This is a genomic window from Coprococcus sp. AF102-57, from assembly GCF_027686195.1.
GTDB lineage: Bacteria > Bacillota > Clostridia > Lachnospirales > Lachnospiraceae > Allocoprococcus > Allocoprococcus comes.
The window spans coordinates 115,344-160,095 of record NZ_JAQCSY010000006.1; the positions used below are offsets into that span (position 1 = coordinate 115,344).

The 44,752-nt window shown below is 41.9% G+C and carries 60 protein-coding genes (1 of these 60 running past the window's edge); 37 read left to right on the top strand and 23 right to left on the bottom strand.

Features of this window, described 5'->3' with window-relative positions:
• From PGZ10_RS05665 to PGZ10_RS05675, 3 genes are all read left to right on the top strand, one after another.
• Window positions 1-216 carry the final stretch of a CHC2 zinc finger domain-containing protein gene (locus PGZ10_RS05665; protein ID WP_005333381.1) on the top strand. Its footprint begins 1,005 nt before the window's first position, so only the last 216 of its 1,221 coding nucleotides appear in the window; its start codon lies beyond the left edge, outside the window; it ends in the stop codon at window positions 214-216.
• Entirely contained in the window at window positions 213-995 is a 783-nt protein-coding gene (srtB, locus tag PGZ10_RS05670) for a class B sortase (protein ID WP_005333383.1), read from the top strand. Before PGZ10_RS05665 ends, srtB begins: the two co-directional genes overlap by 4 nt.
• Window positions 996-1,057: 62 nt before the next feature.
• Window positions 1,058-1,474, top strand: a complete 417-nt coding sequence (locus PGZ10_RS05675; protein ID WP_020436703.1) for a hypothetical protein — start codon at window positions 1,058-1,060, stop codon at window positions 1,472-1,474.
• Window positions 1,475-2,051: 577 nt separating this feature from the next.
• On the opposite strand, the gene PGZ10_RS05680 is transcribed toward PGZ10_RS05675, so the two are convergent.
• From PGZ10_RS05680 to PGZ10_RS05690, 3 genes are all read right to left on the bottom strand, one after another.
• Window positions 2,052-2,858, bottom strand: a complete 807-nt coding sequence (locus PGZ10_RS05680; RefSeq protein WP_005333388.1) for a hypothetical protein — start codon at window positions 2,856-2,858, stop codon at window positions 2,052-2,054.
• Window positions 2,830-3,423 (bottom strand): RNA polymerase sigma factor, encoded by a 594-nt coding sequence (locus tag PGZ10_RS05685; RefSeq protein WP_020436704.1) that lies wholly within the window; start codon window positions 3,421-3,423, stop codon window positions 2,830-2,832. The genes PGZ10_RS05680 and PGZ10_RS05685 overlap by 29 nt, the downstream gene beginning before the upstream one ends.
• 149 nt (window positions 3,424-3,572) lie before the next feature.
• Window positions 3,573-3,968, bottom strand: a complete 396-nt coding sequence (locus PGZ10_RS05690; protein ID WP_118011129.1) for a hypothetical protein — start codon at window positions 3,966-3,968, stop codon at window positions 3,573-3,575.
• Window positions 3,969-4,289: 321 nt separating this feature from the next.
• Between PGZ10_RS05690 and PGZ10_RS05695 the strand changes: the two genes are divergently transcribed.
• Window positions 4,290-5,228, top strand: a complete 939-nt coding sequence (locus PGZ10_RS05695) for a ParM/StbA family protein (RefSeq protein ID WP_020436706.1) — start codon at window positions 4,290-4,292, stop codon at window positions 5,226-5,228.
• A gap of 4 nt (window positions 5,229-5,232) precedes the next feature.
• On the top strand, window positions 5,233-5,604 hold the full coding sequence (locus PGZ10_RS05700) for a hypothetical protein (protein ID WP_005333400.1): 372 nt from the start codon (window positions 5,233-5,235) through the stop codon (window positions 5,602-5,604).
• Window positions 5,605-5,754: 150 nt separating this feature from the next.
• Here the strand turns inward: PGZ10_RS05700 and PGZ10_RS05705 are convergent, their stop codons facing one another.
• Window positions 5,755-6,084 (bottom strand): helix-turn-helix transcriptional regulator, encoded by a 330-nt coding sequence (locus PGZ10_RS05705; protein ID WP_005333402.1) that lies wholly within the window; start codon window positions 6,082-6,084, stop codon window positions 5,755-5,757.
• 413 nt (window positions 6,085-6,497) lie between these two features.
• On the opposite strand from PGZ10_RS05705, the gene PGZ10_RS05710 reads away from it, so the two are divergent.
• Window positions 6,498-6,938: a sigma factor-like helix-turn-helix DNA-binding protein gene (locus PGZ10_RS05710; protein WP_023921559.1), complete on the top strand. Its 441-nt coding sequence runs from the start codon at window positions 6,498-6,500 to the stop codon at window positions 6,936-6,938.
• On the top strand, window positions 6,938-7,126 hold the full coding sequence (locus PGZ10_RS05715) for a helix-turn-helix domain-containing protein (protein WP_005333406.1): 189 nt from the start codon (window positions 6,938-6,940) through the stop codon (window positions 7,124-7,126). Before PGZ10_RS05710 ends, PGZ10_RS05715 begins: the two co-directional genes overlap by 1 nt.
• A gap of 130 nt (window positions 7,127-7,256) precedes the next feature.
• On the opposite strand, the gene PGZ10_RS05720 is transcribed toward PGZ10_RS05715, so the two are convergent.
• On the bottom strand, window positions 7,257-8,612 hold the full coding sequence (locus tag PGZ10_RS05720) for an MATE family efflux transporter (protein ID WP_005333407.1): 1,356 nt from the start codon (window positions 8,610-8,612) through the stop codon (window positions 7,257-7,259).
• 210 nt (window positions 8,613-8,822) lie between these two features.
• Here PGZ10_RS05720 and PGZ10_RS05725 point away from each other — a divergent pair, with 210 nt between their 5' ends.
• Entirely contained in the window at window positions 8,823-9,347 is a 525-nt protein-coding gene (locus PGZ10_RS05725; protein WP_005333410.1) for a PadR family transcriptional regulator, read from the top strand.
• Window positions 9,348-9,500: 153 nt separating this feature from the next.
• On the opposite strand, the gene PGZ10_RS16790 is transcribed toward PGZ10_RS05725, so the two are convergent.
• On the bottom strand, window positions 9,501-9,842 hold the full coding sequence (locus PGZ10_RS16790; RefSeq protein ID WP_005333412.1) for a winged helix-turn-helix domain-containing protein: 342 nt from the start codon (window positions 9,840-9,842) through the stop codon (window positions 9,501-9,503).
• Between the two features lie 253 nt (window positions 9,843-10,095).
• Here PGZ10_RS16790 and PGZ10_RS05735 point away from each other — a divergent pair, with 253 nt between their 5' ends.
• The 6 genes from PGZ10_RS05735 (at window position 10,096) to PGZ10_RS05760 (ending at window position 12,512) form a co-directional block, all read left to right on the top strand.
• A complete protein-coding gene (locus PGZ10_RS05735; protein WP_023921561.1) occupies window positions 10,096-10,407 on the top strand; it encodes a winged helix-turn-helix domain-containing protein in 312 nt (103 codons plus the stop codon).
• 205 nt (window positions 10,408-10,612) lie between these two features.
• Complete coding sequence (locus PGZ10_RS05740) at window positions 10,613-11,266, top strand: recombinase family protein (RefSeq protein ID WP_270540927.1); 654 nt, start codon at window positions 10,613-10,615, stop codon at window positions 11,264-11,266.
• Between the two features lie 52 nt (window positions 11,267-11,318).
• Entirely contained in the window at window positions 11,319-11,540 is a 222-nt protein-coding gene (locus tag PGZ10_RS05745) for a DUF5348 domain-containing protein (protein WP_117470424.1), read from the top strand.
• A 9-nt stretch (window positions 11,541-11,549) separates the two neighbouring features.
• Complete coding sequence (locus PGZ10_RS05750) at window positions 11,550-11,906, top strand: hypothetical protein (RefSeq protein ID WP_117470423.1); 357 nt, start codon at window positions 11,550-11,552, stop codon at window positions 11,904-11,906.
• A gap of 2 nt (window positions 11,907-11,908) precedes the next feature.
• Window positions 11,909-12,166 carry a type II toxin-antitoxin system HicA family toxin gene (locus PGZ10_RS05755; protein WP_005333422.1) on the top strand — a complete coding sequence of 86 codons (258 nt, stop codon included), beginning with the start codon at window positions 11,909-11,911 and terminating at the stop codon, window positions 12,164-12,166.
• Window positions 12,150-12,512 carry a type II toxin-antitoxin system HicB family antitoxin gene (locus PGZ10_RS05760; protein WP_005333424.1) on the top strand — a complete coding sequence of 121 codons (363 nt, stop codon included), beginning with the start codon at window positions 12,150-12,152 and terminating at the stop codon, window positions 12,510-12,512. The genes PGZ10_RS05755 and PGZ10_RS05760 overlap by 17 nt, the downstream gene beginning before the upstream one ends.
• Before the next feature lie 60 nt (window positions 12,513-12,572).
• Here PGZ10_RS05760 and PGZ10_RS05765 read toward each other — a convergent pair whose 3' ends face one another.
• The 4 genes from PGZ10_RS05765 to ligA form a co-directional block, all read right to left on the bottom strand.
• Complete coding sequence (locus tag PGZ10_RS05765) at window positions 12,573-13,937, bottom strand: ATP-binding protein (RefSeq protein ID WP_117470422.1); 1,365 nt, start codon at window positions 13,935-13,937, stop codon at window positions 12,573-12,575.
• Window positions 13,938-14,026: 89 nt separating this feature from the next.
• Complete coding sequence (locus tag PGZ10_RS05770; RefSeq protein WP_005333427.1) at window positions 14,027-14,500, bottom strand: LPD11 domain-containing protein; 474 nt, start codon at window positions 14,498-14,500, stop codon at window positions 14,027-14,029.
• 21 nt (window positions 14,501-14,521) lie between these two features.
• Window positions 14,522-15,025: an NADAR family protein gene (locus PGZ10_RS05775; RefSeq protein WP_023921566.1), complete on the bottom strand. Its 504-nt coding sequence runs from the start codon at window positions 15,023-15,025 to the stop codon at window positions 14,522-14,524.
• A 77-nt stretch (window positions 15,026-15,102) separates the two neighbouring features.
• Complete coding sequence (gene ligA / locus PGZ10_RS05780) at window positions 15,103-17,097, bottom strand: NAD-dependent DNA ligase LigA (RefSeq protein ID WP_040015507.1); 1,995 nt, start codon at window positions 17,095-17,097, stop codon at window positions 15,103-15,105.
• Between the two features lie 277 nt (window positions 17,098-17,374).
• On the opposite strand from ligA, the gene PGZ10_RS05785 reads away from it, so the two are divergent.
• The 13 genes from PGZ10_RS05785 (at window position 17,375) to PGZ10_RS05845 (ending at window position 27,590) form a co-directional block, all read left to right on the top strand.
• Window positions 17,375-17,629 (top strand): hypothetical protein, encoded by a 255-nt coding sequence (locus PGZ10_RS05785; RefSeq protein WP_005333435.1) that lies wholly within the window; start codon window positions 17,375-17,377, stop codon window positions 17,627-17,629.
• 73 nt (window positions 17,630-17,702) lie between these two features.
• A complete protein-coding gene (locus tag PGZ10_RS05790; RefSeq protein WP_008373954.1) occupies window positions 17,703-18,428 on the top strand; it encodes a M15 family metallopeptidase in 726 nt (241 codons plus the stop codon).
• A gap of 103 nt (window positions 18,429-18,531) precedes the next feature.
• The gene (locus PGZ10_RS05795) at window positions 18,532-19,047 is read left to right on the top strand and encodes an RNA polymerase sigma factor (protein ID WP_117470420.1); all 516 of its coding nucleotides are present in this window, start codon (window positions 18,532-18,534) and stop codon (window positions 19,045-19,047) included.
• On the top strand, window positions 19,044-19,808 hold the full coding sequence (locus PGZ10_RS05800) for a hypothetical protein (RefSeq protein ID WP_117470419.1): 765 nt from the start codon (window positions 19,044-19,046) through the stop codon (window positions 19,806-19,808). The genes PGZ10_RS05795 and PGZ10_RS05800 overlap by 4 nt, the downstream gene beginning before the upstream one ends.
• Window positions 19,792-20,682, top strand: a complete 891-nt coding sequence (locus PGZ10_RS05805) for an ABC transporter ATP-binding protein (protein ID WP_008373946.1) — start codon at window positions 19,792-19,794, stop codon at window positions 20,680-20,682. The genes PGZ10_RS05800 and PGZ10_RS05805 overlap by 17 nt, the downstream gene beginning before the upstream one ends.
• Complete coding sequence (locus PGZ10_RS05810) at window positions 20,666-21,871, top strand: ABC transporter permease (protein WP_270540937.1); 1,206 nt, start codon at window positions 20,666-20,668, stop codon at window positions 21,869-21,871. The genes PGZ10_RS05805 and PGZ10_RS05810 overlap by 17 nt, the downstream gene beginning before the upstream one ends.
• 229 nt (window positions 21,872-22,100) lie before the next feature.
• Window positions 22,101-22,502: a winged helix-turn-helix domain-containing protein gene (locus tag PGZ10_RS05815; RefSeq protein WP_270540928.1), complete on the top strand. Its 402-nt coding sequence runs from the start codon at window positions 22,101-22,103 to the stop codon at window positions 22,500-22,502.
• A 94-nt stretch (window positions 22,503-22,596) separates the two neighbouring features.
• Window positions 22,597-23,271 (top strand): response regulator transcription factor, encoded by a 675-nt coding sequence (locus PGZ10_RS05820; protein WP_023921570.1) that lies wholly within the window; start codon window positions 22,597-22,599, stop codon window positions 23,269-23,271.
• On the top strand, window positions 23,259-24,461 hold the full coding sequence (locus PGZ10_RS05825; protein ID WP_008373940.1) for a HAMP domain-containing sensor histidine kinase: 1,203 nt from the start codon (window positions 23,259-23,261) through the stop codon (window positions 24,459-24,461). The genes PGZ10_RS05820 and PGZ10_RS05825 overlap by 13 nt, the downstream gene beginning before the upstream one ends.
• A gap of 70 nt (window positions 24,462-24,531) precedes the next feature.
• Window positions 24,532-25,596 (top strand): ABC transporter permease, encoded by a 1,065-nt coding sequence (locus PGZ10_RS05830; RefSeq protein WP_008373936.1) that lies wholly within the window; start codon window positions 24,532-24,534, stop codon window positions 25,594-25,596.
• Window positions 25,593-26,249, top strand: a complete 657-nt coding sequence (locus PGZ10_RS05835) for a hypothetical protein (RefSeq protein ID WP_270213230.1) — start codon at window positions 25,593-25,595, stop codon at window positions 26,247-26,249. Before PGZ10_RS05830 ends, PGZ10_RS05835 begins: the two co-directional genes overlap by 4 nt.
• Before the next feature lie 4 nt (window positions 26,250-26,253).
• On the top strand, window positions 26,254-27,126 hold the full coding sequence (locus tag PGZ10_RS05840) for an ABC transporter ATP-binding protein (protein WP_005333452.1): 873 nt from the start codon (window positions 26,254-26,256) through the stop codon (window positions 27,124-27,126).
• Between the two features lie 62 nt (window positions 27,127-27,188).
• Window positions 27,189-27,590 (top strand): winged helix-turn-helix domain-containing protein, encoded by a 402-nt coding sequence (locus PGZ10_RS05845; RefSeq protein ID WP_005333454.1) that lies wholly within the window; start codon window positions 27,189-27,191, stop codon window positions 27,588-27,590.
• Between the two features lie 32 nt (window positions 27,591-27,622).
• Here the strand turns inward: PGZ10_RS05845 and PGZ10_RS05850 are convergent, their stop codons facing one another.
• From PGZ10_RS05850 to PGZ10_RS05905, 12 genes are all read right to left on the bottom strand, one after another.
• Window positions 27,623-27,907, bottom strand: coding sequence for a hypothetical protein (locus PGZ10_RS05850; protein WP_005333456.1), 285 nt, complete (start codon window positions 27,905-27,907; stop codon window positions 27,623-27,625).
• Between the two features lie 55 nt (window positions 27,908-27,962).
• Window positions 27,963-28,571, bottom strand: coding sequence for a hypothetical protein (locus tag PGZ10_RS05855; protein ID WP_005333458.1), 609 nt, complete (start codon window positions 28,569-28,571; stop codon window positions 27,963-27,965).
• Window positions 28,571-28,948: a hypothetical protein gene (locus PGZ10_RS05860; RefSeq protein ID WP_005333460.1), complete on the bottom strand. Its 378-nt coding sequence runs from the start codon at window positions 28,946-28,948 to the stop codon at window positions 28,571-28,573. The genes PGZ10_RS05855 and PGZ10_RS05860 overlap by 1 nt, the downstream gene beginning before the upstream one ends.
• Window positions 28,929-29,507, bottom strand: coding sequence for a hypothetical protein (locus PGZ10_RS05865; RefSeq protein ID WP_005333462.1), 579 nt, complete (start codon window positions 29,505-29,507; stop codon window positions 28,929-28,931). The genes PGZ10_RS05860 and PGZ10_RS05865 overlap by 20 nt, the downstream gene beginning before the upstream one ends.
• 5 nt (window positions 29,508-29,512) lie before the next feature.
• On the bottom strand, window positions 29,513-29,761 hold the full coding sequence (locus PGZ10_RS05870) for a hypothetical protein (protein ID WP_005333464.1): 249 nt from the start codon (window positions 29,759-29,761) through the stop codon (window positions 29,513-29,515).
• 19 nt (window positions 29,762-29,780) lie between these two features.
• Complete coding sequence (locus PGZ10_RS05875; RefSeq protein ID WP_005333466.1) at window positions 29,781-30,299, bottom strand: AbrB/MazE/SpoVT family DNA-binding domain-containing protein; 519 nt, start codon at window positions 30,297-30,299, stop codon at window positions 29,781-29,783.
• Between the two features lie 62 nt (window positions 30,300-30,361).
• Window positions 30,362-31,048, bottom strand: coding sequence for a hypothetical protein (locus PGZ10_RS05880; protein WP_270540929.1), 687 nt, complete (start codon window positions 31,046-31,048; stop codon window positions 30,362-30,364).
• Window positions 31,049-31,064: 16 nt separating this feature from the next.
• Complete coding sequence (locus PGZ10_RS05885) at window positions 31,065-33,182, bottom strand: vWA domain-containing protein (RefSeq protein ID WP_270540931.1); 2,118 nt, start codon at window positions 33,180-33,182, stop codon at window positions 31,065-31,067.
• Window positions 33,179-33,445 carry a helix-turn-helix domain-containing protein gene (locus PGZ10_RS05890; RefSeq protein WP_005333471.1) on the bottom strand — a complete coding sequence of 89 codons (267 nt, stop codon included), beginning with the start codon at window positions 33,443-33,445 and terminating at the stop codon, window positions 33,179-33,181. Before PGZ10_RS05890 ends, PGZ10_RS05885 begins: the two co-directional genes overlap by 4 nt.
• A gap of 9 nt (window positions 33,446-33,454) precedes the next feature.
• On the bottom strand, window positions 33,455-35,266 hold the full coding sequence (locus PGZ10_RS05895) for an AAA family ATPase (protein WP_005333473.1): 1,812 nt from the start codon (window positions 35,264-35,266) through the stop codon (window positions 33,455-33,457).
• A 16-nt stretch (window positions 35,267-35,282) separates the two neighbouring features.
• Window positions 35,283-36,059 (bottom strand): hypothetical protein, encoded by a 777-nt coding sequence (locus tag PGZ10_RS05900; RefSeq protein WP_022415111.1) that lies wholly within the window; start codon window positions 36,057-36,059, stop codon window positions 35,283-35,285.
• A 141-nt stretch (window positions 36,060-36,200) separates the two neighbouring features.
• Window positions 36,201-36,902, bottom strand: coding sequence for a single-stranded DNA-binding protein (locus tag PGZ10_RS05905; RefSeq protein WP_270540933.1), 702 nt, complete (start codon window positions 36,900-36,902; stop codon window positions 36,201-36,203).
• Window positions 36,903-37,227: 325 nt separating this feature from the next.
• On the opposite strand from PGZ10_RS05905, the gene PGZ10_RS05910 reads away from it, so the two are divergent.
• The 10 genes from PGZ10_RS05910 to PGZ10_RS05955 all read left to right on the top strand — a co-directional run bounded on the left by PGZ10_RS05910 (window position 37,228) and on the right by PGZ10_RS05955 (window position 43,573).
• Window positions 37,228-37,926, top strand: a complete 699-nt coding sequence (locus PGZ10_RS05910; RefSeq protein WP_005333481.1) for a response regulator transcription factor — start codon at window positions 37,228-37,230, stop codon at window positions 37,924-37,926.
• 77 nt (window positions 37,927-38,003) lie between these two features.
• The gene (locus tag PGZ10_RS05915; protein WP_008373911.1) at window positions 38,004-38,930 is read left to right on the top strand and encodes an ABC transporter ATP-binding protein; all 927 of its coding nucleotides are present in this window, start codon (window positions 38,004-38,006) and stop codon (window positions 38,928-38,930) included.
• Window positions 38,923-39,774, top strand: coding sequence for an ABC transporter permease (locus PGZ10_RS05920; protein ID WP_008373910.1), 852 nt, complete (start codon window positions 38,923-38,925; stop codon window positions 39,772-39,774). Before PGZ10_RS05915 ends, PGZ10_RS05920 begins: the two co-directional genes overlap by 8 nt.
• Window positions 39,775-40,671 carry a sensor histidine kinase gene (locus PGZ10_RS05925; protein ID WP_005333486.1) on the top strand — a complete coding sequence of 299 codons (897 nt, stop codon included), beginning with the start codon at window positions 39,775-39,777 and terminating at the stop codon, window positions 40,669-40,671.
• Window positions 40,672-40,792: 121 nt separating this feature from the next.
• On the top strand, window positions 40,793-41,083 hold the full coding sequence (locus PGZ10_RS05930; protein WP_022415108.1) for a hypothetical protein: 291 nt from the start codon (window positions 40,793-40,795) through the stop codon (window positions 41,081-41,083).
• A 3-nt stretch (window positions 41,084-41,086) separates the two neighbouring features.
• A complete protein-coding gene (locus PGZ10_RS05935) occupies window positions 41,087-41,419 on the top strand; it encodes a hypothetical protein (protein ID WP_005333489.1) in 333 nt (110 codons plus the stop codon).
• A 229-nt stretch (window positions 41,420-41,648) separates the two neighbouring features.
• Entirely contained in the window at window positions 41,649-42,083 is a 435-nt protein-coding gene (locus PGZ10_RS05940; protein ID WP_005333491.1) for a hypothetical protein, read from the top strand.
• A gap of 3 nt (window positions 42,084-42,086) precedes the next feature.
• A complete protein-coding gene (locus PGZ10_RS05945) occupies window positions 42,087-42,446 on the top strand; it encodes a YccF domain-containing protein (RefSeq protein ID WP_005333494.1) in 360 nt (119 codons plus the stop codon).
• 1 nt (window position 42,447) lies between these two features.
• Window positions 42,448-43,284 (top strand): EcsC family protein, encoded by an 837-nt coding sequence (locus PGZ10_RS05950; RefSeq protein WP_005333496.1) that lies wholly within the window; start codon window positions 42,448-42,450, stop codon window positions 43,282-43,284.
• Window positions 43,241-43,573: a DUF5301 domain-containing protein gene (locus PGZ10_RS05955; protein WP_005333498.1), complete on the top strand. Its 333-nt coding sequence runs from the start codon at window positions 43,241-43,243 to the stop codon at window positions 43,571-43,573. Before PGZ10_RS05950 ends, PGZ10_RS05955 begins: the two co-directional genes overlap by 44 nt.
• A gap of 244 nt (window positions 43,574-43,817) precedes the next feature.
• Here PGZ10_RS05955 and PGZ10_RS05960 read toward each other — a convergent pair.
• Window positions 43,818-44,752, bottom strand: a 935-nt coding sequence (locus PGZ10_RS05960) for an IS3 family transposase (RefSeq protein WP_270540935.1), incomplete at its 5' end; no start/stop codon positions are given.

The window sequence follows — 44,752 nt, forward strand, 5'->3', positions numbered from 1 at the left end:
GCGGAGAAACGGAGGATTATCCAGAACGGCTGCAATAAGGTCTATGAAATCTGCCGGGAGCTTTCCCTGCCGATGAACCGGATGGTCTGGGATATGGACGAGAGCGGGGAGTGGAACGGGAAACACAAGGGGATTGATGACTATTTAGCCGCCATCAAACAGAAGGAAGGAACCGGGGCACAGACTTCGGCTCTTCCGAAAGGAGAACAATCATGAGAAAAAAAGGAAATACGGTTCTTGCAGGACTCATTATCTGCCTGTTGCTTGTTTTTCTCGCAGCGGCAGGAAAACTCTTTGGTGCTTATCTGAAGTATCAGAAAGGGGACGTAAGTTACGAGAAACTGCAGGAATATGTTCAGGAACCAGAGGAAGAAGAATCACCGGAGTCTGAGAAAGAAAAGGAGGAACCTAAGAATAGGTATCTAGAAATTGATTTTGCAGGTTTAAAAGCGGTTAATCCGGATGTCATAGCGTGGATTCAGATTCCGGCACTGGATATTAGTTATCCGGTGGTACAGGGGAAAGATAATGCATATTATCTTCATCACCTTTTTTCGGGAGAATCCAATATCAACGGGAGCATCTTTGTGGACTGCCATAATCAGCCGGACTTTACGGATCAGAATACGATCGTGTACGGGCATAATATGAAAAACGGGAGCATGTTCGGAACTCTGGATAAGTACCAAGACAAAGAGCTATTTGAACAACATCCGGAGTTTTATCTCTATTTGCCGGACAAGATCCTCAAGTATCGTATCTTTTCCTGCTATGCGGGAAGAACCGGAAGTGAGGGATATAGGTATCATTTCCCGGAAGCGGAAGATTTTCAGACGTTTCTGGATACGGTGTCTTCTTATAGGGATTATGATACCGGCACCGAGCTGTCGGCAACGGATCGGATAGTTACGCTGTCTACCTGTGTCAATTCCAGACGGAATTATCGCTATCTGGTACATGGAAAATTAAGCAGTGAGATCATCACAGAGGAATAAAAGAATCGTGCTGGTGTGAGAAGAAATTTCTTATGCCAGCTTTTATTATGGGAGGAAATGTAATGGGAACAGCATTGGTTATGGAACATGCAAACGCACTGGCACAGATGATAGTCAGTGAAAAGGACAAGTTATTTGATGAAAGAGTGGAGGCTCTTGTAAAACTTTATAGAAGGGCGGAATTTTATCTGAAGCAGGGATTTCTGGAGAGCATCGTCTGCGAGTTCCATCGGAAGAAAGTGGAAATGATTATGCAGGCGGAAACAAAAGGAGAGATTACGGAAATACTGAAGTTATCAAAACCGCATTTTGACGGGAAAAAATTTGTCTATACCTCTCCGTATGCTGTGGAAGAGGAAGAGCTTCTCCTTTGGTCTCTGACATCACTGCAAGGTCCACTCCGGGATGAAGGGTATCGAAGATATCGGGAATTATTTGAGAAGTGCCTGCCGGAGATGGCAGAAAAGATTCCGGCGTAGAACAATGGCATAACAAAGGAACGAAAAAACTATCTTTTATTTTACTGTAATTTCACTCTTTATTGAATCTGCAATACTTTACAAAGTTTTTTACGGAAAAATGCTTCGGATTAATATACTTAACACCAGTATCTATCAGCTTAAATTTTGAATAACCAAACACCAGTGTTTCATTATTCACAAAAATCGTCATCTATCCAGAAAGCAGGTAAAATATGTTCACAATAATCAGAGTATTTTCTGCATTCAATACATTCTTCATCTAAAGAATCTACGCCGACATAATGAATATGATAATCTACAGTATCGTTTACAAATCTTTCAAGGAAGATGTTCAAAACAAAGGCTACTCTATCATCACAATAAACATAACCAATTAAATTCTTATGAATGATACAGTAAACGAGATAAACACAGCGTGTATCAACGATGCAGTTGAAATTGTATCCAGATTAAAGCCTATTTATACTTTAAAGCATGCACGGAGACAGCAAGAAGACCTATTCCTGTACGGAAGAGGTCTTCCTGTCCTTATACTAAAGTTAATTGGTATGCTGAAGTCCCGCAAAAGCAACATTTAATTTACCTCCAGATTACCGCTTTTAAGAGATAGATAATCGGAACTTCCGCTAAGCAGATAGAAAAAATATTCCCCTTTTTCATCTGGTGAGAAACTATATTTTCCACTCAGTTCATCGAACACTTCTCCTTCATACATTATCCCGTCTTTTACATAACCGATAATCAAATCTTGGGATACTGTAATGTCTGATTTATATTTATCAAACGAAATGACTATATTATCTTTATCAGTTAGTTCCCATCCCTTTCCATTGTCTTGTGTAAGTACACAAAGTGAATTGTTGATTAGAATTATTTCTGGAATGATATACATTTCATCTGATTTATCAGTAGGAATCTCTACTATTGATGATGGTATGAAATTAGGCATCAGACTGCTTTTAACAATTCTGCTTTCAGGAAATTCTGATGAAGATTTGGCTAATTCCTCAATATCAACAACTTTCCCCTTTTCATTGGTATATACACCGTCTTTTAATATGATGTAGCTTCTATCATTGGTTTCTGTCCCGATTAAATGTCGATTGCTGTCATCAATTAAAGCCGATGTTAACAGATGACTGATTGCAGCATATACAGGCATACACAAAAACACTGAAACCACAGTTACAATAATTGCAGTTCTATAAGTGAACTTTAAAGGCTTATGTTTTGAAGCTGTTTTACAAAATACATTTTGACGTATCTTTTGTTTGGAATATTTTTTCAGTATTTTATTGCAATCATGAAAATACACTTCCTCAATAAAAGATTCATCAATTTCACTCATTAACTCATTCAAAGAAAATTTTACAGTCTTCATATCTAAATCCCTTCTTTTCCATTTTTAGTTTTAATTTTTTACGTCCGCGTAACAGTTTGGATTTTACTGTAGATTCTTTTAATCCGGTTTCTTCTGCTATTACAGCGATTGTCTTAGTGTAATAGTAGTACGAGATAAAACATTTTCTTTCGTCAACTGATAGTTCATATATGCTTTCTTTTAAGCATTTGATTACTTCTTCTTTTAACGGCCCGTATTCAATATGTTCGTTCGTTCCAACCTGAAACGCATCTTCGTAATTTTCAAAATGCATCTTAGAGGTTTTTCGTAATGCGTTTTTTGCCATGTTTCTTGCGATTGTTCCTAAATAGGGTTTGAATGTGCTGTAGTTATCTGTATCTAAATCTGCACTGTAATTCCATAGAGCTACAAAAACATTAGACACGACCTCCTCCTTGTCTTCATATGGCAAAGCACTTCCAATAATATTCTCGACTATGTATACAACATATCTGTAGTATTTGTTCATACATATTTTTAAAGCGCGCTCATCTTTATTTTTTAGTTCGAGCATCAGTTGTTTCTCATCTATGTTAAATAACATGCTTCTACCTCATAAATTCAGTGAATACTATAGCAGTGGTTTAATAATGGGAATGTGTATTTTCAAAAAAGGGAACCGAGAAACCAAGTTAAAAAGCTTCAATTAAAATCAGGATAAGTACTCACCAGCACTTGAAATATTTTCCACTATTAAAATGTAATAGAAAATGATTTGATTGTAAAGGCATCAGAGGACAGATTAGTTACCATGCCGTAATAGTAATCTGTTGCCTGTGTCGTAAATCCTGAACGCAAACCACTTGCTGTAATCTCACGCACAAATTCTGATGAAGGTCCAGCTACGTATGCGCGTACTCTTGAACGATGAAAAGCAGAACGGCTCAAAGTGTAATTTATAGTTATGTATCTGCCGCTATTACAATAAAGTCCCATACTGTTATTTGATGGTGTTAATATGGCGACTTCGCCATTTTTCAATGTGATTCCGCGCCAAGTATATCGGGCATATGCATTTGGAATAACACCTTCTTCAACAACTTTCTGCAGGCTTTCGTCAGCAAACACAGTGTACTTCCATTCAATCATATTAGGGTCATCTGTAAGCGGCTCTGCTGCAAAAACATTAACACTTAGCGACAGCATCATAACGAGTGTTAGGATAAAACTGATTATTTTTTATAAGCCTTCATATATGTACACGACTCCTTTCCAAGGTTCCCTTTGTAATAAGATACACAGTAAATATTGTAACGGTTGCATTTATTTAAAAAATTAAAAAAGATAATTTTTAATTTTTGTTTTTTGAATTTTTTGATTGGTAAAATAAGAAAATGGATTATAAAGAGTTGCACTCTAGGTACCTCCTACGTACAGAATAAGTATCAAATACAAAGGAGTGAAATCATTATGATTAAAAAATTAAGAGTAGCCGTGGATCACGGGAACCGGAACATGAAAACCTGTCATTTTATCTTTACCACAGGACTGACGGAACAGGATAAAAAGCCTGCCAGGGGAGAGAAGTATCTGAAATATCAGGGAAAGTATTATACCCTTAGTGAGAAGCGGATTCCGTACCAGAGGGACAAGACGCAGGACAGCCGGAACCGATTCTGGATTCTGACCTTATTTGCCATTGCAATGGAGCTGGAGCAGAAAAGCCAGATCCAGCCGGAGGATGTCATTCAGGTGGAACTTCCGATTGGGCTTCCGCCGAAGCATTTTGCAGAGCTTTGTGAGAGATATGAACGCTATTTCAAAGGGGACGGGAAGGTGCAGGAACTGTGCTTCAACGATAAAGTCTATCACCTCTGTATACAGAATGTAATGGCGTTTCCGCAGGATTATGCAGCCATGATGACGAGGATGATGGAAATCCGTGAGATTCCGAAAGTCGTAGGGATTGATATTGGCGGATTTACTTCTGATTATCTTCTGATGAGAAGTGGCAGACCGGATATGGATTATTGTGATTCTCTGGAAAAAGGTGTGATTACCATGTATAACGATATCATTTCCAGTATTAACAGTGAATATGACATGCTTCTGGAGGAGGCAGATATCGACAGTATCATCAAGGGAAAAACGCAGTATTATGAGGAAGCTGTTGTACAGGCAGTAGAAACCATGGTTCAGAATTTTGTTACCGATCTTCTGAACAGCATCCGAGAGCGGGGCATTGATACAAAATCTACTTATACGGTGTTTATCGGCGGCGGAGCAGTGCTTCTGGAACGATTTCTGGAGCAGGCAGACCGGTTGGGAAAACATACCTTTATCCGGGATATGAAAGCAAATGCCGATGGATATGATCTTTTGTATCGCATGACACAGGCTGGAGTGTGATTTTATGGGAAAGAAAAATCCGTTTGTATTCACTATTGGTTTTGATAAGTCGGATCCAGATCACGTGTATGTGACAGAACTTCTGAATACGACAGAGAAAAAAGCAAAACTGATCGTTGCGGCAATTCTGGCATATACGGGAAGAACGGATGAGACAGGTAATGGCAGTATAAGCATGGAACCGGATATGCTCCGGCCAATGATGCAGCAAATCATCCGGGAAGAAGTAAGAAAGGTATTGGAAGGGCAGGACGTTTCTAAGATAAATAGAGAAATGCCCACAGAAGTTGATTTGATGGAAGAAGAACCGCTGCGGATGGATCAGACTATGAGACAGAATGTAGTGGATGCTATCAGTGCATTTCGCAGGGCATAAAAAAGCAGGAGAGATACACATGCTTATGGCAGTGTACTCTCCTGTTCTTTGTATCAGAATGGGAATAGACAGAAAACTCACAGACTATTCACAGATTACTCACAGATTGTCTTTGTATAATGTGTAGATGATGAAGGATACGGGAGAGCCTTAACTTAGGTTCTTGAATCCATCCAGAAGTCCACGCAGTGTAGAAAGGGCAAGCTGTTTCTGCTCCTCCGGGCAGGAATTTAGTTCTGCCATGATTTGCTGCATGGTAGAATCCGGGTTCGTTTTCTGGTTAGAAAATATAGCATCTATGGAAATATGTAAGTAAGTTGCCAAGGCATAAAGTGTTTCCAACTGTGGATTGCCAATATAGTTTTCAATATCAGAGACAGTCCGTAAAGAAATCTTTGCCTGTTCCGCAAGGCTGTTTTGCGAAAGATTGCGGCGGAGACGTTCTTCCCTGACTGCATCTCCCAATAATTTTTTCACCATCTATATCACCTCACTTAATGCATATATTTTATCGTAGATTAACACTATACGAAATGCGTTAAAGTGCGTTATGATAAGCAGGATAACACATGCACAAATAGAGAAACATGGAAGTAAGTACGACAGACATGAATGGACAGCATAAGATAAAAGCCAAAGAGGAACTGAATCTGTTAAAAAAATCTTATCCATACAATGTGTCGGAGAGAAGTTAGAATATGCAGTATATGAGATACTATCATCGCATATCCTACACAATTACATAGAAAGAGAAGTATCGGCTGGACTACGAATAGAGTGGTCCAGCCTTTCTTTTTTTCGAAAAAATGAAGGCAGTGTCACGTTTTGTTGCCGCTCACCGCCATCCTCGGAATTTTTTGGAACGTGATAAAAAATTTCGGAGGATAAAACAAATGAACAAAAAAACATATACAGGATCAAAGATACAAAATCACTTTACAGCATATCTGATACAGTTTGTCCGTGGAAAACGACATGATTATCTGGAGAAGAAAATCCAGATGGCTGATGCAGAAGAACTGTTGGAGGATATTGGACAGATGGAGGCAAGAATTGTAATCGAAGAATTGCTGGAGAACCAAACGAGGGAGCAGCTTTTATTGCAGGAGGCACAGGGGAAATATCCAGAATGGAATAAGATGTCAGATGAAAGACTGATGAAAGCGCTTCATACGCTGCGGGATGAAGAACGGAAGCTGATTTACCAGCATGTGTTTGAAGAACGTACTTTTGAGGAAATGAGCAGGCTAAACGGGTTATCAGAGGAGCGATGCAAGGGTATTTATTATTATGCAATCCGGAAGATCCGCAAGGTGATGGGAGGTGAAAACTAATGAATTTTGAACGATTACTTTTAAAGGCAAAAGAAGGAAATGCAGATGCGGTACTGAAGATTTTAGAGATATATAAGCCGCTTTTAATTAAGAATGCGATTGTGAATGGCAGATTTGATGAAGATCTGTATCAGGAACTGGTAAGTACATTGCTTCAGTGTATCCAGAGATTCCAGATAATTGAGTAAGTTATCTTAAACAAAGGCTGCAATCACTCTCAGGGGAGTAACATCCTCTGGGAGTGATTGTTTTTTGAAGGGTGATATTGCCTCAGTTCGAAGCGGCAGACGGTGTTGATCTATTATGTTGCCTGATGCTTTAATGCTCTTTTGTTGTTGCCAGTTCTTTATGAAGATGTAGAGCCATAAACACAGTAACAATAGCAGAAATTACATCGGCAATCGGTTGTGCATATAGTATTCCATTTATGCCCCAGAATGATGGGAGCAACAGAATGATCGGAACAAAGCAAATACCTTGTCGGCAAGCCCCAAGAACGAATCCGGCGGTGCCTTTTCCAAGTGCAAGAAACAGAGAAGAATACACTGTGTAAAATCCAAATACGAAGAAGGAAAATCCATTTGCCATTAGCGATTTTTGACCTACAGAAATCATCTCTGTATTGCCTTCTGTAAATTGCGAAATAATCTGTGTGGAAAATAGGGCTATTGTCAATCCCACAACTACACAAAATATTGTTGACCATAAGATAGAAGTTTTAATTGCTTCCCTGAGCCGATCAAACTTTTTGGCACCATAGCTAAAGCCGGCAATTGGTTGGAAACCTTTTAAGAAGCCGAACACAACCAGAGTTCCCATTGAAGTGATTCTTGTAACAGCGCCCATTCCGGCGATAACAGCATCTCCATAGATATTAGCTTCCCGGTTTATGAATGCGATAGAAAGGCTTGTAAGAAGCTGGAAAGTCAATGTGGGTATACCGATTTTCAGAATTTCAGTTATGATCTGCTTAGAAGGACAAAATTCCTTAATGGAAAATGTAAAAGCGCTTTTTTTCTGTAATGCATAAATTAAATATACAAGAGTAGAAGCCATTTGAGAAATTGCTGTAGCGATTGCCGCACCAGCAACCCCCATGTCGAGAGTATAGATGAAAATAGGATCTAAACCAATATTCAATACAGCTCCTAATAATAATGCACACATAGTTGTTTTTGCGGCGCCTTCACTTGCAACGATATTGTTCATCGTTACATTAAATACATTGAAAATACATGAAATAACATAGATTCTTCCATAAGAAAGGGCGTATGGCATAATCGTGTCTGTTGCACCTAACATGGTTAAAATAGGTTTCAAAAAAATTGCAGTTCCGATAATAATAACTGCGCCAATACAAACACTGCTGTATAATGCAGTACTGGCGACTTTACTTGCAGCTTCCCTATCTCCTCGCCCTAAAAGTCTTGATAAGTAGGAGGCGGCACCATTGCCAAACATCAGACCTAAACCAACAACTACTTGTCCTAAAGGAAACGCAATGGAAATTGCACCCATTTGACTCTCGCCAAGTCCTCCTATGAAATAAGCATCCACCAAATTGTAGAGAGCGTTAATAAGCATACCAATCATTATCGGTATACCAAGAGCCATTAGTGCTTGGGGAACAGGTGCATTTCCTAATAAATCCATTTTGTTGTTATTCTTGTTCATTTCAAATACTCCTTTCAATTAAGAATATAAATTATAGTAGTATAAATTATAGTATACTACGTGAGAGAATACTACTATAATTTATAGTAGTTGTCAAGCGTGTATCCTGCAATTTCCTTGACAAGAGGTATAAAATCAAATACTATAAATTACAGTATATATAACCGTAAGTATTTTATAGCTTTCGTGGATATAGAAAGTGGGTGAACTATGGCTACAATAGATTTAATTGTGTTAGGAATATTGAAAAAGGAACCGATGGGAGCCTATGATATTCAAAAATTAGTGGAATATCGTAATATATCAAAATGGGTAAAAATCAGTACACCATCCATTTACAAAAAAGCAATTCAGTTGGAGGAAAAAGGCTTCATTAAAGGAGAAATTGTGAAAGAAGGTAAGATGCCTGAAAAAGCAGTTTATTCATTAACAGATGAAGGCGAAAAAGAATTTGTAAAGCTTATGATGGAAACAGCCTCTAAACCCATTCACTTTTTTTTAGATTTTAATGCAGTAATTGTAAATTTGGATAAGTTACCGCCTGAAAGTCAACAATCATGTATTGCCAGTATTGAGGAAAATATTGAAATATTAAAAACTTATCTGGAGGAAAATCTTCGAGAGAAAGAGAATGATCCGGAAATCCCTAAGACTGGTATGGCAGTATTGCAACAGCAGATAGTTTTGGCGGATGCTATTGAAAAATGGATTATTTCTCTAAAAAAAGACTTTTGATGAAGAAGTCACTAGCTGATTTCTTATTAGGTCTGCAGGATTGGGAAGAAACAGGGATGGATGCCGACCTATGTTCCGGCTTTGTAGCCAGAACATAGAAATTTTCTTAGTGGGGAATCTCCCTCAAACCCGGTGCTCCTTATATCCTGCAGATTAAACTTCAAATTTATACCCATATCCAACTACTGTTTTTATGTAATTCTTGTCGCTGGAATACTTTTTTATCTTCTTGCGTATTTGAAAAATAGTGTTTTCCACGGCGTGGAAATAACCATTTGCTTTTTCATGCCAAACTGCTTCATAAATCTGTTGTTTAGTAAAAGCCATCCCTGGATTTGAATATAGCATATAAAGTACATCAAATTCTTTTACAGAAAAGTTAATGTCTTTTCGTACTATTAAGCCGTAGGTCGTAAAGGTCTGCGACTTTAACTTTACCCGGAAAGGAGCTGCCACATATATAGGCAGTGCTGTAATTTTAACAGTAACGGTCACCAATCTATGGGGATGGCTTGTATATCCGGCTGAAATGCTAAAAAATCAGTGGTTCTTATTTATCACTTCACTCTGCCCCGGTAATTATGTGTTTGCCGTTTCTGGCTCTTGCAGCTATTGCGATTCTACTGGTCTATTACCAGACTATTTGCAGGTAAAGCATTGCTCTGGTTTTGAATTTGAGTTTTGGCAGTCTAATAATAGCATTTTAGATTAGCTGTGATAAGGTGAAACAGATTAGGAGGAAAGTAAATTGCATTACAAAGACAAAAACCTACAGATAGATATTCGCTGTCATACTGTTTTTATGAATGATCAAAAGATTGAATTGAGTCTGAAAGAATTTACGGTACTAAAATATCTAACAGAACATCCTGGCTGGGTATTCTCTCACGAGGAGATTTATCGTAATGTCTGGAAGGAAGAACCGATTGACTGTGCTAATGCGGTTATGTGCTGCATTAGCCAGCTTCGTAAAAAGTTAAAAGTAGATTCTCGGAACTGGAATTACATCCGCACCGTCCGAGGTGTGGGCTATAAGTTTCAACCACTCTCAGGGGAGTAACATCCTCTGGGAGTTTTTTGTCATATTTGTTGCACTTTTCGGCTCTGGTACGTACAGAAATAGAAAAGAAACATATCCCAAAATGTATACATTTTAGAAGTACGTTCCGGAAAGGGGGATTATATCTTAAAAAGGTTACACACACAGTTTTGAGATATGCCAACAAAAGTGTGGATATTTTGGGACAGGGAAAGGAGAAATGTGGATGCAGATATATGGATATCACCGCACCAGTACAAAGGAGCAGCATCTTGATCGTGGCATACAGGAAATTGAGCGGTACTGTAACGAGCATGAGATGGCACTTACGAATATTTTTACGGATCAGGAGACAGGGAAGAATTTTAATCGTCCGAGATATACCGTTTTAGTGGAGGATGTCCTGCGGCTGGGAGATATTTTGATTGTTACAGAATTGGACAGACTGGGGAGAAACAAGCATGACACCATGCAGCAGATCCAGCGGATCAAGGACATGGGAGTGCGGCTTATGGTTTTGGAACTGCCGACTACGCTTATGGACTTATCTGTGATGGATAATGCGATGGCAAGGATGATGCTGGAAACAATCAATAACATGATGCTGGAGCTTTATGCTTCTATGGCGCAGGCAGAGCTGGAGAAAAAGGAGAAGCGACAGCGGGAAGGTATAGAAGCGAAGAAATTGCGGGGCGAATGGGATGATTATGGAAGACCATGCGTGATGAAGCAGGAAACCTTTGACGAGAACTTCCAGAGCGTTATTTCCGGAAAAATGACACCGACACAGCTTCGGAAGAGTCTGGGAATGACACAATCTACCTTTTACCGGTATCGTAAAACTTTTTATGAAAAATATCCGGAACTTTCCAATACCTAGAATGAAAGCCATATTACTTATATAGAACAAAGAATTTCAGGAGGAAAGCAATATGAGTGAAAAAAGAATAGGTACTTTGATTTATGATCCGTCTATGGGAAGATATGATATCCGGTTTGGTATTGAATCCTATTATGGGGGACTGCATTGTGGAGAATGCTTTGATGTGGAGGTAAGGGATGTATGGATTCCGGTTCGGATTGAAATGGACGAGGACTGGTATCTTGTGGGACTTCCGAAGACACGCCTCGGCGGGCTGACTGTTCGGATGTAGAGGAGATAGATGATGGAAGCCAAAAAGAAATATGTAAAGCCCGCCTTCCGATTTGTGACAGATCTGAGGAGTATTCTGGAATGTCTGTATGAAGTATATGGAACGGATGGGGAGCTGCTGCTTAAAGGAGAAAAGCTGTCAGATACAGTAATCTGCCCGTTTATCCGCATGGTTCAAAAGAAATGCAGTGTGGTGGATGCGGAAATCCTGCATTTGATGCTCTGGAAGATATATATGGTAAGTGCGAGGAAAGAAGCATTTGTAGCGGATGCTAAGAAAGAGCTGCAGCCTTATTTGACCAAGAAAGATGAAAAACAGATTGACACCATATATGACACCACATATACTATAGATAGGAGGCATTAAAGATGTCGAAATGGGATAAACTATTGACAAGAATTTGCTCATTATCGAAAGACCTTCGTTTTGATGAATTAAGAAAAGTATTAGAAAGTTATGGATATGAGATAAATGCTCCGAGAAGTGGGAGCAGCCATTATACATTCCGTAAAGCGGGATGCCAGCCGATAACAATACCGAAACACGAACCAATCAAGAAAATTTATGTTGAAATGGTAAAGCAGATTGTAGAAAGTGAGGCGAAAAACGATGAAGACACTGAATGATTATTTGGCAATGTCCTATCGCATGGAAATTGTGGAAGATAAGGATGAAGGTGGATTTGTGGTTTCTTATCCGGAACTGCCGGGATGCATCACCTGTGGAGAGACGATAGAAAGGGCAGTTGAAAATGCAGCGGATGCAAAAAAAGCATGGTTAGAAGCTGCACTGGAAGAAGGGATTGAGATTCACGAACCGGGAAGCCTGGAAGAGTATTCGGGACAGTTTAAAATAAGGATGCCACGCAGCTTACACCGGGATCTGGCGGAACACTCAAAAAAAGAAGGCATCAGTATGAATCAATACTGTATATATCTTCTTTCAAAGAATGATGCGCTGTTAGTAAAATAAATATACAAGAATATAGATGAAAAGAGCCGTCCGGATGGGCGGCTCGAAGTCTTTTATAGATTAAAAATGATATTGCTCCAGCAGGTATAGGGGAAGTGTTTGTACATTCCCAGCGGTTCCGCCTTTGGTATCACCTTTTAAATACAATAGTTTGTGGGCCTTCCCCTGTTCCAATGCCTTCAAGGCAGTAGATGCAGTTCCCTTACCGGCTTTAACTTCAATCAGATAGCGGATGTGAGTTTTCAATGTCTGAGCTACAAAATCAATTTCACCACCTTTATAAGTAGCAAAAGCCGGTGTCTCAAAGATAATTTCTTCCGGGAATTCCTGGCGTTTGGACAAGTTAATGTAAACATAGTTTTCGTTCAATGAGCCATCCATAGTTGATACAGTAGCACCAGTTCTGGAGAGATAATAATATGCAACTCCAAGATCCATGAAGAAGCAGCGGCTTCCCGGTTTGAAATTCAGGATGTCCAGTTCTGTGATTTTGCCACAGAAACCGATGATTCCAGAATGATAAAGCCAGTTGATAGCACGATAGCAGGTTGCTTTAGAAAGATTACTGGAGTAATTCTTTGTAACGAGCTTTTGCAGTTCTTCACTTATACTGTCCTCATCTAATCCTTTCTTTTCACGAAGCAGAATACGGCAGATGCTTAAAAAGATGTTGGTAAAAACACTAATATCTGTGATGTCATCAAAGTACCGCATAGATTCGTTTAAGAAAATGCGGATGATTCTAACAAGCTCTTTTTGAGCTGCTTCCACGTCTTTTGTGTTAAGGTATGTTTCCACAACCTTTGGATAGCCGCCAATCTGTCTATAGATGTCGTAAACATTCTTTAATTCGTCATATAGTTCCGGTACGGTGTCATCTGCATGATCCAGTGGAAGTGATAGATATTTCTGAAAAAGCTGGTCATCCAATGCTTCCAAAAACTCTTTAAAGGAAAGGGTATAAATACGGATACTGGTAATATCTCCACTGGAGAATTTGAATTCCGGTTCCAGTACACGTCCCAGATAACTTCCAGTTACAATGAAATGCGCTTGAAAATAGCGGGTAAATTCTCGGATACGGTTGAATATCTCTGAGGATTCCTGAATTTCATCAATAATGATGACTGTATCGTTGGTATCTTCAAAATCCGGATCGAAGAGTTTAAAAGCATCGTGAAGCGGCTGCTCCGGTCGTTTTGTACCGGGAGTCCAGTCTGTGGCTTTTTTGTAACATTCCATAAATTGTTTGCCGGACAAATCAAACAGGTTAATGTAGATCTTGTGCCTGAAGTTCTCATCCGCAAATTTATTGATAATATATGTTTTTCCGACCTGTCTGGCACCATTCACTTCCAAGGTGCTGTGGACGGTATCGTTTTTCCAATCCAGAAGCTGATCGTAAACTTTTCTTTTCAGATACATGGGAAATGCTCCTTTCTTTCAACTGTTCCTATTATATCAAAATATGAATGGATAATATAGAGGGTAATTTCTGATAAATGATGAATTGTCTAGTCTGAGCAGTTCTTCACGGGTATTCCGGTTTCTGTCATTACTTTTTCGTACTGAAGAAGCTGTTCCCAGGTCAGCCATTCCGGTTTCTGATCTGTGGGAAAACCATTCCATAATTCTTTCATACGGGCAATATGGTTTTGAACGCTATGATTGCATAGGATAGACGGACTGCGATTTCCGTAGCCCAGATAGTATTCACAGTCAGACTGTAATTTACTTAACATCCGGTACTCGAATTCATAGGAACTTCTTTGATACGGAGCCGGATGAAATGTGTACTCCTGCTGTATGGGATGGGAAGGTTCTCCATCAATATGGTTAAAAGATAAAGAATAAAGATTCGGTTCAGGCTCTTTGCCAAGGTCAATATCCTTCCACAACTTTCCGAATTGGTCCTTATATACCGGACAGGAAAAATCATCCATGCCAGTATACTCAAGCACTAATTTTGTTTTTGCATTTTCATTCATTCTATTAGACCATCCTTTCCTTTATTGCAGACATTGAGGTATATTATTGGGCGCTGTTTCTGCATTCCACTGCAGCTTCGCACGTACATCCATCAGGATGATTCCTAACTGGTTTTCTCCGCAGTTATTGACTTTGCCCCAGAAATAGTCACCCCAGTTGTTTCCTTCAATAAGTGTGGACTCTCCGGTTGCAAGAAGTTTATCCCGGAGTTCCGGGTTCTGCATGAATTTGCACATGCAGATTTCATACATGAGCCGGACTTTCACTTTTTCCCAGTCCGGGCGTAATGTAAGATCTCTGCCGAGTTTCTTTGCATCAGAAGGATTATGCATCCGAAAAATACAGAATTTGCGTTGCTCTCTCGCAGAGAGTGTTTTCTGCGCTTGAAAAGCAGCTTCATTATTTGCATAGGTTTGTCCCATGTAAGAGACCGGTGCCGGATAGAAATTGCTTAGAAAAGCATAATCTCCCCGAAATTCATTGATCTGTGTAGGTATGCGCTTGCTTGTATTTGTTTGATTCATTATAAATTCCTCCTTTGTAAAAGAGGTGCGGCCTTTCAGCCACACCTCAAAATAATTCTCATCTATTGCAGAGATGGTTATGCAATCATCTCCAAAAATTCAGCTTCTGTAAGAATTGGAATACCAAGGCTCTGGGCTTTTGCCAGTTTGCTGCCGGCTTTTTCCCCGCAGATCAGGTAATCGGTTTTCTTTGTTACAGAGCTGCCAGGTTTGGCACCAAGCTCCAGAATCTTATCGTTGATACCGTCTCTGGTAAAATGCTCCAGTTTCCCTGTTGCTACGATGGTACATCCTGTAAATTTGTTTTCTTTTGTCATAATGGTCTCTTCCTTTCTTTGTTCAAATGTGAATTCGTTCTGTAAGTTTTTCCATAAATCAAGATTTGCTTCATCTGCAAACCAGGAATGGATGTTGTGATTTAAGATTTCGCCAAAATCCTCTAACTGAGTGAAGTCGTAATCTCCGACAGCCGCCTGTTCAAATGCAGTTAAATTTCCGGAAAATACGGTGTCCAGAATCCGGCTTTTGGTTCTGCCGATCATAGGAATATCCATGGAAACCAGATAGCGGACAAAGCTGGTCCTCCGGCTGGCGTTGATGGATTCCCACAAGCGGTCGAAAGATTTCTCACCATATCCGTCCAGTGCCACAATATCTTCCCGGTGTTCCTCCAGATGATAGATGTCCTGAAAAGAGTGCAGATAGCCCAGATTCAGGAATTTTTCTAAAGTGGCTTCTGACAGTCCTTCGATGTTCATTGCCTTCTTGCTGGCAAAATGGACAAACCTTCTTGTGATCTGGCTGTCGCACTGCGGATTATCACAATGCAGAGTTTCTACGGTGCGACCGTCGCTGGTCTTACGGCTGTAGGTTCTGGTTTTGGAACCACAGCAAGGGCAGACCGGAGGCGTGATGTCGGTATACCTTCCACGATCCAGATTATCCTCTATATGTGGGATGATCATGTTTCGTTTGGAAACAAGAATCCGGCATCCGGGTACAAGCTCCAGATTTTTGATAAAGGTCAGATTATGAAGGGAAGCTCTGGAAACATCACAGCCGTCAATCTCCACGGTATCGAAGATGCCGACCGGAGCAATCTCTCCGAATCTGGTCGGTGTCCATTCAATTTCACGCAAGAAAGTTTCGTAGGTATCATCCTCAAACTTATAGGCGAGGCCGTCCTTATAGTGGTGTCCGGTTTTTCCGCAGCTTTTGGAGTAGCTGAGACTGTCAAAAATCATGACAATGCCATCGATAGGAAGATGTAAATTTGCTGCTGTGGATACCAATTCCTGAATGAATTTCTCCGCATATTCTTTTGAAAGTCCGGTTCCTGAAATTGAGAAAAACGGGCAGTAACCAAAGCCCAGGTGTGTTAAACCTTCTAATTTGCAGGCTCTGCTGTCCGGGAAGGGAACATCCTCCATTCCTTCTAATACATTGAACGGAAGAAAGCGAACACAACGTCCGATACAGTTCTTCGGATCAAGACTTCGTACTGATCCGGAAGCAAAATTACGTCCGTTTTTATAAGGTTTTCCATTTCCATCACGCAGAGTATCTTTCAGACGTTCAAAATCATTGGTTGGTATAAAAGACTCACCGGTAATGACCAGACGTTCTTTGTGTGGAATGGTAAGCGGTACATTTAAAAATGCCGGGATATTGTGTGTAATATCTTCCCCCACTTCACCATCTCCACGGGTAGAAGCCTGAATCAGTCTGCCATCTTCGTAAATGAGTTTGGTAGTCAAACCGTCCAGTTTCAGCATAAAGAGAACTTCCTGTCCTTTCATGAAATCTAAAAGCTCTGAAATCAGTTTTGTTTTCTCAAGCGAGAGCAGTGGAATCGGATGGGTGACTTTGGCAAGTTCACTGACCGGATAATATCCAACCGTCTGTGTCGGAGAATTTGACAGGATGAAACCAGTCTGTTCCTCCAGTTCCTTCAGTTCGTCAAAGAGTCGGTCATACTCGGCATCAGATACCAGAGGGGCATCCTGATTGTAGTAGGCATGACGGTATTCATTGAGTTGTTTTACAAGATTCTTAATTCTTTTGACTGACATAGAGTCTCCTTTCTTTTGTGGCGTGCCAGTTCCGGAATCATTTGTTTCCGTAATCCTCCTTTCCCTGCGTTCAGGCATAAAAAAAGAGAATGACGCTTATGTTCATTCTCAAAATAGATGCAGTTTCCTGCAAAATAAAAAAAGCCAGAAGTCCCTGCTGCTTGTTGGGCATAGGAAAACTCCTGACTACGTTTCAAACCTAAACTGCGTGTGATAAATCCTTTCCGGATTGACACAAATAATTGATATAAGAACAGTATAACACTAGATGTAGTATATGTCAAATGAAATAGATTCCTCAATGAAGCTTTTGCCTTATGTTGATGACAAATTTGTCGGCTACAGGAATAAAAGCGTTCAGGATTTCAGATTTGCCCTAAGCGAAGGAATTCGTAGCCAGGTATTTTTTGCCACTTTCGTGGAGAAAGTCGAAAACCAGATAAAATCAATCTCTGTCATAAATGCCTCTAAACTGTTTTTACATCGTAGTGGTTATGCAAGTTCTAAATTTAAAAATAATTTTCACGAATAACTAACTTTTCTATATGCTGAATTGTCATAAAATATAGATTATTAAATTTGAAAGCAGATTGAAGGTGATAAACATGAGAAGTTATAAACGGTATACCAGGCGAAAGAGACTTTTGAAGCAAATCGCTGTGGTTGCTTTAGTGTTTATATTGGGATTTGTGCTTTTGCGGGCTGTTTCGTATATGGCGATTCAGGGTGAAATTCCGATGATTAACAGTTTCAATCTATTTAGAAGGGAAGCTGATACTTCTTTTGGATGGAACTTGATTCTTGTAAATGACGATTATTGTGTTCCCCGTAATTATGAGGTAGAACTCACAGAATTATCAAACGGAGAAAAAGTGGATTCGAGAATCTATCCTCAGCTTCAGCAGATGTTTGATGATGCCAGAGCTGAGGGACTTGAATTATTTGTAAGGGAAGGGTACAGGACAACTCAGGATCAGAAAGATATTATGAATGAGAGAATTCAGCAGTATCAGGATGAAGGCTATTCACGTGGGGAGGCAAAAAAACTTGCGAAAGAATATGTTGCCGAACCTGGAACAAGTGAGCATGAACTTGGGATAGCCGTTGATATCAATGCGGATACGTCCAAGTGTTCTTCGGATGCTGTTTATACATGGCTTGCCAATAATGCATATAAATATGGTTTTATTAAAAGGTATCCTGATAATAAGATAGAAATTACAGGAGTGAACAATGAACCCTGGCATTATAGGTATGTAGGGGTGGATGCTGCCCTGGAAATGCAGAAAAAAGGATTGTGTCTGGAGGAGTATATCGAGACTCTAAAATAAAAATTAAAAAATAATTTATCTTTAACTAACTTTTTATGCTTGTTAGGTGTCTTAGTATATAGGAGGGTAAAATATAGGGGGCAAATGAGGAAGGAGGAATGAGATGACTTCTGACTTCTTATTACTACAGAAAATCAGAAACGGCAACAACCATGCAGGTAATCAGTTTGTTGAAAAATATTATTCTTTTATCTATCAATATTGCTTTCTGCACATCCACAATCAAGAATGTGCAGAAGATATGGTACAAGAAACTTTTGTGAGGTTTTTCGGAGCGCTGATGAGCGGAGCTGAAATAGGAAAGGCGAAGAGCTATCTATACAGCATAGCGGGAAATATCATTAAAAACTACTATAAAAAAAAGAAGGAAATATTATTGGATCAGTTGCCGGATATAGAAAAGGATAATCTGACAGAAATAGAAATCCGGCTTGATGTAGAACGGGCGTTGGATCTGCTTCCGGAAGAAATAAAAGAGACGGCAATCTTGTTTTTCTTTCAGGGGTTAAAACAAAAAGAAATTTCTGATTTATTACATATAAAATTATCACTTGTAAAATATCGTGTTTCGAAAGCAAAAGAATTACTGTCAAAACAGTTGGAGGAGGGAAGAGATTGAAGCAGTATCAGAGAAAAATCAAGGAGTATAAATCCTTGATACAGAAGGAATATATACAGGAAACGGCAGTTTGCACAGTAATGGAACGGTGTTCAGACATTGTGAGCCGTCAGGATAACAGACGGGCGTCATATTTCGAATTTTTATTTGAGCAGTTCAAATTTATCAAGAAAAGATGGTGGGCCCTGCAGGGAGGAATCCTGTTTCTGCTTTGGATTCTGCTGGCGGACTCAGATGGAGGAGCAAATACAGAGCGGACACTGGGGGCTATGTCGGTGATGTTTTCTGTGATGATCGTACCTGAAATCTGGAAGAACCGGAGATTTTCTGCAGTCGAGATCGAAAAAACGGCATTCTATTCACTGCGCCAGATCTGTGCTGCAAGGACATTGCTATTTGCAGCAGTGGATCTGGTTATGATTACAGCTTTTTTCAGTATTTCAGTTTATACACTACAGATTTCGGCATACCGGATCATCATAGATTTTCTAGTGCCGCTTAATGTTTCCTGTTGTATCTGTTTCCGACTATTGTATAGCAAATGGAATGATATGGAGCATATTGCTGTTTTTCTAAGTATATCCTGCATACTGATTTGGACGCTGATTGTGTCCACAGATTCTATTTATCAGAAAATTTCGGTACCGATCTGGGTTGGCTTGCTGATCATATCGTTTGGTTATCTGATCTTTTGTGTTCACAAATCGCAATGTAACTGCGAAATAAACTGGGAGGTGAAGTCGAGTGGAACTGCAATTTAAAAATGTAACAAAAGCTTATGGAGATGTACATGCAGTAGATCACGTAACACATTCTATGGAGAAAGGTGTATATGGGTTATTGGGAGTAAACGGAGCGGGGAAAACCACTTTGATGCGGATGCTGTGTACAGCGATAAATCCGACAAGCGGAGAAATCTTGTGGAATGGAAAGGATATCTTCAGTTTGGGAGCATCTTATAGAGGGATACTCGGTTATCTGCCGCAGAATTACGGGTTTTATCCGGATCTTTCAGTGTATGACTACATGATGTATATTGCATCCATCAAAGGACTCCGTCCCATCGTGGCAAAGAAAAGGGCTTTAAAACTGCTAGAGCAGGTCGGGATGGCTGAAAAGCGAAAAAAAAAGATGCGCACTTTATCAGGGGGAATGATCCGGAGAGTCGGAATTGCTCAGGCGATGTTGAATGATCCGCGGATATTAGTATTGGATGAGCCAACCGCCGGTCTTGATCCGAATGAGAGAATCCGGTTCCGAAATCTGGTCAGTGAATTGTCGGAAGACCGCCTTGTCCTGCTGTCTACCCACATTGTGTCAGATGTCGAATACGTGGCAAATGAAATCATATTGATGAAAGAAGGAAAATTTTTCTATACAGGAACATCGGATGAGATTATTTTGTCTATGGATATGTCAGTATGGAATTGTACTGTTCCTAAAAGGGAACTGAATAATTATATGAAGAAATATCTGACTGGAAATGTAAGGACAGTTGCCGACGGAGTGGAACTAAGAGTCCTTTCAAAGACGCCGCCGGCAAGGAATGCAGTACAGGTGGAGACAACACTGGAGGATGCATTTCTTCTGTATTTTGGAGAAAAGGCAGGTGATAAAGATGATGTTCAAATATGAGTTGAAAAAGATCTTTTCTAAGCGGGTTAATCAGGTTTTGCTTGCGGCAGTGCTTGTGGTGACGATTATTTATTCCGGTATGGCAGTCGGAAGTATGCGCTATGTGGATGAAGAGGGGCAAAATCACACTGGGATTGAATCGGGACGGCTTCTGGCTGAAAATATCAATCAATGGAAAGGGGAACTTACAGCGGAGAAAATTTCCGAAGTAATAAATGATTACAAGACGATATCTGCCAAATATCCGGATGAAATACCAAATACAGAATATGGAAAAACAGTACAGTCATATTATGATATTTATAGTTTTGTAATTGGCATAATGACTCCAGATTCAGAATGGAATGAAAGTGTAGTATATCAGCTTTCAGATGAACAGCTACAGAATATCTATACAATCTATCAGGACAATATGAAGAAAATAGTGGAAGAGTATGGTACTACACCTGAAAAGAGAAGTTATCTGGAAAGCGTTTATAAAAAGATAGAAATACCTTTTATGTTCGAAGCAAAAGATTCCTGGACTACGATGACAATGTACGCACAAACTTATGTACTGTTAATGGCAGTGATCATAGGTTTTTTGGTAGCTGGTATATTTTCCGGAGAGTTCCGCCCGGGAACAGAGGATGTTTTTTTTGCCACTAAATATGGAAGAACGAAGGCAATAAAAAACAAGATTTTTGCGGGAATACTTGTGTCAACGGTTACCTATTGGATCGGAGTGGGGGTATTGTCTCTTATCTCATTTGCAGTAATGGGAACAAGCGGATTTTTCACGCCGTATCAGATTGATGATCCATACAGTATTTATGTTATGACATATGGAGAATATTATTTGCTGATACTTGTGGGCGGGTATATCGTGACAATGTTTTGTGCTGCGTTGACTATGCTGGTGACAGTTAAGATGCATACACCGAATCTGGCGATTTGTATCCCGTTTTTCCTGCTTTGTATGATGCCGTTTATCGCAAGAGTATTACCGGCATTTGATGCTTTTTTCAATTTGCTGCCAACTGTATTGACTAATATTTTTAATGCAGTGAGGACGCCGATTCTTTTTCAGATTGGTTCGTTTGTATTTCGTCAGATTTCGTTATTGATGTTTCTGTACATCTTATTATTTATTGTACTGTTGCCTTTAATATATATAGGTTATAGTCGATATGGGTTAAAGAAGAAATAGTATTACGAACGTCTGATAAAGCTATTGAAACTTTCGGCTGTTACTGCAGAAATTTTATGATCCGGATAAAAAAGAGGGCTACTGATAAATTGCGTAATTGTGCCTCTTTATATAAAAGAGAAATTAAATGACATCACGTGAACTCGTTCGGGATATGTTTATAAACTATTTCCGGATATTTGAAAAAGATCAGGAAGGGTTGAAAAGCAGGTGATACCATGGGAAAGTAATGATTCTTACGTTTTCTGATTCCGAGGAAGAAATTCTGAATAAGATTAAATCGGTTCTAGTCTGTGAAAACACAGTAGAGTTTATGGATAATGTAAACATTCAAAAGTTGAGATTCCCAAGTCTGGAAATAGACCAGCTTCAGCGTTGTGTAATCAGAGAAGATAAGACAGTGGGGCTTACCCGACATGAATATGATCTGCTTCTATATCTTGCGTTATCTCCTAATCGGGTATTCACGAAAGAACAGATCTATCAGCATATCTATGAGGAAGCGGAGTCAGAAGTGAATAACCGAATTTACGGTCTGATTAAGAACTTGAGAAAGAAAATAGAAGAAAATCCGGAAGAACCGCACTACATAGAAACGATACGTGGTGTTGGTTATCGCTTTCGGGCATAAAAGGAGCCGTCCGGCAATGGGCGGCTCGAAGTGTTTCTCTTGTTGTTTATTTATTGTTTTTTTCGTTGTATACTGATAAAACGAGGTGATAAAAGTGGCATATAGAATTTTGATCGTGGATGATGACATCGAATTATTAAAGATGTTAAAGAACTATTTTGAAATCAAACGATATGATGTAATGATGGCAGAAGATGGCACAGATGCTTTGGAAAAAATCCATAAGAAACCGGATATTATCTTGCTGGACATCAATATGCCTAAAATAGACGGATTAGAAGTATGCAGACGTATCCGGGGCAAAGTAACTTGTCCCATTATCTTCCTGACGGCAAAAGTGGAGGAGCAGGACAGGGTAAACGGGCTTTTATCCGGTGGGGATGACTATATACTGAAGCCGTTTAGTCTGAAAGAACTGGATGCTCGTATTATTGCACATTTGAAGCGTGAGGAGCGTCATAAAGGGAAGTCTGAATACAGATTCCACGGAGACCTCAGTATTGATTATGGAGCAAAGAGGGTTCAGATCGGTGAAAATGATTTGGAGCTTACGAAGCTGGAATATGCAATCATTGAGTTTTTGTCCATGAATCCAGGACAGGTTTTTGACAGGGAGCGGATATACGAAAAGGTGTGTGGTTATGATGCGGAAGGTGACAGCCGTGTTGTTACGGAACTGATCCGGAGAGTGAGAAAGAAACTGGCGGAATATACGCAGACAGAATACATTGAGACAGTATGGGGGATGGGGTATCGATGGAAAAGATAAGAAATTTATCCTTGAAAAAGACAATGGTTTTATATACGATACTCAGCTTGATTGTCACTTTTTTTCTTTCTGTGTCAATTATTGAGATTGCCGGGCAGATACAGGAGGAGGTCTGGTGGAAGTACGTGGATCAGGACGAGTATTATCAGGCAATGAATGACCGCAATGAAAATTTTGAGGTAGTGGTACCGAGACCGAATCAGAGTAAAATGAGCAGAATGGACTGGCATATTTCAGAAACCTGTGATTTCCTTCAGACGTACGGAGTATTGCTTTTTTCTTTTGCCGGATGTGGAATTGCGGTCAGCCTGTTTTACAAAAATAAATTAAAGAGACCGATTCAGGAACTGAAGATGGCATCACAGATGATTGCGGAGGAAGATCTGGATTTTCATATGGCTTATGAGAACGAGGACGAGATGGGGATGCTGTGCAGGGAATTTGAAAGGATGCGTGGGCAGTTGGAAGAAAATAACCGTAGACTTTGGCAGATGATCGAAGATGAGCGGGTACTGCGTGCAGCGATTGCCCATGATATCCGCTCGCCGCTTGCAATCATGCGGGGATATCAGGAAATGCTTTTGGAATTTGTTCCGGAAGATATGCTTGATCAAGAGAAAATGATGGAGATGTTAAGGGGCGGTATGCTTCAGATTGAACGGATGAACCATTTTATTGATGGTATGCGGAAGATGACGAAACTGGAAGAACGGGAATTAAACTGTTCCGTGGTGGATATCCGGCAGTTGATCAGCCAGATAAAAACGCTGGCAGAAGTCATGGAAGAAAAATCAGAAAAGGACTTCACGGTAACGGCAGTGGGAGAGTCGGAAACTCTGGTCGCAGATGCGGAAATCATCATGGAAGTAGCGGATAATCTGTTGTCCAATGCATTCCGCTATGCCAGTCAGAAAGTCGGGCTGAAGCTGACAGTGACGGCGCAGGATCTGAAAATGAGTATCGGTGATGACGGAACGGGATTTCAGGAAAATACCGATACGGTGACACAGGCGTTTTATCATGAAAATTCGCAGGATGATTTAAAGCATTTTGGAATGGGTATGTATATCAGCCGTATCTACTGCGAACGGCATGGCGGGAAACTGCTGATAAAAAATGCAGCAGATGGTGGTGCGGAAATTGAGGCAGTGTTTAAAAATTATGTATCAGAAAAACAACAGCAGAAATAAATGGCTGTTGTTTTTTTGTTGTGATTTGTAGGCTATGCTGTTTGTAGAAAAAAGAAAGGCGGGATGACTTATGAAAGCGATCATAAAAAGGAATCTGAAAAATTATCTTAAAAATCCGATATTTTGGACTGGTTTGATTGTTGTTTTAATCAGTATGTACCAGACACTTGCACCTTATCTGTCCATTCATTACGTGAAGCCGGATGAAACCTTCAGGAAGGTAAAAATGGCTTCCGATGGGGATGTTATGGAGGGATGTATTCCGGCAACACCGGATAAGGAGAGAGAACTGTGGGAGAAAGAGATTGTAAAGATACTTCAAGACACAGAGAATGGGTTTGGCATGTCGGAAGCAGAGGCGGAGGCAGTGATATCTGAGATGAAACAGATGGAGATTACGGAGGCGTGTCAGTATCTGAAAACGGAATACCACTTTAATGGTGCCAATTATGTGTATGAGGACGTTTCATGGTATCAGGGAAGCCCGGAGGAAGTCAATCGGTATATCAGAGAAAATCTTGAGAAACATCCATTCTCCTATTATTTCGGAAGAAAATTTACAGATTTTGCAAGCCTGCATATGGCATTCTTTGCAACGGTTCTGCTGGCGTTTTTATTTTTCCAGGATATGAGGAAAAATACTTATGAATTGCTGCACACCAAACCGATGACGGCTTTTCAATATATTGCCGGGAAAATAAGCAGTGGATTTCTCATCATGACGACGGCACTGGTCATTATGAATATCGTATTTATCATTTTGTGTTATGCCACGGCAGTAAAATCAGGATTTGCTATGAACATACTGGATTTTGTTCAGAATTCGATCCTGTATGTCCTGCCGAACATCCTGATGATCTGCTGTGTGTATGCGGTTACAGCGCTGCTGTTTAAGAATCCGCTTCCAGCGGTTCCGGCGCTGGTTCTTTATATCATTTATTCTAATATGCTGACATGGGACAGCAAAGGACAGTGTCATGCAAGACCATTCTCTATTATGGTTAGATTTCCGGGGAATTTTTTTGAAACGGGATTGCCATATCGGGTATATCTCAATCAACTGCTTCTTGTGGCAGCATCCATACTGCTCATGTTTATAGCGGTGTGGATGTGGAAAAGGAGGAGGGTACATTGAAGAAAGAAGTAAAAATATGTATGCCATATTATAAAATTGCATATTCAATCGCTTTTGTTGTGATATTGAGTGCAATCCAGCCTGTTGTATACGCAAACGAAATCGGAAGGGCAGTGGAAAGAGCTGTTTCGCTTCTGGCAGTCGTTTTCTGTGCAGATACTTATCTGGTGGAAGTGCAGAGCAAACGCTCGGAAGTATTCTGCCTTTATAATCTAAAAAAGCAGGCAGGGGTAGTTTATAAAAGACTATTTGTGCAGGTAGCTTATCTGATTGGAATCAGTTTGTTGGCATATGGACTCTTTTATTGGCAGAAACCGGTGAATCTGACAGAAGAATTAGATGGCGGTGCCTTGTTTGGAATTTATTGTATTGCGATTCCCGGAACTGTTTTGTTTTGGAGTGTGCTTTCCGTAACTGTCAGCAATCTGGTTCGAAACAGATGGATTGGTATGGGTGTCGTGCTGCTTTTCTGGTTTTTCTCTATTTCCGGAAAGGCAACTCAGTTTTTGAAAAACTGGGGACCATTTTCCTACGGAACTTGTGATTTCGGTAAGCTGACAGAGTGGAGATGGCTTGGCGGGAAGGTGCTGTGCGTGGTATTTGCGGGGATGATGCTTGCATTTGTTCCTAAGATATTAAAGAAGAGAGGGTAAGATTATGAGTATAAGAATAGACGATTTAACAGTAACATTTAAAAATGGAGTGACAGCGGTAGATCATGTGGATCTGGAAATCCCACATGGGATATTTGGTCTGTTAGGTGAAAATGGTGCAGGAAAAACAACGTTGATGCGGGTGCTTACAACGGTGCTTGCACCCACAAGTGGAAAAGTTCTGTTAGATGGTACGCTATATTGCGAAGCAAATTACGAAAAGATACAGAAAAAGATTGGGTATCTGCCACAGGAAATTGATCTGTATCCGTCTTTGACTGTTCGAGAATGTCTGGAGTATATGGGAGATCTGGCTGGAATTGAGAAAAGAGAAAGCAAGAAAAGGATTGATTACTATCTGGAGAAGACCAGTCTTGCAGACCATCAGAAAAAGAAAATGCGGCAGCTTTCAGGTGGAATGAAGCGAAGAGTTGGATTAGTGCAGGCATTACTCCATGAGCCGGATTTTTTAATTGTGGATGAACCAACAACAGGGCTCGATCCGGAGGAACGCATCCGTATCCGTAATTTACTGGTAGATTTTGCAGAAGAACGCACCGTATTATTTTCAACGCATGTGGTGGAGGATCTGATGGCAACCTGTAATCAGCTTGCGGTTATGAAAAAAGGTAGATTCCTTTATACAGGAACAATGAGGGAATTATTGAATAAGGCAAGAGGGCATGTATGGGAATGCTGTACAGAGGACGAAAGCCTTGCAAGAGAATTAGAAAGAAAATATCATATTTCCAGTAAGCAGTATACGGAGGAAGGAATTAGATTAAGACTGTTAGGGGAGAATATGCCGTCAGAAAGTGGATGTATAGCTTGTGACGTAACTTTGGAAGATGCATATATCTATGTAACCAATCGATAAACATTGTTAATGAGGAGTGAAAGCTAAATGCTAAGAAAAGCAGGTGATGTTATGGGAAAGTGATGATTCTTACCATTTCTGATTCCGAAGAGGGAATCCTGAATAAAATTAAATCAGTTCTAGCCTGCGAAAGTACGTTAGAAGTTATGGAGATTACAAATTCTGAAAAGTTGACATTCCAAGGTTTGGAAATAGACCAGCTTCAGCGGAGCGTAATCAAAGATGGTAAGGTTGTGGAACTTACCAGACATGAATATGACCTGCTTTTTTATCTGGCCTTATCCCCCAATCGGGTATTTACAAAAGAACAGATTTACCAGCATATTTATGAGGATGTGGAGTCAGAAGTGGATAACCGTGTCTATGGGTTAGTCAAGAATCTGAGAAAGAAAATAGAAGAAAATCCGGAAGAACCGCACTACATAGAAACGATACGTGGTGTAGGCTACCGTTTTCGGGCATAAAAAGAGCCGTCCGATTGGGCGGCTCGAAGTATTTAAACAGCAGTTTTCTTCACTGCCTGTTTATAGTTACCGGTAGCATCGTAATCTCCAGAGAGGAGCAGATTCTGGCGAAATTGCTCCAGTTTGATCTTGAAGCGTTTCCCATCCTCAACAGTCGTAAGCATGGTAAGAGCTTCTAGCATTCCCTGAATATATCCGGTTAGCAGGTAATATCTGCAGGGTTCTTCCGATGGTGAGATATTGGACAGGGTTTCTTCCAGATGTTCCTGACGTTCCCTGAGCCATGCATCCCAGACATCCAGTTCCAAATCAGTCATGGTGTTCCTCCTTTAAATCTGATGATAATCGTCTTTGGTGTGGAGGGGAGAAGTTTCATGCACAAGCATTTTTCTGCTCCAGATCCAAATATGGATTTGTAAATTCAAAAATAATAAGTTCATCCGCATCGAACATGAGCTCCAACTCTTTTAGTGTAGCTGCTGGATATCCGCAATCTCTGAATCGTTCTAATACGTCTGTTTCCGTTTCAAATGGTTCACCGTCTTCCAGCTTTTCTCCGATTATTAAGCCACATGGAGTCAATAGGCTTTCTTCATATAAGCGGACACAATATCGGTCAGGGAAAAATAGGTGTGCTTCATCCGTGTTATAATAAATTCGTTCTCCAGGTTCTATGCTTTGCATCACAAAGGGAACATGATATGCAGCGGCTATCGCCTGATATGCTTCATAAAGTGGAGTCCATGCTGTCTCTAAAGAAAGTAGAATATACGTATCATTCCATTCCATGTAGCTGACATTTCCACGAAGAGATATTCCGGTGGAATCTATTTTCTTGTGGGAAAATAAATTGCCAATCCAGCATAAATCAGGATTCTGGTTCAGAATGATGTAGGTTTCCAGGTCCTCCCACAAGTCATATAGTCCTTCCGGATTTCCTTCTGTATAAAAGATCACATCATCACAGCAGATATTTGCCATTACACATCCACCTCCGTTCCAAAAGTTTCACCCATATTCTGGTTGGAAACCGTAAGGTTTACAGGGGATAAGGTGCCAGAGGCAAGCCATTGTTCGATTGCATCAATTACCTGCTCCAGCGTGTCGTTATAAGCCACATTGCAGTCTTCCAGTCGGAGAAACTGCAGGTATGCTTCATGAAGAAGGCTTGGATCATCACGCAGCGTTTCATATGGAAGGTTGCAGAGTCCGATTCTTTCCTCCAGACGTTCCATGGAGCGGCGGATGAAGTCGCAGGAAATAAATTGTTCCCGGTAGATGTTATAAGCAGCTTCAAGCTGGTCATAGGTCAAAATAAATGAGACTTTCTCGCAAGGATTAGATGGTTGTTCTTTCATGGTAAATTCCTCCATTCATACTATGATTGGCTGGTGGTACGGATTCTCTTTGTTCGGGAGTAAGATGTACCAGTAGTTTCCAGCGCAGGTCGATTTCTCGGTGAATCCAGGTATCATTTTCATAAACTTCATGTGTCAAAAAATTGTAAATTGTCGGTTCTTTTTCTATATCATCCAGATCTGCGACCAGACAAGTTGCCTGATTCACATAGGGCCAGAGTGCCTGTTCGACCATATGGCGTAGTTCCAGTATCAGAGGATATATCTGTCCTACATCATAGGTTTTGGACATGCAGGAGCTGATTTTCTTCAGCATCCCGGAAGTTTGTATCATCTGGTTGATGACGGTACATTGTTCCTCCACATCTGCATCCGGATTCAGGACCAGCCGGTGGAGCAGCACAGATTTTGCATAGGCAGAAGCGGTCAGGTTGATGTTTCTGACCAGTTCTTCATACGGCTGCTTATACTGTGTCTTCAGCACTTCCAGAGGCACATGTTCCCGGTTCTTCTTTAAGGTGGAGAGGAGCCCCGAAAGGCAGCTCTCCAGTTCTTCCATTCTTGTCAAGCACACATCGCCTCCAGCTCCATCGGAACACGGGTGTAGCTGAGACGGTAAATACTGTTGCAGGTCTCAAATACCACACCGTTTTCGGATACTTCCAGAATACTCTGCACCGGACTGGTAGCAAAGGTCTGGTTATAACTATAGATCCACGCCCGTTCTCCCAGATGGAGGGGCAGGGACAGGATTCCGGTGAGGACATATTCTTTCTTTTGGGTGGTGTGTAAGGTTATATTTGTATTCTTCATTGATTTCACGCTCCTTTCCTTACTTAATTTTGTTTGCAATTACGGCAGCGACCAGTTTAGCGCATCCCAATTCCATCTCGGATAAATGCTGTCCGGTTCTGGAACAGAGAAGAAGTGCCAGCGGCTCTCTGTCTTCCCTTAAAATCGGGAAAAAAGCACAAACCGGTTGACGGGTGTTGGATACCGGGTAGACAGGGCAGTTCTCAGCAGAGATCAGTTCCTGGCCGTCCGCAACCAATTCGGCGAGTTCTTCTGTAACGGGAGTGCCTTCCGGAAGATAGATGCCCGCAGATACGAGTATGTGAGCCTCACTGCAAATTGCGATACCACAGTGGATGACACTGTAGAGGACGGAAAGATAGGAAGCCATTTCCTCTTTTCCGTTTAAGTGGGTAGGGCATTTGCGTAAAAGCAGCTCCATTCCCACATTTTCCAGTTCCAGTGCATCTCCGTCTGAGAGCTTCATTTGTTTCCGGATTTCTGCAGGGATGACGATACGCCCCTGAGAGTCCATGGTCCGGATGAGTGCAATATTCATAACTAAAGTCTCCTTTCTTAAAAAGAGGAGAAGCAGTAAAGTACCGCTTCTCTTCTGAAAATTTAGGCAGCGTAAGGCGGAGCCTGTGCTGTCTGTTGCATTTGACTGTTCTGCTGGTCTGCCAGCATCCGTTTTCCGTTATTGATCAGTGATGCAGCAATCACCGTTTCCCAGTTGGAAATATAGGAATCCGTCCGCTTCAGAAGCGTGAACAGATCCATGTCGGTAAGCTGGATGGCTGTCGTCTTTTCGGACTGGAAGCTGCGTGGCTGCATGTAGGAACCACCGTTCTTATTCTGTGCTTTGATGCCTTTCCCATTTGCAATCTGGATTTTCCATGGGCTTTTCATAGGCTGCCCTTTGGAATCATAGGGATGTCTGGAGATATAAAACATCTGGGCTGTGGAATAACCGTTCTGATCGGGATTGCCGTAGATCTTGCTCTGGCTCCATTCAAATTCCTGAAAACCGGAAGTGATCCGGGTTAAGAGGAACTGGATCTGTTCCGGTGCCAGGTTGAAACGGGTGATGATATTCCGGTCTCCGGTACCGTTGGAATAATCCTGAATGGTGATGCAGATTAAAGAATGTACTTTATGCCCGTTTTCCTGATATTCCCCTTTGGCATGTAGCTGTGCATAGTTGCCGAGTGGTGCGTAGCGGAGCCGGTCATAAAAGGCAATGAGTGCCCGGTCATTCTGGATCTTGCAGATCTGGTCGGTAATCCGGTTTTGATAAGTTTCATTCATGAGTATTCACCTTCCTTTATTTGAGATGCTGTTTGACAAGCTGTGCCATATTCTTTGGAAGCTCTTCCAGTTTCGTGATATCCAGGAATCCGTCCTTGTAAATCCTGCGGATATTTTCCTTATCGTCACCAATGGCAGCCGCAAACAGGATGACATCCCGTTTTTCGTATTCTTTCTTGATGCCCCGCAGATCTGCCTCTGCTTCCGTTCCGCTGTAGCCGTAATCGGCTGGCTGACCGTCAGAAATCAGGATCAGCAGCTTCTGAAGCTCCGGGCGTGTGCACAAATGCTCTGCTACGAAGCGGAGAGCTGCGCCGTCCCGGTTCCCGTTGCGGTCGCACATATCCATCAGCCGGTAACAGTCCTCATTGTCCACAGAATCAAATTCTGCATAGGAGTAAAGAGCAACGCCGCCTGCATCCGTGGAATGCCCGTAAATGGTGATAGGGATACCGAGGCTTTTACAGAAATCATAAAGGACAATGGCAGTCTTTCTTGCATGTGTCATCCGGTCACCCCAACCCATCGAACCACTCTCGTCAATCAGGAGGGCAACAGCCAGACGTTTTTCCTCTCCTGGAAGTCTGGTTCTGGTAAAGATGGTTCCGTCTGTCTTATAGAGAGCATGGGAGTCCAGACGTTTTCCAAACAGGAGATTCTTCTGCTTTCCGCCTTGCTGTTCTTCTTTCAAAAGCGGCAGGATGGTGCTTTGCAGCTTTTTGGAAGCCCGCAGGAGCGGGGGAGCAACTGTCTGGTATTCATTCTTCAGGTAATCGGAAACACTGGTCAGGCGATGGATGGTAACATGGATGCCTGCATGGGCATTGCCGTAATGAATATCATTGGCTGTTTTCTGCAGTTCCTCGGTCAGTTCCGTCTGACAGTCTTCCTGCACCTTTTCTGCAGCCACATCGTTCAAGATCCGGAACAGATCCTCTGCAGCATGCTCATAGCCGCTGCCCTGATACTGACTGACATAAGTGACGCCGGGGTTGTTTTCATCCAGAATGGTATTGGTCTTTGTAAGAGCGATGCGCCCGCCTTCTTCCGAAAGCACCTGTTTGGCTTCCTCTATAGCATCCTCTTTGGTACGTGAACCGGAAGGAGCATTGCCCTCATCATTCCCGCTTCCTTTTGGGGAAGCTGGTTTGATATTCTTTGGAATGGCACCGCTTTTTCCGGTCGGAAGAGGAGCGCCGCTGCTGACTTCATCCCCTAGAAGATCTTCCAGAGCATCGGCAGCGGAATCCTCGCCATGCATTTCCAATTCCTCCCGTGTTTTTTCGATGAGCGGCTGGATATAGTTCCAGGTCAGGGCTAAGAGCGCATTGGAAACCAGCATCCGGTCAGTGCCTTTTTCCGATTCCATTGCCGTATCCAGAAGATCGGTACAATCGGAAATGGTATCCAGATAATCCCCCTGATAGCCGGTGGGATTGTTGATGTTTCCGGTCCGGCAATAGGAAAGGATCAGGTTGGCAATGATGGAAAATGGCTGGTATTCTTTGTCAATTTGTTCCTGTATGGAAGGAATCTGTTCGGACATACGCAGGTTATTGAGTTCAATCCCCTGTCGGAAGGTGCCGTGGAATTCCTCACACATACGGTCTTCAATATGGATGTCTTCCAGAATGTTTTGAAAAGTTGCGGCGCATCGTGCCAGTGTCAGGCATCCGGCTTTGTCCTTTTCTTCTAACACTTCTTTGATCTCCTCCAGTGCTGTCTGATAAGCTGGAAGGGATAGCTCCGGCTCCTTCGGATAGAAGGAACCGTTTTCCAGACTCCTCAGATGAACAGCGTGGGCTGTGAAATCAGAATAGAGTAAGTGCCCCACTTCATGCCCGGTGAGCCCTGTCAGGCTCTGGGAACGTAAGAAACGGGTGGGGAAAGACTGGGTGATCGGGTTCGCTGCGTTGAGATGTACCTTATAATTGTCGGTATATGCAACGCCTGCCTGTTCGGAAATGTCCCAGTCCAGCAGTACCTGCAGTCCATACCGGTAACGTCCGGTAACGGCTCTGGCAAGGGAGGTCTGGTACTTCTGATAGGCAGCGGAGAGGAATAACTCCTCATCCGCAATGGAATCCTCTTTTGCCCGGATTAGTTTCTTTAAATTTCTTTGGCTGTGATTCACGTGATATTCTTCCTTTCTTTTCTTAGATTTTTTGTCAGCAGTTCCTCCATCGTGCAGCCGTAATACACAGCAAGGCGAAGGACGGCATAAGCCATCGGGGAGGAGTTTGCATTTTCATAATTCATAATGGTTTTCGGGGGAAGATTTAAGATTCTGGCAACTGCCTTTTGTGATAACTTCGGTGTTTTGGCTTGCCGGAGATAAGACAGATTATCTGCCAGATGCTTTCGGATCTGGGCTTCTGTGAGTGCTGCTTTTCTCATAGGCGTGTCCTACGCAGCAAGCACAGTATCCAGACAGCTTTCTTCCACTTCCGTACGGTTCTCAGCATCGGCAGAGGCAGAGGCAAGCACCGTGTAACGGGCCGCTTCCCGGATATCCCCGCAGACCATGTAGGACTGCACCCAGGAAATCAGCTCCCTCATGCCACAGCAGCCATCTGTAATGAGATTTTCCCGGCAGTAGACAGCCATGGATTTGACAATGCGTGTCATCAGACGTACCGTTTTTGCATCCTTGCATCCGGTAACAGCCATGGCACGTTCTACCTGTGTATCCTCATCCGGTTCATCCAGATCAATCACAAGGTTCATTCGGGAAATGACAGACTGGTTCATCTGTTTACAGCCTGCATAGTCATTGTTTGTGGTGATTACGATGGTCGTATCCGGATGACGGTGGATGGTTTCTCCGTTTGGAAGATATACGCTGTTACAGCGGTCTAAAAGGGAGTTAAGTCCAACCAGTACACCGGGATTAGCAATGACCGTAGGCTCCTGTATCTCAAGAATATACCCATAGCGGATGGCTTCGACTAGAGGCGTATCCACATACTGGAAGTTCTGTCCGGAGGTGTGTTCCTTATAATAGCTGTGCATTTCATCAAAAATCGTATCGATCAGCTTCTGGTAGGTGTCCTCGGCAGAAATTTCTTCATCATAGTTTCCGGTCAGCTTCTGATAGGCACCGGAGGGATCTAACTGGATTTCCTGAAAAGACGGGTACTGCCGCTGAAGCCGGGTGCGTTTTCCGTCCACATCCGGAAGAATCTGACCTAAAAGGTCGAATACCTCTGTATTTGCGGAACAGGTAATGCAGCGGTAAGGAAGGTGAAGTGCGGAAGCAATGGCTTTGGCTCCTTCGGTCTTTCCGGTACCTGCCGGTCCCCGTAAAAGAAAATTCCGCATCGGCTGTGTGGTATCCGTTGTCAGTTTTGCGTGTTCGCAGATCCGTTTGATTTCCGGAGGGATGATGTACCACTCTGCCAATGTCGGAACAGATACCTCCTCTTCCGGAGACAGCCTTCGGGATGCGGTCAGGATAAATTTCCCAACAAAATCATCTCTGGAAATGGCTGCCTGTGCTTTCTTAAATCCACTTCCTGGACGTAACACCTGAAAGTCTCCATGGAGCACTTCGGTTGGTGCATAGACCCCCTTCTGGATATTTAACGGTTTGATCAGCGACAATACGCCGTTTGCCGGAAGGTCAATCTTAACACCACCGGTCGGGAGACCTGATGCATAGCGGGTTCTCCGGTAAATGTTGTCGCAGAGAACGGCTGCTGTTTCCGCAGCGGCGTCCAGATCGGGATAACCGTTGTCCCGGTGCGCTTTTAATTCCTGATACTTTTCATTACACTCTTCATCTGCCAGAAAAACCGGCATCAGTGCGAACAGCAGAGCCGCACCGGACTGTTTGGAGTCTTTAAATTCGTATTTTTCCGGTGTGCTTTCCACATCCGGCGGAGGAGTATAGCAGCCTCCGTAAAACTTTCCGTTTAGCTGGTTGTAGACAACCACCTGAAGATCACCGGTTTTGCTCGGATATTCCGCCACAACAAAATTGTTGGATTGGGTACCGACCGCCCCAAGCTTTTCCGGCGGGGTACTGCCAACCGGGTTTTCCAGCTCCAGATAAGCAAGGACTGCCCGCAGGGTAGCTGCATGAAGCGTGGATTTTTTCCGTGGCTGAGTACAGTATTTGGATGCAATGTCATCAAAGATTGCATGGTCCGTATAATCCTCAAATGGTTCCGGGAGTTTGCGTTTGAACCCCCAGGTTGCTACGATGTTATTTGCCATGATTCGTTCCTCCTTCTTATGAGATCCAGGACAGTTCCAGTGCCTGCTCGGTCTCTTCTGTGGTCAATTCATCTTCAGTAAAAATCTCCGTCAATTCGCCCCAGTAATCTTTGGGCGGGAAATGTTCCAGCTTTCCCCGGACTTCCGGTTCAGTGCCGTTCAGAATATAGACATCTCCCTGCTCGTTGATAAACAGCTTTTCATAGCCCCTTGCCTGTAAGTCACCGACCAATTCCATCAGTAGCGGTTTCCCAATCAGGGAATACCATGATTTGGGATTAACGGCTGGTCTGGAATCCGGATTTCCTTCTGACGGTTCCTTTTTATGTAAGGATTCAATGGTCATCATCTGAAGCGTCAGACTGCCACGGGCATCCATGAGAATTTCCGCAAAATTATAACTTCCGGTATTCCGTGTGCGAATCCGTAATGGTTCCCCATCCAGTATCTGGGAGAGCGGTGGTTCTTTCACAAAATCCCATGTGGCATCCGGGAAGGCTTCCTTGAGCTTTCCGGTAATCTGGAATTTGATCTGTCTCCAGAGAATGGTTTCCAGATCAGGTGTTCCTTCCAGATGACGAGTTCTTTCTGGGCGTTTTCGTAGCTTATGCTCCCTGTTTTTCAGGCGTTCCGTGAAAAGCGGGAGAAGATAACTGAACAGCGTGACTCCGATACCGATCAGGGCAATGCCTGCAATCAGAAGCCGGTTGGCATCCTGTGGTACGAAAAGTGCTGCAAGAAACAGTACAAGCACGACAAACTGTAAGAATTTTTTTCGATTTGATTTTTTCATGAGCTGATTCCTTTCTGATTCATGATTCTTAGACAAGCCCGGAAGCTGGATGGGAAATCGCCGCTTCCGGACATGAAAAAGAGGAACTGCATCATCACAAAGATGATAAATGCAATTCCTCAACATAGGGTTCCTTGAGAGTTAATAGGGCAACTGGGATGCCATCTGTTCCGGCACATTTTGAAAGCCGTCAGTTGGCTGACTGCCCGGCATACCTCCGTAATTTGGCATTTCGGTATAACTGCCCTGCGGCGGGTAGCTGCTCTGTGGCTGACCGGTTCCGTTTGGCGGAGCCTGATACTGTCCGCCATTTGCAGGAGGCGTGTAGGCACCGTTAGCAGGAGCCATTCCCTGCTGTGGATAGCCGCCAGGCATTGCCTGATTCTGGTAGCTGCCATTGGGATTTCCCTGCATTGGGTAGCTGCCATTGCCGGCTGCACCGGGCGTTGCCGCACCACCATTCGGCTGGCTGTTCTGGTTTGCACCCGGATGTCCGGTATTGCTGTCAGAACGGTTGGATGGTACAAAGTGCCAGTCCTTGACATTGATCCTCGGACCGGCATTTGCCTGCCCCGCATTCTTTCCTTTCTGATAAATGAACGGATGAAGCTCCAGATCACCATAGATCATCAGCCCGGTTCCTTTCTTTACGCCTGCTTTTGCTAAGCGTTCTGCAAGGAACTTGTTAAAATAGCACTGATAGTAAATGGTTTCTTCCTTTCCATCCTGGCCTCGCTGTGAAACTGCAATGTCCAGAGAAACATATTCCGTACCGGAATTTTTTCCTTGCTGCATCTCAGGATCTCTTGTGGCCCTCCCTAAAATTGTTAAAATTGCTGACATAAAAATTCTCCTTTCTGCCTCTTTGGGCGTTAAAATAGATTAAAATAAAAAAAGTGCCATTATAGCACCGTATAAAACGGCAGTATAATGACACGATTTTCCAAACTTAAACTGCATATGCTTCTGGATGAATGGTCCAGACTCCCATGACGGGACAGCACAAAAACTTAAATACAAGATTATATTAACACAAGATATAGCATATGTCAAAAGAATTAGAACTATATATAGCATATGTAGACGAGGTGGAAGGATAATATCAAAAGAATTTTGGACATAGTTATAAAAGTGCAATATAATATTGTTTAAATCGGAAAATGGAAGGATGAGAAAAATGGAGCAGAAAAACAGAATTCTGATTGTAGAAGACGATACGGATATCAATAATCTTTTATATACGGCATTACAGAAAGCAGGGTATGAGACGGTACAGGCTTTTTCCGGGACGGAAGCGAGGATGCTGTTCCAGATGGATAAGGCGGGCTTTTCTTTGATTCTATTGGATCTGATGCTTCCGGGAATTTCAGGAGAAGAGGTGCTTGCCCAGATTCGGAAACAGGGCAATACGCCGGTTATTGTCCTGACAGCCAAAGACGGATTGGATGAAAAAATCGGGCTTCTTACCAGTGGGGCAGATGATTACATTACAAAACCGTTTGAGATACAGGAGGTGCTTGCCCGGATTCAGGTTCAGCTCCGCCATATGCAGCAGGAGCCGGAACATAAAAGCGTGTCATATAAAAACCTGGAACTGGACCGTGAGCGCTTTGAAGTCCGGATTGCCGGAGTGCTGCTTCCCAAAATTACAAAGCAGGAATTTGCAATTCTGGAGCTTTTACTGGAGCATCCGAAACAGGTCTTCAGCAAAGAAGAGATTTTTGAATATGCGTGGGATGAACACTATATGGGAGAGACAAAGACACTGGATGTACATATCAGCAATATCCGGAAAAAGATAAAAGCAGTAACGCAGGAGGAATATATTGATACCGTATGGGGAATCGGCTACCGTCTGCATTCTTAATCTTTACTCTTTTTTTACTATTTATTTGCGTTTGATTAGGATTTATCCGATATGATAACAGCAGATAAGAAAAGGAGATGAAAGCATTGAGTGAATTGTTATTAAGTACAAATGGATTGACGAAGCAGTATGGTCATCATAAGGCAGTGGATAAAGTAAACCTTCACATAAAAAAGGGTGCTATCTATGGATTTATCGGACGGAACGGTGCGGGAAAGACGACTTGCCTGAAGATGATCAGTGGACTTGCAAGACCGACAGCCGGAGAGATTGAGATGTTCGGGTGTAAAGGAAAAGAACTGGAGAGGATTCGTTCTCGTGTGGGGTGTCTGATTGAAGCACCGGGGCTGTATGGCAACATGAATGCATATACAAACCTGAAAATAAAATGTGAATTGTTTGGTATTCGGAAAAAGGGATACATCGAAGATATCTTAGAGACGGTCGGACTGGAAGGTGTCGGAAAGAAAAAAACGAAACATTTTTCCCTTGGAATGAAGCAGCGTCTCGGAATCGGGCTGGCACTGGTCGGGGAGCCGGATCTCCTGGTCCTTGATGAACCGATCAATGGGCTTGATCCCCAGGGAATTGCAGAGGTGCGTGATACCATACAGAGACTGCGAGATGAACGGAATATGACGATTTTGATATCCAGTCATATTTTAGAGGAATTATCTAAGATTGCAACGGATTATGGAATTATCCATAATGGAAGTCTTCTGCAGGAGCTGACAAGCGAAGAACTGATGAAACGCTGCAGTGAACGGATTGAAATAGAGTTAATCCATCCGGAGCAGGCAGTCCCGATTCTGGACAGAATGGGATTTACCAACTATCAGGTTACAGATAAGAGCCATATCCATATATTTGAACGATTGAATGAAAGCGCCAATGTCAATATGGAACTGGCAAAAGCAGGAATTTTGGTCAATGGAATTTCCATTACCAGTGAAGAACTGGAAACCTATTTCTTGAATCTGACAGGAGGGAATCAAAATGCTTAATATGATAAAAATGGATCTGTACCGGATGGTCCGGACAAAAAGTATGTATGTGGTATGGATTGTGATGGCGGCAGCTATATTCTTCTCCACATCCATGTCGAAACTGGATATTGATACGATGAACAAGGAAGCGGAACAACAGCAGACAGAAAGCATTGCAGAAACAGTGAAACCAGAAACCATCAATATGGGAATGTCCGTATTCCTGCCGACACAGCCGGGAGAAAAAGTAACGGTCTTTGATCAGGTATATGCAAACCTGCAGGCGAAGTTTGTGGCGTTGTTTCTGGTGATTTTTACAGTGCTGTTTTCCAGTGCAGATATAGGAAGCGGTTATATTAAAAATATCGGCGGGCAGGTAAGGAGCCGGAGAAACCTGATCTTTTCCAAAGCTTCCGTGTTGTTTGTGTATACGACTGTTACCATGCTGCTTTATTTCATCATTCAGATTATTGCACAGCAGATGTACTTCGGATATCTGGAGTGGGGGAATGGAAGCGAGTTGCTGAGATACTTTGGTATTCAGATTTTGCTTCATTATGCACTGGTACTAATCAGTATGGCGATTGCGGTGGTTTTGAACAGCAACGTGTTCAGCATGACGATTGTTATCTGCCTGTGCATGAATACCATGATTGTCTTATACGGAGTGATCAATCATTTGATCCAGAAGGCAGGTGTGGAGAATTTCCAGATTTTGAAATATACAGTGACAGGAAAGATTGCACTTTTATCCATGTCACCGACCAATAAGGAATGCCTGACGGCAGTTGTGATTGCGGCGGCGTTCGGAATCGTGGTTACATTACTGACAGCATGGGTATTCAGAAAGAGAGATATCTAAATGATAAAACTAGGGTTCGTGCTATTGATAGCAGTGATACTGGTACAAGGAATGTTATTTTGGAAATACCAGCGGCAGGTGAAAGACATCTGCCGCCAGTTGTCGTTTCTGATGAAGCACGACAGCAACATGCTGATTACCAGAGAAATGGATTTTGGAGGCATTGGTGAGTTGGCAGATGTTTTAAACGAATGGCTGGAACTGAAGCGAAGGGAAAAGAAGGAATACTTGAAGAAAGAGGAGATGATTTCGGATACATATACAAATCTCTCACATGATATCCGTACTCCTTTGACATCCCTTGACGGATATTTTCAGTTAATGGAAACCTGTGAAGACCAGGAAGAGCAGAGACGGTATATGAAGATCATACAGGAGAGAATCGGCAGCCTGAAAGAAATGCTGGAAGAATTATTTACTTTTACAAAACTTAAAAACGATTCTTTTCATCTGGAAATGTCATCCTGCTGTATCAACAAGATTTTGAAAGATACCATATTTTCCTACTACGATGAATGGACGGGCAGAGGAATTGAACCGGAGATACAGATTACAGATAAACTGCTGTTTATGAACGGAAATGAACAGGGAATCCAGAGAATTTTTCAGAATATCATAAAAAACGGACTGGATCACGGGGAGAAGAAAATCAGTATTTCACTGGAAGAAGTTGAAAACAACATCCGGATACAGATAAAAAATCAAGTATGTCATGTGGAAAAAATAAATGTAGATCAGGTGTTTGAACGGTTTTATAAAGCGGATGAAGCACGCAGTAAGACTTCCAGCGGTCTCGGCTTATCAATTGCGAAAGAGCTGGTACTTCGTATGGATGGGAAAATCAGCGCCCGGATAGAAGGGAATGAGTTCTGTGTGGAGATTGTGTTTCCAAAATAAAAGGAAAAATTTATATTAAAGCAAGTGAAAATGGGGAATGACTTTATATAGGTTTCATGGTAGAATTACAGTAGAAAGAGAAGAGTCACTCAGTCATTTGTTGTATGAAAGGATGAGTATAATGTATAAAGTAGAACTTAAATTTGATACAAGCAAGCTCGCTCCGGAAACGGTAAATCAGATGTGTGAACAGGCAGATCAGATTTTTGAGCAGGAGGATTTAAGCTGTGCAGTCAAAGCCCTTGGAAGCAGGATTTATCTTGACCGGGGACGCAAGCAGGACTATGGAAGATTCTGGGCAGCAATCTTTCAGTTGAAAAACTCCGTAGGAATTGCAGAGAATTTGTTAGAGTGTTTCTGGTATAACGGAACAGAAAAGGAGAACCTGATTACAGACTTTATAAGGAACTAACAGATGGACAGCTTACAGAGGAAAGGCATCAATTTTGACCTGAATACACAAGCACTAAAGGAATATTATCCGAAAGGTGACTGGCATAATGCATATGCGGATGTAAGGGACTTTTTTGAAGCAAACGGATTTGAGCATATTCAGGGATCGGGATATCATTCGGTGGAAGCAATGTCAGAAGCAAAAGCCATGGCAGTTATTTATCAGATGACAAAAGAATTTCCATGGCTCAATTATTGTGTGAATGTGTGTACCATATCAGATGTACCGGAACTGTTTGATATCTCGCATGTATTTGCCAGAGAAGCGGAACGGTTGGAAAAGAAAAATGCATGATTTGACAAATTATTTCCAATATGTTATATTCATCTCAAGCAAAAAAGGGAGTAGCTGAACGCCTTGAAAGAGGTGGTTTTGTAACCGACAACCGGTATCGAGAGATACCCGTAGCAAATGAGATAGCAAGACTTTTATTGTGGCAGAGGTCATGATAGGAGTCTTTTTTTATTATGAAATATAGAAAATCTGCCGCAATAGTCTGCTAAAAAGAAAGAGAGGATAAACGATGAGTAACGAAATGATGAAACGGGAAATGCAGGAAGCAGTACAGGCAGGGGAGCGGGCGCTTCAGAGCCTTTACGCAGCAAGGGATAAGTTGGGAAGTGCGAGAAACTGGGGCATTTTTGATATGCTTGGAGGAGGCTTTATCAGTGACTTTGTGAAGCATTCTAAAATGAATGACGCAGCTGCGTTGATGGAACAGGCGAAAAGCGATATTCAGCGTTTTCAGAGAGAATTAAGAGATGTGCAGGTTTCCTTGGATCTGCGCATGGAAATCGGCAGCTTCCTTTCCTTTGCGGATTTCTTTCTGGACGGGCTGGTGGCAGATTATATGGTGCAGAGCAAGATTGCAGATGCAAGAGAACAGGTGGATGATGCCATCAACCGGATAGAAAAGATACTTGCTGATGTGAAAAATCGGATGAATGGGGAGGTGTAGCATATGGGATGCCTGGGAAATGTGTTGTGGTTTGTGTTTGGCGGCGCAGTCAGTGGGCTGAGCTGGTGTCTGGCAGGTTGTCTCTGGTGTATTACCGTTGTGGGGATTCCGGTGGGGATGCAGTGTTTTAAATTTGCGGCGCTTAGTTTTTTCCCCTTTGGAAAAGAGGTGCAGTATGGTGGCGGAGCTGGTTCGTTCCTTTTGAATATCATCTGGCTGATTGTATCCGGTCTGCCTCTTGCACTGGAGCATCTGGCGTTGGGTACAGCTTTATGTGTGACGATTATCGGAATCCCGTTTGGTTTACAGCAGTTTAAACTGGCGAAACTGGCATTGATGCCGTTTGGTGCGGAGGTGTATTAAGATGCGATTATTTGATAAAAGGACACCGCTTCAGAAGGAGTGGGAAAAGCTGGAAGTACAGGAGCAGAGATTCCTTCAGAAGCGTTCAGAGAAAAGGGAGAGCATTCTGAATCAGAAACTGGAGGAAAAGATACCGCCGAAACTTCAGAAAACATTGGATACCGCTTTTGCGAAGGCATTTGCTCTGATTTTCGAGAAAGGAACCGGGGTTATTGAAAAGACGTATCAGCGGACAAAACTGGAGCAGGATTATCAGGTGCGGCAGTATATGGCGGATGTAAAGCAGAATTCCAAATCCCTCCGCTCTTTTTCTAAAAAGGCAAGAGATACGGGAACAAAGAATTTACTGCTATCCGGTGTGTCTGGAATCGGGATGGGCGTATTGGGAATCGGTCTGCCGGATATTCCGGTATTTACAGGGATGATTTTAAAGAATATTTATGAGACTGCTCTGCAGTATGGATACAGCTATGAAAGCAGGGAAGAAAAATATTTTATCTTATTATTGATCCGGGGAGCAGTATCCTATGGGGATACACTTTGTGAGATTGACGGGAAAGTAAATGAATTTATCAGAAACGGAATACTGCCGGAAGAGTATCAGGATAAGGAGCAGATCGAACAAACGGCGGGAGCTTTGTCAAAAGAGCTTCTGTATATGAAGTTCTTACAGGGAATTCCGGTGGTTGGTGCTGTAGGCGGAGCTTATGATGCAGTCTACATGAAACGGATCACAGAGTATGCAGAGCTGAAATACCGGCACAGGTATCTGGCGGGGCGGAAAAAGGCAGAGAATGGACAATTATGTAAAAGGTGTAAAAGTTATAGAGATATATGATGCCGCAAATAAGGAATTGCTGGTAAAGTATGATGATAAGCATAATATAGACAAGGTTATTTCTGCTTTAAATATAAAATCATGGAAAGAGACAGAAAAAAGCATAGGTATGAACCCTAAATATACCATAAAATTTTATTGCGATACTACGAACCAAGATGAAGAAAAAGATATAAAAGAAATTACCCTTTATGAAAATGGGGAATATGCTACGATTTTTATTACTTCTCCTGGCGGAGTAAAACAAAACTATAAAACGAGCATTGATATTTCTGAATTGGTTATCTAATAATATTTGTGTAATGAGAATGAAAATCTAATTCTTTCAAGTTTAACTAAGACATTCCCGGAGCAAATGCTCATGGCATTGAAGCGGATACAAACACTATTGTTTGATAGAAATAAGAGAGGTTATTTATAATAAAATGAGCCGCCAGAACTGTAGGGGTGATGCAGTGGTATGCTCCCCGTCAAGAGGACAATAAAAAATAATAAATTTTTGTATCGTCAGCCATGCTATGGCTGGCGATATTTTATGCTGCTTTTGTATATTGCTCATGATATTTCATTGGTGTCATTACATGCAGTTTCCTTTGAAGTCGTTGGTTGTTGTAGTAATCTATGTAATTAGCTATCGCAGTAATCAAAGAGCTTCTGTCATTAAAACGCTGTTTATAATACATTTCTCGTTTTAGAATTCCCCAAAACCCTTCCATTGGTCCATTGTCAATACAGTGGGCAACTCTAGACATACTCTGCTTCATATGATGTTTTTTTAATCTAGTATAAAACTGTGCGCTTGTATATTGAAAGCCTCGATCAGAATGAACTAATGGGTGTGCATCTGGCTCCTGACGAACAGCCTTATCAAACGTGTCCATAACTAATGGATTATCATTATGATCGCTGATTTTAAAGGAAACAATCCTTCTATCATATAAATCTAAAATAGCACTCAGATAAACTTTATGAACTTCTATTCCGTTGTAGTATTTAAATTCAGAAACATCTGTAAGCCACTTTTCATTCGGTTTTTCGGCGTGAAATTCACGGTGTAAATAGTTTTTTGCTATGTGATCAGGATTTCTGTCTCCTCTGGTACAACTCTTAGGTTTCCATTTAATATTTGATTTTATATCGTATTTCCTACAAATACGAAGTACTCGTTTATCATTCACATGAATTCCTTTATGTCCATCTAATTCATCACGAATCCTTCGGTATCCCATATCTGGATGCTGGTTATGAATCCTTTGGATTTCAGTGGATAGTCTTTCATTTCGAAGTTCATTATTACTTTTCGGATATTTTACCCAGCGGTAATACGCAGAACGTGTAACATTAAGATATTTACAAAGTCTATCTATGGGATAATGCTTAGTAGACGATAGTTTTTGGATGGCTTCATATTCGGCTAACCGATGGATTAAAGATAGCGACCCCTCCTTTCCAGTTCTCTGACTTTTTT

What these genes read in the sequence shown, in the direction of transcription:
- PGZ10_RS05910 (WP_005333481.1), top strand. Translation starts at nt 37,228, where the DNA reads ATGAGAAAAATGGAGCAGAAAAACAGAATTCTGATTGTAGAAGACGAT.
- PGZ10_RS05945 (WP_005333494.1), top strand. Translation starts at nt 42,087, where the DNA reads ATGGGATGCCTGGGAAATGTGTTGTGGTTTGTGTTTGGCGGCGCAGTC.
- PGZ10_RS05705 (WP_005333402.1), bottom strand. Translation starts at nt 6,084, where the DNA reads ATGGTGAAAAAATTATTGGGAGATGCAGTCAGGGAAGAACGTCTCCGC.
- PGZ10_RS05685 (WP_020436704.1), bottom strand. Translation starts at nt 3,423, where the DNA reads ATGTTATTTAACATAGATGAGAAACAACTGATGCTCGAACTAAAAAAT.
- PGZ10_RS05710 (WP_023921559.1), top strand. Translation starts at nt 6,498, where the DNA reads ATGAACAAAAAAACATATACAGGATCAAAGATACAAAATCACTTTACA.
- PGZ10_RS05725 (WP_005333410.1), top strand. Translation starts at nt 8,823, where the DNA reads ATGGCTACAATAGATTTAATTGTGTTAGGAATATTGAAAAAGGAACCG.
- PGZ10_RS05755 (WP_005333422.1), top strand. Translation starts at nt 11,909, where the DNA reads ATGTCGAAATGGGATAAACTATTGACAAGAATTTGCTCATTATCGAAA.
- PGZ10_RS05950 (WP_005333496.1), top strand. Translation starts at nt 42,448, where the DNA reads ATGCGATTATTTGATAAAAGGACACCGCTTCAGAAGGAGTGGGAAAAG.
- PGZ10_RS05760 (WP_005333424.1), top strand. Translation starts at nt 12,150, where the DNA reads ATGAAGACACTGAATGATTATTTGGCAATGTCCTATCGCATGGAAATT.
- PGZ10_RS05955 (WP_005333498.1), top strand. Translation starts at nt 43,241, where the DNA reads ATGGACAATTATGTAAAAGGTGTAAAAGTTATAGAGATATATGATGCC.
- PGZ10_RS05745 (WP_117470424.1), top strand. Translation starts at nt 11,319, where the DNA reads ATGAGTGAAAAAAGAATAGGTACTTTGATTTATGATCCGTCTATGGGA.
- PGZ10_RS05720 (WP_005333407.1), bottom strand. Translation starts at nt 8,612, where the DNA reads ATGAACAAGAATAACAACAAAATGGATTTATTAGGAAATGCACCTGTT.
- PGZ10_RS05680 (WP_005333388.1), bottom strand. Translation starts at nt 2,858, where the DNA reads ATGAAGACTGTAAAATTTTCTTTGAATGAGTTAATGAGTGAAATTGAT.
- PGZ10_RS05895 (WP_005333473.1), bottom strand. Translation starts at nt 35,266, where the DNA reads ATGGCAAATAACATCGTAGCAACCTGGGGGTTCAAACGCAAACTCCCG.
- ligA (WP_040015507.1), bottom strand. Translation starts at nt 17,097, where the DNA reads ATGTCAGTCAAAAGAATTAAGAATCTTGTAAAACAACTCAATGAATAC.
- PGZ10_RS05815 (WP_270540928.1), top strand. Translation starts at nt 22,101, where the DNA reads ATGATTCTTACGTTTTCTGATTCCGAGGAAGAAATTCTGAATAAGATT.
- PGZ10_RS05940 (WP_005333491.1), top strand. Translation starts at nt 41,649, where the DNA reads ATGAGTAACGAAATGATGAAACGGGAAATGCAGGAAGCAGTACAGGCA.
- PGZ10_RS05865 (WP_005333462.1), bottom strand. Translation starts at nt 29,507, where the DNA reads ATGGAAGAACTGGAGAGCTGCCTTTCGGGGCTCCTCTCCACCTTAAAG.
- srtB (WP_005333383.1), top strand. Translation starts at nt 213, where the DNA reads ATGAGAAAAAAAGGAAATACGGTTCTTGCAGGACTCATTATCTGCCTG.
- PGZ10_RS05700 (WP_005333400.1), top strand. Translation starts at nt 5,233, where the DNA reads ATGGGAAAGAAAAATCCGTTTGTATTCACTATTGGTTTTGATAAGTCG.
- PGZ10_RS05880 (WP_270540929.1), bottom strand. Translation starts at nt 31,048, where the DNA reads ATGAATGAAACTTATCAAAACCGGATTACCGACCAGATCTGCAAGATC.
- PGZ10_RS05825 (WP_008373940.1), top strand. Translation starts at nt 23,259, where the DNA reads ATGGAAAAGATAAGAAATTTATCCTTGAAAAAGACAATGGTTTTATAT.
- PGZ10_RS05900 (WP_022415111.1), bottom strand. Translation starts at nt 36,059, where the DNA reads ATGAAAAAATCAAATCGAAAAAAATTCTTACAGTTTGTCGTGCTTGTA.
- PGZ10_RS05675 (WP_020436703.1), top strand. Translation starts at nt 1,058, where the DNA reads ATGGGAACAGCATTGGTTATGGAACATGCAAACGCACTGGCACAGATG.
- PGZ10_RS05775 (WP_023921566.1), bottom strand. Translation starts at nt 15,025, where the DNA reads ATGAATCAAACAAATACAAGCAAGCGCATACCTACACAGATCAATGAA.
- PGZ10_RS05690 (WP_118011129.1), bottom strand. Translation starts at nt 3,968, where the DNA reads ATGATTGAATGGAAGTACACTGTGTTTGCTGACGAAAGCCTGCAGAAA.
- PGZ10_RS05905 (WP_270540933.1), bottom strand. Translation starts at nt 36,902, where the DNA reads ATGTCAGCAATTTTAACAATTTTAGGGAGGGCCACAAGAGATCCTGAG.
- PGZ10_RS05750 (WP_117470423.1), top strand. Translation starts at nt 11,550, where the DNA reads ATGATGGAAGCCAAAAAGAAATATGTAAAGCCCGCCTTCCGATTTGTG.
- PGZ10_RS05930 (WP_022415108.1), top strand. Translation starts at nt 40,793, where the DNA reads ATGTATAAAGTAGAACTTAAATTTGATACAAGCAAGCTCGCTCCGGAA.
- PGZ10_RS05870 (WP_005333464.1), bottom strand. Translation starts at nt 29,761, where the DNA reads ATGAAGAATACAAATATAACCTTACACACCACCCAAAAGAAAGAATAT.
- PGZ10_RS05890 (WP_005333471.1), bottom strand. Translation starts at nt 33,445, where the DNA reads ATGAGAAAAGCAGCACTCACAGAAGCCCAGATCCGAAAGCATCTGGCA.
- PGZ10_RS05795 (WP_117470420.1), top strand. Translation starts at nt 18,532, where the DNA reads ATGACTTCTGACTTCTTATTACTACAGAAAATCAGAAACGGCAACAAC.
- PGZ10_RS05840 (WP_005333452.1), top strand. Translation starts at nt 26,254, where the DNA reads ATGAGTATAAGAATAGACGATTTAACAGTAACATTTAAAAATGGAGTG.
- PGZ10_RS05695 (WP_020436706.1), top strand. Translation starts at nt 4,290, where the DNA reads ATGATTAAAAAATTAAGAGTAGCCGTGGATCACGGGAACCGGAACATG.
- PGZ10_RS05920 (WP_008373910.1), top strand. Translation starts at nt 38,923, where the DNA reads ATGCTTAATATGATAAAAATGGATCTGTACCGGATGGTCCGGACAAAA.
- PGZ10_RS05715 (WP_005333406.1), top strand. Translation starts at nt 6,938, where the DNA reads ATGAATTTTGAACGATTACTTTTAAAGGCAAAAGAAGGAAATGCAGAT.
- PGZ10_RS05855 (WP_005333458.1), bottom strand. Translation starts at nt 28,571, where the DNA reads ATGGCAAATATCTGCTGTGATGATGTGATCTTTTATACAGAAGGAAAT.
- PGZ10_RS05915 (WP_008373911.1), top strand. Translation starts at nt 38,004, where the DNA reads ATGAAAGCATTGAGTGAATTGTTATTAAGTACAAATGGATTGACGAAG.
- PGZ10_RS05850 (WP_005333456.1), bottom strand. Translation starts at nt 27,907, where the DNA reads ATGACTGATTTGGAACTGGATGTCTGGGATGCATGGCTCAGGGAACGT.
- PGZ10_RS05845 (WP_005333454.1), top strand. Translation starts at nt 27,189, where the DNA reads ATGATTCTTACCATTTCTGATTCCGAAGAGGGAATCCTGAATAAAATT.
- PGZ10_RS05765 (WP_117470422.1), bottom strand. Translation starts at nt 13,937, where the DNA reads ATGTATCTGAAAAGAAAAGTTTACGATCAGCTTCTGGATTGGAAAAAC.
- PGZ10_RS05740 (WP_270540927.1), top strand. Translation starts at nt 10,613, where the DNA reads ATGCAGATATATGGATATCACCGCACCAGTACAAAGGAGCAGCATCTT.
- PGZ10_RS05875 (WP_005333466.1), bottom strand. Translation starts at nt 30,299, where the DNA reads ATGAATATTGCACTCATCCGGACCATGGACTCTCAGGGGCGTATCGTC.
- PGZ10_RS05770 (WP_005333427.1), bottom strand. Translation starts at nt 14,500, where the DNA reads ATGAATGAAAATGCAAAAACAAAATTAGTGCTTGAGTATACTGGCATG.
- PGZ10_RS05860 (WP_005333460.1), bottom strand. Translation starts at nt 28,948, where the DNA reads ATGAAAGAACAACCATCTAATCCTTGCGAGAAAGTCTCATTTATTTTG.
- PGZ10_RS05830 (WP_008373936.1), top strand. Translation starts at nt 24,532, where the DNA reads ATGAAAGCGATCATAAAAAGGAATCTGAAAAATTATCTTAAAAATCCG.
- PGZ10_RS05810 (WP_270540937.1), top strand. Translation starts at nt 20,666, where the DNA reads ATGATGTTCAAATATGAGTTGAAAAAGATCTTTTCTAAGCGGGTTAAT.
- PGZ10_RS05925 (WP_005333486.1), top strand. Translation starts at nt 39,775, where the DNA reads ATGATAAAACTAGGGTTCGTGCTATTGATAGCAGTGATACTGGTACAA.
- PGZ10_RS05790 (WP_008373954.1), top strand. Translation starts at nt 17,703, where the DNA reads ATGAGAAGTTATAAACGGTATACCAGGCGAAAGAGACTTTTGAAGCAA.
- PGZ10_RS05785 (WP_005333435.1), top strand. Translation starts at nt 17,375, where the DNA reads ATGTCAAATGAAATAGATTCCTCAATGAAGCTTTTGCCTTATGTTGAT.
- PGZ10_RS05935 (WP_005333489.1), top strand. Translation starts at nt 41,087, where the DNA reads ATGGACAGCTTACAGAGGAAAGGCATCAATTTTGACCTGAATACACAA.